This is a genomic window from Dyadobacter jiangsuensis, assembly GCF_003014695.1.
Classification (GTDB): domain Bacteria; phylum Bacteroidota; class Bacteroidia; order Cytophagales; family Spirosomataceae; genus Dyadobacter; species Dyadobacter jiangsuensis.
In genome coordinates, this window is sequence record NZ_PYAS01000015.1 from 1 (window position 1) to 57,671 (window position 57,671).

At 51.4% G+C, this 57,671-nt stretch carries 43 protein-coding genes (1 of these 43 running past the window's edge); 17 read left to right on the forward strand and 26 right to left on the reverse strand.

Annotated elements, in window-relative coordinates:
- Nucleotides 1-106: 106 nt before the first annotated feature.
- From CLV60_RS26275 to CLV60_RS26295, 4 genes are all read right to left on the reverse strand, one after another.
- A complete protein-coding gene (locus tag CLV60_RS26275) occupies nt 107-1,564 on the reverse strand; it encodes a RagB/SusD family nutrient uptake outer membrane protein (protein WP_106598378.1) in 1,458 nt (485 codons plus the stop codon).
- Nucleotides 1,565-1,582: 18 nt separating this feature from the next.
- On the reverse strand, nt 1,583-4,828 hold the full coding sequence (locus CLV60_RS26280) for a SusC/RagA family TonB-linked outer membrane protein (RefSeq protein ID WP_106598379.1): 3,246 nt from the start codon (nt 4,826-4,828) through the stop codon (nt 1,583-1,585).
- A gap of 157 nt (nt 4,829-4,985) precedes the next feature.
- Nucleotides 4,986-5,864 carry a DUF1684 domain-containing protein gene (locus tag CLV60_RS26285; RefSeq protein ID WP_106598380.1) on the reverse strand — a complete coding sequence of 293 codons (879 nt, stop codon included), beginning with the start codon at nt 5,862-5,864 and terminating at the stop codon, nt 4,986-4,988.
- A gap of 831 nt (nt 5,865-6,695) precedes the next feature.
- Entirely contained in the window at nt 6,696-7,376 is a 681-nt protein-coding gene (locus CLV60_RS26295) for a DUF3800 domain-containing protein (protein ID WP_106598382.1), read from the reverse strand.
- A gap of 209 nt (nt 7,377-7,585) precedes the next feature.
- Between CLV60_RS26295 and CLV60_RS26300 the strand changes: the two genes are divergently transcribed.
- The 3 genes from CLV60_RS26300 (at nt 7,586) to CLV60_RS26310 (ending at nt 11,852) form a co-directional block, all read left to right on the forward strand.
- Nucleotides 7,586-8,434 (forward strand): AraC family transcriptional regulator, encoded by an 849-nt coding sequence (locus CLV60_RS26300; RefSeq protein ID WP_106598383.1) that lies wholly within the window; start codon nt 7,586-7,588, stop codon nt 8,432-8,434.
- A gap of 82 nt (nt 8,435-8,516) precedes the next feature.
- A complete protein-coding gene (locus CLV60_RS26305) occupies nt 8,517-9,854 on the forward strand; it encodes an amidohydrolase family protein (RefSeq protein WP_106598384.1) in 1,338 nt (445 codons plus the stop codon).
- Nucleotides 9,855-10,523: 669 nt separating this feature from the next.
- Nucleotides 10,524-11,852 (forward strand): DUF6055 domain-containing protein, encoded by a 1,329-nt coding sequence (locus CLV60_RS26310; RefSeq protein ID WP_106598385.1) that lies wholly within the window; start codon nt 10,524-10,526, stop codon nt 11,850-11,852.
- Nucleotides 11,853-11,894: 42 nt separating this feature from the next.
- Here CLV60_RS26310 and CLV60_RS26315 read toward each other — a convergent pair whose 3' ends face one another.
- The 5 genes from CLV60_RS26315 to CLV60_RS26335 form a co-directional block, all read right to left on the reverse strand.
- Nucleotides 11,895-13,538, reverse strand: a complete 1,644-nt coding sequence (locus CLV60_RS26315; RefSeq protein ID WP_106598386.1) for a glycoside hydrolase family 32 protein — start codon at nt 13,536-13,538, stop codon at nt 11,895-11,897.
- A 66-nt stretch (nt 13,539-13,604) separates the two neighbouring features.
- On the reverse strand, nt 13,605-15,077 hold the full coding sequence (locus CLV60_RS26320) for a DUF1501 domain-containing protein (protein WP_106598387.1): 1,473 nt from the start codon (nt 15,075-15,077) through the stop codon (nt 13,605-13,607).
- A 7-nt stretch (nt 15,078-15,084) separates the two neighbouring features.
- Nucleotides 15,085-18,381 (reverse strand): DUF1553 domain-containing protein, encoded by a 3,297-nt coding sequence (locus CLV60_RS26325; protein ID WP_106598388.1) that lies wholly within the window; start codon nt 18,379-18,381, stop codon nt 15,085-15,087.
- 128 nt (nt 18,382-18,509) lie between these two features.
- Nucleotides 18,510-19,514 (reverse strand): DUF6242 domain-containing protein, encoded by a 1,005-nt coding sequence (locus CLV60_RS26330; RefSeq protein WP_146151593.1) that lies wholly within the window; start codon nt 19,512-19,514, stop codon nt 18,510-18,512.
- Between the two features lie 127 nt (nt 19,515-19,641).
- Nucleotides 19,642-20,262 (reverse strand): HD domain-containing protein, encoded by a 621-nt coding sequence (locus CLV60_RS26335; RefSeq protein WP_229211138.1) that lies wholly within the window; start codon nt 20,260-20,262, stop codon nt 19,642-19,644.
- Between the two features lie 118 nt (nt 20,263-20,380).
- Between CLV60_RS26335 and CLV60_RS26340 the strand changes: the two genes are divergently transcribed.
- Nucleotides 20,381-22,036, forward strand: coding sequence for a TonB-dependent receptor (locus CLV60_RS26340; protein WP_106598391.1), 1,656 nt, complete (start codon nt 20,381-20,383; stop codon nt 22,034-22,036).
- Between the two features lie 4 nt (nt 22,037-22,040).
- Here CLV60_RS26340 and CLV60_RS26345 read toward each other — a convergent pair whose 3' ends face one another.
- Complete coding sequence (locus CLV60_RS26345; protein WP_106598392.1) at nt 22,041-23,051, reverse strand: hypothetical protein; 1,011 nt, start codon at nt 23,049-23,051, stop codon at nt 22,041-22,043.
- A gap of 317 nt (nt 23,052-23,368) precedes the next feature.
- Here CLV60_RS26345 and CLV60_RS26350 point away from each other — a divergent pair, with 317 nt between their 5' ends.
- Nucleotides 23,369-23,980, forward strand: a complete 612-nt coding sequence (locus CLV60_RS26350) for a RhiA family protein (RefSeq protein ID WP_106598393.1) — start codon at nt 23,369-23,371, stop codon at nt 23,978-23,980.
- Nucleotides 23,981-24,061: 81 nt separating this feature from the next.
- Here CLV60_RS26350 and CLV60_RS26355 read toward each other — a convergent pair whose 3' ends face one another.
- From CLV60_RS26355 to CLV60_RS26370, 4 genes are all read right to left on the reverse strand, one after another.
- Nucleotides 24,062-25,393 (reverse strand): beta-helix domain-containing protein, encoded by a 1,332-nt coding sequence (locus tag CLV60_RS26355; protein ID WP_106598394.1) that lies wholly within the window; start codon nt 25,391-25,393, stop codon nt 24,062-24,064.
- Nucleotides 25,394-25,433: 40 nt separating this feature from the next.
- Nucleotides 25,434-28,229, reverse strand: coding sequence for a TonB-dependent receptor (locus tag CLV60_RS26360; RefSeq protein WP_106598395.1), 2,796 nt, complete (start codon nt 28,227-28,229; stop codon nt 25,434-25,436).
- Between the two features lie 87 nt (nt 28,230-28,316).
- Entirely contained in the window at nt 28,317-29,090 is a 774-nt protein-coding gene (locus CLV60_RS26365; RefSeq protein WP_146151594.1) for a hypothetical protein, read from the reverse strand.
- A 113-nt stretch (nt 29,091-29,203) separates the two neighbouring features.
- Nucleotides 29,204-31,516: a T9SS type A sorting domain-containing protein gene (locus CLV60_RS26370; RefSeq protein WP_106598397.1), complete on the reverse strand. Its 2,313-nt coding sequence runs from the start codon at nt 31,514-31,516 to the stop codon at nt 29,204-29,206.
- Nucleotides 31,517-31,899: 383 nt separating this feature from the next.
- Between CLV60_RS26370 and CLV60_RS26375 the strand changes: the two genes are divergently transcribed.
- Both CLV60_RS26375 and CLV60_RS26380 read left to right on the forward strand, forming a co-directional pair.
- Nucleotides 31,900-32,745 (forward strand): universal stress protein, encoded by an 846-nt coding sequence (locus CLV60_RS26375; RefSeq protein WP_106598398.1) that lies wholly within the window; start codon nt 31,900-31,902, stop codon nt 32,743-32,745.
- A gap of 111 nt (nt 32,746-32,856) precedes the next feature.
- A complete protein-coding gene (locus CLV60_RS26380; protein ID WP_106598399.1) occupies nt 32,857-33,879 on the forward strand; it encodes an LLM class flavin-dependent oxidoreductase in 1,023 nt (340 codons plus the stop codon).
- Nucleotides 33,880-33,965: 86 nt separating this feature from the next.
- Here CLV60_RS26380 and gdhA read toward each other — a convergent pair whose 3' ends face one another.
- The 10 genes from gdhA to CLV60_RS26430 all read right to left on the reverse strand — a co-directional run bounded on the left by gdhA (nt 33,966) and on the right by CLV60_RS26430 (nt 44,070).
- Complete coding sequence (gene gdhA / locus CLV60_RS26385; protein ID WP_262510574.1) at nt 33,966-35,303, reverse strand: NADP-specific glutamate dehydrogenase; 1,338 nt, start codon at nt 35,301-35,303, stop codon at nt 33,966-33,968.
- Nucleotides 35,304-35,483: 180 nt separating this feature from the next.
- Entirely contained in the window at nt 35,484-36,167 is a 684-nt protein-coding gene (locus CLV60_RS26390; protein WP_106598401.1) for a hypothetical protein, read from the reverse strand.
- A 63-nt stretch (nt 36,168-36,230) separates the two neighbouring features.
- On the reverse strand, nt 36,231-36,584 hold the full coding sequence (locus CLV60_RS26395) for a PKD domain-containing protein (RefSeq protein WP_106598402.1): 354 nt from the start codon (nt 36,582-36,584) through the stop codon (nt 36,231-36,233).
- Nucleotides 36,585-36,620: 36 nt separating this feature from the next.
- On the reverse strand, nt 36,621-37,004 hold the full coding sequence (locus CLV60_RS26400) for a hypothetical protein (RefSeq protein ID WP_106598403.1): 384 nt from the start codon (nt 37,002-37,004) through the stop codon (nt 36,621-36,623).
- Between the two features lie 50 nt (nt 37,005-37,054).
- A complete protein-coding gene (locus CLV60_RS26405) occupies nt 37,055-37,801 on the reverse strand; it encodes a succinate dehydrogenase/fumarate reductase iron-sulfur subunit (RefSeq protein WP_106598404.1) in 747 nt (248 codons plus the stop codon).
- Between the two features lie 19 nt (nt 37,802-37,820).
- Complete coding sequence (locus CLV60_RS26410; RefSeq protein ID WP_106598405.1) at nt 37,821-39,731, reverse strand: fumarate reductase/succinate dehydrogenase flavoprotein subunit; 1,911 nt, start codon at nt 39,729-39,731, stop codon at nt 37,821-37,823.
- 52 nt (nt 39,732-39,783) lie between these two features.
- Nucleotides 39,784-41,214, reverse strand: a complete 1,431-nt coding sequence (locus CLV60_RS26415; RefSeq protein WP_106598406.1) for an anion permease — start codon at nt 41,212-41,214, stop codon at nt 39,784-39,786.
- Between the two features lie 18 nt (nt 41,215-41,232).
- Entirely contained in the window at nt 41,233-42,414 is a 1,182-nt protein-coding gene (locus tag CLV60_RS26420; protein ID WP_106598407.1) for a porin, read from the reverse strand.
- Nucleotides 42,415-42,442: 28 nt separating this feature from the next.
- Nucleotides 42,443-43,330 (reverse strand): lysophospholipid acyltransferase family protein, encoded by an 888-nt coding sequence (locus CLV60_RS26425; protein WP_106598408.1) that lies wholly within the window; start codon nt 43,328-43,330, stop codon nt 42,443-42,445.
- A 107-nt stretch (nt 43,331-43,437) separates the two neighbouring features.
- Complete coding sequence (locus tag CLV60_RS26430) at nt 43,438-44,070, reverse strand: COG3650 family protein (protein ID WP_106598409.1); 633 nt, start codon at nt 44,068-44,070, stop codon at nt 43,438-43,440.
- Between the two features lie 262 nt (nt 44,071-44,332).
- On the opposite strand from CLV60_RS26430, the gene CLV60_RS26435 reads away from it, so the two are divergent.
- The 7 genes from CLV60_RS26435 (at nt 44,333) to CLV60_RS26465 (ending at nt 51,427) form a co-directional block, all read left to right on the forward strand.
- On the forward strand, nt 44,333-45,427 hold the full coding sequence (locus tag CLV60_RS26435; RefSeq protein ID WP_106598410.1) for a PCMD domain-containing protein: 1,095 nt from the start codon (nt 44,333-44,335) through the stop codon (nt 45,425-45,427).
- 10 nt (nt 45,428-45,437) lie between these two features.
- Complete coding sequence (locus CLV60_RS26440; protein ID WP_106598411.1) at nt 45,438-46,190, forward strand: porin family protein; 753 nt, start codon at nt 45,438-45,440, stop codon at nt 46,188-46,190.
- A gap of 52 nt (nt 46,191-46,242) precedes the next feature.
- Entirely contained in the window at nt 46,243-46,788 is a 546-nt protein-coding gene (locus CLV60_RS26445) for a DUF4833 domain-containing protein (RefSeq protein WP_146151595.1), read from the forward strand.
- Nucleotides 46,789-46,848: 60 nt separating this feature from the next.
- Complete coding sequence (locus CLV60_RS26450) at nt 46,849-47,778, forward strand: hypothetical protein (protein ID WP_146151596.1); 930 nt, start codon at nt 46,849-46,851, stop codon at nt 47,776-47,778.
- Between the two features lie 2 nt (nt 47,779-47,780).
- Nucleotides 47,781-48,788 carry a S41 family peptidase gene (locus CLV60_RS26455; protein ID WP_106598414.1) on the forward strand — a complete coding sequence of 336 codons (1,008 nt, stop codon included), beginning with the start codon at nt 47,781-47,783 and terminating at the stop codon, nt 48,786-48,788.
- Between the two features lie 62 nt (nt 48,789-48,850).
- Nucleotides 48,851-50,713 carry a M61 family metallopeptidase gene (locus CLV60_RS26460; protein ID WP_106598415.1) on the forward strand — a complete coding sequence of 621 codons (1,863 nt, stop codon included), beginning with the start codon at nt 48,851-48,853 and terminating at the stop codon, nt 50,711-50,713.
- 27 nt (nt 50,714-50,740) lie between these two features.
- Entirely contained in the window at nt 50,741-51,427 is a 687-nt protein-coding gene (locus CLV60_RS26465; RefSeq protein ID WP_106598416.1) for a hypothetical protein, read from the forward strand.
- Nucleotides 51,428-51,481: 54 nt separating this feature from the next.
- On the opposite strand, the gene CLV60_RS26470 is transcribed toward CLV60_RS26465, so the two are convergent.
- Both CLV60_RS26470 and CLV60_RS26475 read right to left on the reverse strand, forming a co-directional pair.
- Entirely contained in the window at nt 51,482-52,651 is a 1,170-nt protein-coding gene (locus CLV60_RS26470; protein WP_106598417.1) for a mechanosensitive ion channel family protein, read from the reverse strand.
- Complete coding sequence (locus CLV60_RS26475) at nt 52,609-53,985, reverse strand: hypothetical protein (RefSeq protein ID WP_146151597.1); 1,377 nt, start codon at nt 53,983-53,985, stop codon at nt 52,609-52,611. The genes CLV60_RS26470 and CLV60_RS26475 overlap by 43 nt, the downstream gene beginning before the upstream one ends.
- 288 nt (nt 53,986-54,273) lie before the next feature.
- Between CLV60_RS26475 and CLV60_RS26480 the strand changes: the two genes are divergently transcribed.
- The 3 genes in view from CLV60_RS26480 to CLV60_RS26490 are tightly spaced (at most 33 nt apart) and all read left to right on the forward strand, a layout consistent with a single transcriptional unit that may run on beyond the window.
- Entirely contained in the window at nt 54,274-55,005 is a 732-nt protein-coding gene (locus tag CLV60_RS26480; RefSeq protein ID WP_106598419.1) for a hypothetical protein, read from the forward strand.
- A 33-nt stretch (nt 55,006-55,038) separates the two neighbouring features.
- Nucleotides 55,039-55,881 carry a hypothetical protein gene (locus CLV60_RS26485; RefSeq protein WP_106598420.1) on the forward strand — a complete coding sequence of 281 codons (843 nt, stop codon included), beginning with the start codon at nt 55,039-55,041 and terminating at the stop codon, nt 55,879-55,881.
- Nucleotides 55,882-55,898: 17 nt separating this feature from the next.
- Nucleotides 55,899-57,671, forward strand: partial view of a translocation/assembly module TamB domain-containing protein gene (locus CLV60_RS26490; RefSeq protein WP_106598421.1) — the 5' portion only. It continues 3,063 nt past the right edge of the window; the window shows 1,773 of its 4,836 coding nt (coding positions 1-1,773); the start codon lies at nt 55,899-55,901; the stop codon falls past the right edge of the window.

Here is a 57,671-nt window from a genome sequence, read left to right on the forward strand (position 1 = left end):
ATCTTGCCCATGTATTTCTAATGTCGTAATTAAAAATACAAAAAAGCCCTCGTTCTACATAGTAGAAAAAGGGCTTTTGCTTTTGGGTCACCCTCTTGAGATTCCGCTAGTCCAGCAGGAGTTTGTTGGTGATGATCTCCGTATTGGGTAATGGAAATACATAGTTCGTTTGCGAAGGCACCACTTCCGGCGCTACTAAGCCGTTGCCTGATTTGGCCGGGAATGGTGCCAGGTTACGCAGAATATCAATCGAGCGCAGCCCTTCGCCAAGCAGCTCGATACGGCGCTCTTTGAGGATCGTCGATACCAATGCCTGCTGCGTACCGGTTGCCTCTTTCGGGAACTCGTAGCTCGCGTCGGAGCGGTTGCGCACGGCTTTGAGTAATGCCGTGGCCGTAGCCAAATCGCCTGTCCGGGCTGCCGCTTCCGCGTAGTTCAGCAATATTTCCGAATAGCGAAGTATGGGCAGGTAATCCAGAAACGGCGATGGTTTCGCATATTTGGTGAGGAACTGCACGCCCGTTGCCGTACGCGCAAATGTGCGCCGGAGATCGTCGGCGCGCCATTCGGGTTCACCCCAAATGCCGGTCGGGTTAAGATTATACTCCGAGTTGGCGTTGATCACGTAGGGAAACGACGTTTGCCCGGTCACGTTGTCGAGCTCGGTCATGGGCACCGACAAAATCGACTCCGTGCTGGTGTAATTGGTCGTAAAAATCTCCACAATGCTGCCCAACTGGTGCTTCACACCCGTAGCCGCAGCGAACGGCGGCACGGCGGAAACGATCTTTTTGGCTTCGCTGATCACCTTCGCATATTGTCCGCTATTGAGATACACCCTGGTTTTGAGTGCAATAGCCGTGTTGCGGTGCGCCCGGGTGGTATTGAGCAATGCGGTGCTGTAATTCAAGGGCAGGTCGGCTTCGGCTTCGTCCAGGTCTTTGATAATCTGTGTGTAAATCTCGGCGACGGTGCTCCTTTTCAAATCGTTGTTGGCGATAGTGGTTTCCGCTTGCAAACGCAGCGGCAGTGCTTTGGAAGCGCCCTGATCTTCATTATAAGGCCTCGCATAGGCGGTCACGAGCGCGAAGTAGCTCAATGCCCGCACGAATTTTGCTTCGGCTACATATTGTTTCGCCAACGTTTCGCTCACCACACCCGGGTGCTCGCCGATACCCTTGATGAGGATATTCGCATTGTTGATCGTTTCGTAACCCGATGCCCAGAAACCCGCGATGAAATTGGAACTCGCATTCAGGGTGTGGTTCCACGCTTCGAAAGCGGTGAACGTGTTGCTGGTACGGTTGATAAACTCCTCGCCCCGTACTTCCGAATAGGTGTAGTAGTTGCCGCCGTAGAAGTTGCCGCCTTTGGCCGATTTATAAATGCCATTCACAAGCCCGAGCACGCGCTCCTGCGTTTCGAAGGCATTGGCCCCGGTAATGGAAGTCTCGGGAACGGGATGCAGCAGCTGGTCGGAATCGCAGGACGGCAATAGCAATGCAAATGCCACAGAAAAGCCCCAGCCGATTGATTTACGGCCTATTTGATTGAATATTTTCATGATTGAAATACCTGATAATTAGAAACTGAGATTTACCCCGAGCGTGAACGTCCGCGCCTGCCCTACCGAGTTCTTTTCGACACCCGGCGTGGTGTTGGAATTACCATTCACGGAGGATTCGGGATCGGTACCATTGTAGCCCGCCAGCAGGAAGAGGTTCGAGCCCTGCGCGTAAATGCGCACAGGCCCGATGCCCGAGTTTCCGAACGCCGAAGCAGGCAAACGGTACCCCAGCGAAAGGTTTTGCAGGCGCGGGAAATCGGCCTTCTCCGCATTGGTCGACACCGGGAATGACGAGCCGCTCGAAAGCTGGTCATTGTAAACGAGCCTCGGGATATCCGTTATATCACCCGGTTTCTGCCACCGTTTCAGGATTTCGGTCGAATTGTTGTAGGCGCGCTGGTCGAGCAGGGTCGCGCGGGTGCCGTTCATGACGTAGTTCCCTCCCGCAAATGTCAAATTCACAGAGGCATCGAACGCGCCGTATTTGAAGGTATTCGAAAAACCGCCGTACCACTTCGGCAGCGCATCGCCGATGAGGTAATAGTCGGCGCCGGTAATGGCTGCCGCTTTGGAACCGTCAAGGTAAGTCCAGTTGCTTTCGCCGGGGCCGACGATCTGGCTGTACTGCACCTTCTCGCCTTTGGCATTAATGAATATCCTCCGGCCGTTTTCAGGATTCACTCCCGCCGTTTTAGCGCCATACAAGCTACCCACCGAATGCCCCACGCGTGTCACGTTCGTCGTTTCGTAGGATACATGCGTAGTGCCTACGATATCGGTATTGCCGTCCGACAACCCGGTTACCTTGTTTTTCAATTTCGTGAAATTGACCGACGCATTCCACGAAAACTCACCTGAGCGGATGATATTCGCCGAAATACCCAGCTCCACGCCCCGGTTGAACATCGCGCCCACATTCCGGAGGATCGAATTACCCGGAATACCTTTTGAAATAGCCTGCGGAGCACTGAGGATGAGGCCGTCGACATTGTTGTCAAAATAAGTGAAGTCCACCTGAACGCGGTCGTCGAGCAGGCCAAGATCGGCGCCGATGTTGGTCTGCCGGCTTGTTTCCCAGCCGAGATCGGAGTTACCGGCCTGCGAAATCGCCCATGTAGGCGAGCTGCCGTACAAGCCGCCGTTATACAGTTCGAGCGAGCCGAATGCATTGCTGATATTGCCGTTTCCGACGCGGCCCCAGCTCGCACGCAGCTTCACCGAACTCAGCACCGAGGCCAGCCGGAGGTCTTTGTAAAATGCCTCTTCCGACAATGCCCAGCCGCCCGAAACGCCACCGAAATTCCCGTATTTCTTGTCAAAACCCAATGCCGAGTTACCATCGCGACGGAAATTAACCGTCAGGAAATACTTCTTCGCCAGGTCGTAGCTCACACGTGAGAAGTAGGAAAGGTAGGCGCGCTCGTCGAGTTCGTTGCCGGAGGTCGTAATGGAACCCCAGTTGCCCTGGTAGTTCTCAAAAAACGGGTCGGCCCCCTGGGAACGCGACGCGCCCCAGGCCGAGTTATTGAACTTCTGCACGTCATACCCCGCCAGTACCGACACCGAATGCTTGCCGAATGTGGGCGTAAAAGTAAGCGTGTTGGTCCAGTTCCAGTTGTCGCGCAGCGCCGAAACGTTGATCGCATTGCCTTTGGTCGAATAGCCATTGCCCTGTAAGGCGCTATCGAAGGTTTTGGTTTCGGTACGAAGGCGGTCGATGGCATAGCTGGTCCGGAATTGCAGGTTTTTCAAGATCTGCGCCGTTGCCGCGAAACTGCCGATTATGCGATCGTTGGACGAGGTATAATGGTTTTTGTCCAACTGTGCCACCGGGTTACCCCAGTTGCTCACAACCTGGTTATTGCCCATCCCGATCGTGTTCGGGCTCGTGGTACTGATGTTGTACGAGCCATCCGGATTGTACGCCGGTACGTTGGGAGGCAATGCAATAGCCAGCCGCGCCAAGCCCACGAGAAAGAAGTTGGAACCCGGCAACGACCCGGCGTAGGGCGATGCGTTGTTGGAGGTGTTGTACGAAACACTGCCATTCAGTTTCAGCCAGCGGTTCACCTCCTGGTCGATATTGAAGCGGGCCGATTTACGGTCGAACTCGTTAGCCCGCAGGAAGCCGTTCTGCTTGCTGTAATTGGCTGAAAAATAATACGTAGTACTTTGCGTACCGCCTGAAACACTCAGGTTATGGTTTTGTGAAACGCCGGTGCGGTAAATGTAGTCGTACCAGCGCGTGTCGATCGGCGTGCCGTCGGGGTTCGTATTTTGGAAAAACAATGCGGAAGGCACCTTGTCATTGTTTTCATTTCCGCCCAAAATCTTTGCGTTCAGTACCGCTTCATTCTTGATGGCGATGTATTGTTCGGCATTCAGCAGTTCGGGAAGCCTCGTTACCTCCGACACACCAGCCCACGATTCGAGGTTGACTCTCGGCTTGCCTGTCTTGCCTCTTTTGGTCGTGATCAAAAGCACACCGGCAGCCGCGCGGGAGCCGTAAATGGACGTCGAGGCGGCATCTTTCAGCACATCTATCGACTCGATATCGGCCGGATTGATATCACCCAGCGGGTTGTTCGGCACGGCGGTGCTCGTGGAAACGTTACCGGTGTTGATGGGAATGCCATCCACGACCACCAACGGATAGGAACTCAGCGAAATGGAGTTCACACCCCGGATACGGATCACCGGCGGGTTGTTGAGCACGCCGTTCGGTTGGGAAATGCTCACCCCCGCCGCACGCCCCGCGAGCGCCTGGTCGAAACTCTGGATCGGCTGCTCCTTAATCGCCTCACCCTTCAAGCGAACCGCCGAACCGGTAAATTCCGACTTCGTTTGCGTGCCGTAACCCACCACCACCAGTTCGCTGAGCTGGCGCGTATCGGCGCTCAGCTCGACGGCGATTTGCGTCTGTCCGCCAACAGCCTTTTCAATGGAAGCATACCCAATGAAAGAAATCACCAGCGTGGCATTTTCGGGGGCAATCAATTGATATTTACCGTCCTGATCGGTAATAGTGCCATTGGACGAACCTTTGACAATCACCGAAACGCCGGGCAGCGGCTGGCCGGACTCCTTGTCGCGTATCACGCCCGATACGGGCTTATCTGCCCGCACGAACGCCGGGGCCAAGGGACGGGCGGCATAGGTCTGTTCCGGCGTCGCCAGCCCGAGCATCAGCGCCGCCAATGCGATCCGGCCGGCATTACCGTATTGATCTATACGTAAGCTCGTAAAGTAAGGTTTTATCATGTTCAAATGGATTTAAAAGTGTTCTGGGAGTGAAAAAAGGGATGCAAAGGCAACACCGTCCTGTCCGGGCGCCCCGCTGAAAGCAGGGCAGCCGGTTAAGGGCAGCGCACAGGAGTGTTGGTTGTAATGTTGGAAGAATCCGGGGTTAACGCACCGGTCAGTGGTCCCCGTAACGCTTCTCGCCCGCCGAAACGGCCAGCGTCAGCTTGTTCTGTTTCGGAGGCAGCGGACAGGTTGCGTACGGAGAGAATGCACAAGGCGGATTGATGGCTTTGTTGAAATCCAACCATGCTGTGCCGTCAGCCTCGACGGAGGAATACAGGAAGCGGCCGGAGCCGTAAGTTTCGTGCTTGTTGGTCTGGTCGGCGAAGATGATGAACAGGCTTTCGGGCTTGCCCACGGCGTCGAGGTTGTACTCCTTGCCATCGACATTAAATACGAGCTTGCCCGGCGAGACCTGATTGTCGGTACGACCGGTAATGTCGGTAATCGACACCGTGCGGCCCTGCGTCGGCACAAAACGCGCCTTAACCCGCCATTTTTCCTGCACGGGGTACCTTTCAATGCCTGAAAAACCTTTCAGGTATTCGCCTTCCAGGTCGCGCAGGCGGATCGCATACTTCTCCCCCCGCTTGATCACAAACCACCGCAGCGGGCCATGTTTCAATGTAACGGGCTTGCCGTCCGGGAAAATATCCAGCTCAGTTACAGGCTGGTCGCCGTTGAAGATTTGCGCGTCGGATTTTGCTTTGAGCGTGATCTTGTCATTTTGAAGCACAAATTCCCCCAAAAACGCGTTGCTTTTGCCTTCCGGAAACAGAATATCGTTCTTTTCCGCGCTGCCAAAAGTGTTGCTCCCCTCTTTCAACCAGAACAGCCCGGCCAGGTTCAGCCAGCCCGATTCCGCTTTCAGGCTCTCTACGCGTTTCTGATGCCAGTCGCGGATCTGCTCTTCGTAAGTATTGTCGGTCGCGGTAAATGCGGCCAAAACCCATACCGCCGCCAGCCCCAGTAGTTGATAAACATGCCTTTTCATTTTCAGGTGTTTGTTAAGTGACACATACGCTTTCCTCCACCGGGGATGTCCTCGGCGTATCAGGATTCGCAATTTTGGTGGTGGCTGGTGCACAAAATTAATTAAACTATTTAGTCTACCAATTTAATAGTTTATTATTTTAAAAAATTTTATTTTACTTGAAGAGTGTGGTAATGATTGGAAGATACAAGCAGTTGATAATACCACATTTTCCCGGTATCTTTGAAATGCTCATTCTGCCATCCTTGGAGAAAGGAGTTTCGAAGCCCGATACATCCAGACATGTACCGGGCTTTGCGGTTAGTATATCTTAGGCAATCTCTTCTTCAACTTGTTGTTGATCTGTTTTAACCCACCCGGCTCGTTCAGGTAATAGGCGGTCAAAATGTAGTAATCCATCAGAGATCGTTGAGGTTCCAAAATTATTACGTACTCATTTCGAACGTCATAAACATAGGTTCTGATCTTATCTCTTCCAGCGACCCGATCTTCGAAACTAAACACCTCTATCGATGTCGGACTAGATTCACACAGATGGTGTTTAATCCAGTGCAGTCTTACTGATCTATACGTCTCGAAACTCCTGCTGCCGAGTGTCTTTCCATTGCTATCCTTGTCTTCGCGGGTCGTCAAGTGCCGGAAGGCCGTGTCAAGGGATGCTTCACCATCTTTCTTAATAGGTCTGATTTGTCTCCTTCTGAATGCCAGCGTGCCGTCAAAATCCCGGTCAAAAATCCGGCGCAAAGATTGCGACCTCATTAACTCGGATAAATGGCCTACTTCAAGCAAGTTGTCATAAATCTTTGTGAGGTTGTGTGGCATGAGTGGTAATCATTTCAGATCAATAAAGAACAGATTGAACTTGTCTTCGCTTTTTGGAGTCGAGTGATTAATCGGCCCATTACACATCGTCTCGATAATATCAACCAACCGGTTCTTAGCCTCAACATTTCCCCTGCCTCTCAATGCGTAATTGATTGCACCAATAATCAGATCCGTTAGCTGCATGAACGAACTTTCGTGTGATCTCATAAACTGGAAATTCTTTATCGCTGCATTCCAGTGTAGCATTTCTTTCAATCTTGCCAGTTTCCGGTGACTTCTCGTGTCTTTAATGTCACAATACACGTTGTAGATATACGATAAATTCATTTTGTGATGAAGTAGCTGATAGTACATTCTGAAATAAAAGTCATCATGTGTAAAACCCGGTCTTGTTTCGTCTATTTGAGATTTATCGATAATCACAGCCCTGAAACACATCGACGAATCGAAGAAAAATTTCAAAAGTTCTTCGTACAGCGGGAATGCCGATTCAGATACTTTTGACCATTTGGTTTCACCCTTTTTTCTGTGTGTAGATCTAATATGCCTCAGTTCGGCCTTGTAACGCTTTACATCATTGGAACCAACTTGTACGTAACCGATCAGCATATAGCGCATTCCATCGTAGGGAAGATGACTGCTTTCATCGCAAAACAAGTTGAAGGTCTTCTTATCGTCGATAGTCATGTCCTGATGATTCTTAGTCAGAGTAAATAAAAGTCGCTATCTGAGCGACTTAACTGCGACAAAATTAGCAAACCCCAAAAACATTTTCAGAACCGCACAAGAACGCAATCCTAACGGAAGATAAATACTATTTGACGGCTCCAAACCCTCCTTTGACCTTACAATAAGAACCGGGAACCCCCTTGCGGCATTTTTTGTAATTTCAACCTATGAATACTAAACCGGCGTTTCCTACCCTTGGCATCGATGCTTTCGACTCTTCTGCGGAGTCGGGTTACAAGCTTTTACGCCATGAGGTCGATGGGAAGAGCCGGATCGAGAAGCCGCACAAGCACGATTTCTTTATGCTTTTTGTGGTGAAGCGGGGCGGCGGCACGCATTCAATCGACTTTGTGGATTACCCTGTTGTCAACGGGCAGGTACATTTGTTGTTTCCGGGGCAGGTACACCGATGGGAACTCGACGAAGCTACGTCAGGGTTTCAACTGATGGTCGGGCGGCGTGCTTTCGAGACTTCTTCCAACTTTCTGCGCCTGTCGTTTATATCCTACCGGAACCACCAGGTGATCGATCTGCCGCCGACGGTTTTCGAGGCATTGTGCTACGAGCTGGAAGCCCTGGAAGGCGAGCTCGGCACCGCTTTGGTGGATTGGGATATGGTACAACTTCGAAGTCGGGTGGCCTTGCAGCTTGTGAGCCGTGAAGCCGAGCGCATTTACGAGGATATCGGTACCTACCGGGCCAACCCGATCCTTTTCAAGTACCACGCGCTGGTAGACGCGCATTTCAAGACGCACAAGACCGTCGCATTCTACGCCGACCAGCTCAATATTTCACCAAACTACCTTAATATTCTCTGTAAAAGGCACTTGCACGTACCGGCTACGTTCCTGATCCATAACCGGGTCGGTCTGGAAGCGAAGCGTTTGCTGTTGGTTTCGGGCCAATCGGCCAAAGAGATCGCTTTTGAACTGGGGTTCAGCGACCTTCCTCATTTCTCCAACTTCTTCAAGGCACAGACAGGTTTATCACCCCGCGCCTTTCGAAATTCGTTATAAATCCTACAAGTTTTGGGATAAATACCGCATCGTTTGAACGTGGCGCCGGGGTTAACTTTGCATAAACCTTAATCCCAGGCATATGGAGTCCATTTCCCGCAAAACGTTCATTCAAAGTTCCGGTCTGTTGCTGGCAGGCGAAATACTCGTCAAAAAAGCCGGGGCATTCGCTTCGGGCGCGACCCAACCGACCGAAACCGGCAGCAAACCTGTGAAGAAATGGATGCTGAAAAACGTGCGCCTGGAAACGGGTTTTGTGTATGAAGACGGTGAGGTTATCGCGACCGAAACCGGACTTTTCCGCGTCGAGATCGAAGGTGGGAAGATCAAAGCCGTGTTGCCTAACGACCCCAAAGCCGATGCGACCGATGCCAAAGGGCAGCTGATGCTGCCGGCGTTCAGGGATATGCATATTCATTTGGACAAAACGTATTACGGCGGCCCCTGGAAAGCGCGGCTGGCTAAAAACCGTTCGGTGAAAGACATGATCGCATTCGAGCAGAAAGAGCTGCCCGAACTCCTGAAAACATCCACTTACCGGGCCGAAAAGATCATCGAGCTGCTGCAATCGAAAGGCACGAATTTTGCGCGGAGCCACGTCAATATCGAGCCGACTTCGAAGCTGGATTCATTGAAAAACCTGCAAAAAGCAATTGAAAATAAGAAAGATAGTTTCGGGGCAGAGCTCGTCGCTTTTCCGCAGCACGGGGTGTTCTACTCGCATTCAGAGCAATGGATGAAAGAAGCGGCTGCGATGGATATCGACTTCATCGGCGGTCTCGACCCGAATGCCATCGATGGCAGTGTCGAGAAACAGATCGATTTCATCGTCCAGCTCGCACTCGATCACGGCAAAGGCATTGATATTCACCTGCATGAAGGCGGTGAACCGGGTTTAAAAACGGTTGAATACCTGACCCAGAAAGTCATTGAAAATCCGGCACTGGCTGGTAAAACATTTCTCAGCCACTGTTTTGTGCTGGCCCGGCTCGAAAAACCCAAACTGGAAGAAGTATCTGAAAAACTCGCACACGCACGTGTAGGTGTAATTTCCACGATTCCGTTCGGGAGTACCATTATGCCCATCCCGACCCTCTACCGCCATGGCGTAACCGTCATGACCGGCAACGACAGCATCGTGGATCATTGGAACACATTCGGGTCCGGGAGCGTGTTGCAGAAATCGAACCTGATGGCGCAGCTTTATGGCCAGTCGACGGAGCTGGACCTGTCGCGCTGTCTCAAACTGGCTACCTGCGGTATTCTGCCGCTCGACGAAAAAGGAAAACAGCAATGGCCCAAGGCCGGTGACGAAGCGAGTGTGGTGTTGGTAGATGCGAGTTGCTCGGCCGAGGCTGTTGCCCGTATTTCCCCGGTGAAAGCGCTGGTGCATCGCGGGAACCTGGTTTATCGGAACTGAGTGGTGGTCGGGAGGTGGTCAAGTATTGTCATTTGTTGTCAGGGGGAGTCAAGTATTGTCATTTATTGTCATTTGTTGTTAGGGAGTCAAAAGTAATCAGGGGTGGTTGAAACCTACCGGACGGGAATAAGATATTGATACAATGCACTACCGAAATCGCGTAGCGATGTAATGTAGGTAGCAACCAAACCGAAAGAGATATTCGCAAATGCCGTCAGGCATGTAACCGCAAAGCATTGTTGTTGCATGCCTGACGGCATTTTGACGTCGCGGGCAGAACGCATTTTCTACCAATGTTGCATGCCTAACGGCATTTGTCTCCAACTTGACATCACCTGACTATACCTCACTACACCCGACAACACCTGACAACACTTGACCATACTTGACAAAACCTGACCACACCTGACAAAACCTGACCACACCTGACCACACCTGACAACACTTGACTACACTTGACCACACCTGACAACACTTGACTACACTTGACCACACCTGACCACACTTGACAAAACCTGACCACACCTGACAAAATCCAACCCCAAGCCCCAACCTACTGTATATTAACCACTTCATTACCTATTTTAGCAGATCAGGCGCAAGATCGGGCAAGTATAGGTGAAAGGATATATTTTGCAATATCAATCCTGAACTTCAAGCCAGCCGGTCATGAAACGCCACTACCTCCTGACATTCGCATTCATTGGAATACTCCTATTCCTTAACCAATCCCACAGCCACGCACAAACCAAGGAACTCTACATCCCTGCCAAGGCGATGCGGGTGCCCGATGGCAACGACTATAATAATACAGAAAGCGAGTTCAGCTACAAACGCATGGTGCAATCGGACAACATCGCCATTTTCTGGCACAAAGAGTTTGGCAATGACCCGATGGCTAATCCGGACTCTACCCGCCGCTTCGATGTCCGTAATGCCTTGCGGGAATGCGAACGGTTCTACGACTACTATGTCAATGATCTGAAAATTGTTCAAAAAGGCAAGTCGCTGACCGACCAATACAAAATGATCCTGTACGTGATCGGCGGCACGGAGCAGACGGCTTTCGGCGGGGGTGTCGAGAACAAGATCGGTATCCTCTGGACTCCGGCGGTACGGATGTCGAAAGCACCGTACGGTGCCCTCGCACACGAGCTCGGGCACGCATTCCAGTATATGTCACGCGCAGACGCACAGGCGGGCCCACGAGGGCCGGTGATGGAAATGTCGGCACAGTACATGCTCTGGCAGGTCTATCCCGAATGGATGACTTTCGAGAATTACCACTTCGTCAGTTACCTTAAAAAGACGCACTTCGCGTTCCTGCATCCGCAGAATATGTACCACTCGCCCTATGTGCTGGAATACTGGTCGGAGAAACACGGCAAGGAGTTTTTCGGGACATTATGCCGTTCTACGCAGGAAGGCGAAGATCCCGTCATGACCTACAAAAGGCTCAACAACCTCAGCCAGGATGCATTCAACGACGAGATGTTCGAAGCCGCCAGCCGTTTTATGACCTGGGATCTGAATAGGATCGAAAACGTGGCGGCGCCTTATGCCAACAAACATTCCACGAAACTTACGGCCCTTGAAAATGGCTGGTACCAGGTCGATTCACTGAATACCCCGCAGAACTACGGCTACAACGGCATTCGCCTTGCCGTTCCCACCTCTGGCAATTCAGTAACCGTTGATTTCGAAGGCATTGCCGGTGCAAAAGGTTACAGCGACGTAAAAACCGAAAAAGCGGGCTGGCGCTACGGTTTTGTGGCGCATACCAAAGACGGTAAACGTGTCTATGGAAAAGTCGCACGCGAGGCCAAGGGCAACGCCACTTTCAAACTACCCAAAGACACGCAATATCTCTGGCTGGTAGTCAGCGGCGCGCCTACCGAGCATTGGCCGGTCGCGTTCGGCAGACAGGCTGCGCAGCAGAAGGAGGAGCAGTGGCCGTACAGGATTAAAGTGACAGGAACCACTTTGGCTGAAAAGTAGGCTTTCTATCAGGCTTGCCTCGACGCTCGGCGGATTCAGCATTTATTTCCAAGCCGACTCAGCCCTGTAAATCTCTAAATCCTTCACCTCGATCCGGTTGCCCCAGAAGTTCATCGTCTCTTTGGCACGTGCATCGGGTTTGCGTTGCAGCGAGTAGGAATATGCCCCGCTATCAATAAACACCTCGACGGTCGTGCGGTCGACGTAGATATCGGCGGTGATTTCCATGCTGGTCATATCCTCCGGCGAGTAAAACACGCCATTCACCAGGTTGGAATTCATATCGTAATCCAGTATCCGCTGGCCAAACAGCGAAAGCCCCGCGCTGGTAGCGTGCGAAAGTTTGATCGTGGTTTTGATGCGGAATTGGTCCGGCGACAGGAGCGATTTCAATTTCGCATTTGCTTCCGCCTCGGTCAGCGACGACCATTTCCCGATGCTGTTGAAAAGCTGTTCCGTTTCCTTCACTGGCCGGCTGGTCAACCGCAAGCCATCTTTGGTAGTCCTGAGTTGCAGTTCGGTAGGAAGCAGCATCATACCGTTGAACGGCATTCCGGCATGCGACACCCGGCCCCAGCCGATCTGAATACGGCGCGGGTCGGTTTCGGGCATGTTGGTGAAAGTTTGCGCGGCATAAATGCTGCCCGTGGTATAATAATGTTTACCCGATTCCGGCTTGAAGGTCTTCCCATCAAATGAGCCGATCATATAGCTGGCGGAGGCACCGTACATCACCCATTTGGTTTTGCTTTTGTTACCGTCAACCGGCAGTTCGAACAGGTCGGGGCATTCCCAGAAGCCGGTCAGATGGCTTTGAAACTGCCATTCTTTCAGATTTTTGGAGGTATAAATGGAATGGCCGTCGCGTTCGTTGAGTACCATTACCCAATGCTTTGAAGGCTTGTACCAAAACACCCGCGGGTCGCGCGTGTCTTTGCTGTTCCATTTGGCCTTGGAATCAATCAGCGGATTCTTGCCGTATTTGGTCCAGGTACGGCCTTTATCGAGACTGTATGCCATGCATTGCACCTGCTTCTCCGGGTTATCAACCGTAAAAAAGGCGACCATCGCCGGTGTATTTCCTTTGTTGAAACCCGCCGTATTCTCATAATCGATGACGGTGGAGCCCGAAAACATGGTACCCATCGAATCCGGCGACAAGGCGGTAGGTAGCTCCTGCCAGTGCACCATATCCTTACTTACGGCATGCCCCCACGACATATTCTCCCATTCGCGTTCGTAAGGGTTATGCTGATAAAAAAGATGGTATTCTCCATCGTAGAATATCATGCCATTGGGATCGTTGATCCATCCGCGGCGGGTCGTAAAATGGTATTGCGGACGGTTCCGCTCCCGGTACATGGAATCTTCACCGGCGATACGGTCGTCCTGTGAGATTTTCGCCAGGCCATCGGCCTTGCCGTCGTAGCTGACCGCGATCGTTTGCCCCTGCAAGGCAGCCATATCACAAAACACCCAGTAATCGGGCTTGCCAGAGGCCAGTCGTATTTTGAACGACCGTTCCAGTTTACCATTTAGTCTAAATTGCATGGTACCACGGTTGTCCGATTGCGACACGGGAAGGTTCAGGTAGCGCTTCGTAATCTTGATCGAATGGTCCTGAGCGGAAAGCAAATGGCTGCCCAGCACTAAGGCAAAGGCAAGGATTCTGAGTTTCGGTTTCATTGGCTTATCAATAGTCACGAACTGGAAGCACTTTTGATACCATATTTACTTAAACTAATAGCCTCATCACGCGATCAGCCCGTTGATCACCTTGCCGTGCACATCGGTAAGCCGGTACCGCCGCCCCTGATGCTTGAACACCAGCTTCTCGTGATCGAGGCCGAAGAGGTGCAGCAATGTCGCTTGGAAATCATGCACATGCACGCCATCTTTCACGACATTGTAGCTGAATTCATCCGTTTCGCCGTACACCTGCCCGGTTTTAATGCCGCCGCCGGTCATCCACATCGAAAAGCAACCGGGATGATGATCGCGGCCGTAGTTGTCGGCGGTGAGCTTGCCCTGCGAAAAGCTCGTACGGCCGAATTCCCCGCCCCAAACGACGAGCGTATCTTCCAGTAATCCCCGCTGTTTGAGATCCTTCACCAATGCAGCCGAGGCCTGATCGACATCCCTGGCCTGTTTTGCAATGTTTTTGGGCAAATCGCCGTGCTGGTCCCAGCCCATGTGATAGAGCTGGATAAACTTCACGTCGCGCTCGGCCATACGCCGCGCGAGCAGGCAGTTTGCTGCGAATGTTCCTGGCCTACGGGCATCTTCGCCGTACATTTTGTAGATATAATCGGGCTCGCCGGAGGTATCCACGGCGTCGGGTACTGACGTCTGCATTTTGTACGCCATTTCATATTGGCTGATTTTCGACTGTATTTCCGGGTCGCCCCAAAGCGTAAACTGGTGCTCATTCAGTTCCTTAATGCGGTCCAATGCACGCCGACGGTCTTCCTTATGCACGCCATACGGGTTTTGCAAATACAGCACCGGGTCCTTCCCTGCCCGTAACTGCACACCCTGGTGATGCGACGCCAGGAAGCCGTTGGCCCAGGCCGCGGTACTCAATGGCTGGTCACCGCTGACGCCTTTGGAAATCAACACCATAAAATGCGGAAGATTCTGGTTATCGGATCCCAGCCCGTAGCTCAGCCATGAGCCCATCGACGGCCGCCCGCTTTGCTGCGAGCCTGTTTGCACGAACATCACCGCTGGTTCATGATTGATGGCTTCCGTAAACACCGATTTGACAATGCACAAATCATCTACAATACCAGCCGTGTAGGGTAAAAGCTCGCTCACCCACGCGCCCGACTGTCCGTATTGTTTAAAATCATAAATCGATTTGACCAGCGGAAAGGTCGATTGCCCTGCTACCATTCCGGAGTTCCGTTGCGTCGATTTAATCGAATCCGGGATTTCCTGCCCGTGCCATTTGGCTAATGCAGGCTTGTAGTCAAATGTTTCGAGCTGCGACGGCCCGCCGCTTTGGAACAGATAAATAATCCGCTTCGCTTTCGGCGAAAAATGCGGCCCGCGGACAAACGGGGCGATGGCCGATTCAGCACCTTGTGCCTCCTCCTTCCGCGCACCGGGAGAGGTACCAGCCTGTAAAATGCTCGAAAGCGCAATGGAACCGAACCCGAGGCCGGCCTTCGTGAGAAAGTCCCGGCGGTTGAGTTGCGTTAATACCTTTTTCAGATCTTCCATAACCAAGTTATTTGCGGGTATGCCCCTCGTCGGTATTCATGATTGAGCTGGAAACCGTCGCTAGGGCGGCTATTTCCTCCGGTTGCAGCGTCGCGTCCCACTTGCGCTCGCCTGTACGCAGGTATTCGAGCGCCTGCGCGGGCTTCGCTCGGAAACGCTTCAACTCGTCCGTATAAAACGCACGGAGTATCCGCTGCTCCGTATTGTCGGGCTTTCTACCCGTTATCAGTCTGAATGCCAAAGCCGTTGCATCCTGCCCGCCCGTTTTACACGTATGCAACACTTTCTCGGCCAATGCCCGGGCCGCCTCCACATATTGCGGGTCATTGAGCAGCACCAATGCTTGCAAAGGCGTGGCCGTAGCACGTCGTTTCACCACACATTCTCCGCGTTCGGGTGCATCGAATATCAGCATCGACGGCGGCGGCGAAGTCCGCTTCCAGATCGTGTAAAGGCTCCGGCGATACAGCCCTTCTCCGGGCTCCTGCTGGTATTTGTAACGCCACACCTTGTCGCTCAGCTCGTCCCAAAGGCCTGCGGGCTGATAGGGATAAACACTTTTACCACCAATTCTATTGACGAGCAATCCACTGATAGCAAGCGAGTTGTCTCGTATCATCTCAGCTGTAAAACGGAAACGGGCGCCCCTTGCGAGCAATGTATTATCCGGGTCTTTTTCAAGCAGTTGCGGGGTGGCTTTGGACGTTTGCCGATAGGTTGCCGAAAGCATGATGAGCTTGTGCAGCCTTTTGATATTCCAACCGGATTCCATGAAATCGACGGCCAGCCAATCGAGGAGCTCGGGATGCGACGGCAGGTTGCCCTGGTTGCCGAAATCGGCCGAAGAGCGCACAATACCGTTTCCGAAATGCATTTGCCAGACGCGGTTCACGAACACCCGCGCGGTGAGCGGGTTGTTTTTGTCGAAAAGCCAGCGCGCAAGACCTAATCTGTTTTGCGGAAATTTCCCTTCGAACGGCATCACCGCATCCAGCGCACCCGGCGTCACCCGCTTGCCGGGCGCATTGTACGCGCCGCGCGTGAGCAGGTAGGTAGGCCGCGGCTGGGGAAGGTCACCCATTACCATCAGTTCGGGAACGCTGTTGATCAGCGCGTTCTGCTCGTCCATTCTCACTTTCAGGCTGTCGCGCAGCATTTGAGCCTTTGCATTGAAATGCGCGTTGTAAAACTCCTTCACCATCGCCTTCTGGTCCGCAGAAATCTGTATTTTCAGCATTTCAGCAGCCTTTTTGGGGTTATGGTTATATAAAACTTCAAGAGCGGTCAGCGATTTGTTATAGATTTTCAACTCGTCGATCCCGCCGTCTTTGAAAGGAATGAGCAGGTTACGCTGCCCGACCATAAATCCCTGAAAGCCATACGTATGAATATCCTTTTCATACAAAATACCTTTATACAGATTATCAAAATCGACGGTGGTTTTCGCGGCTTCCCCATTCACATAAATCCTGGCGCCGGATGCTTTGCTCGAACCGTCGTAGGTGACGGTCACCTTCGTCCATTGCTTCATGGGTACGGGCGCGAGGGTGCTTACCTGAATGGCGTTCTGCGGGTAGGAATGCGCGATGATAAACTGTAATCTGTTGTTAGCGAGCCGTAATGAATAGCCTTTGTAACCCAACCGCAAATCTTCGCAATGGTAAAAAATACCGGCATCGGGATAGATCGTGTTCGGGTTGACCCACAGTTCAACCGAAAAAGGTTCGGTCCGCTCATGCCACCCGATATTATTACCGAGTTTGATGGAATTATAGTCCGACACAAAATAGGCATTGCCCTTTACGCCAGGTTTCAGAATGATTTCGCTGCATTGCGCCAGTTGTTTGGCATTAAGCGCATTGGGCATGACCGTCTTCCCGTCGCCCGTTTTGACGGCCTTTTCGAACGGATAATAGGCAACCATGCCCTCGCGGAGCGTCTGATCGAGCAGTTTTTCGGATAACACGCCCGTATTCTGCCACTTTCGCAGATCTTCCTCTGAATTGTCTTTCACAAGAGCGAGGCGGTTAGTGAGCCCGGTAATTTTCCGATCGAAAAAACGGAGCATTTCTTCGTTTTCCTTGCTGGTGAGTAACAATGCAGGGCCGGGCGTCTGATCGGGACCATAAACGGGACTTCCGGTTTCGTTGGTGCTGTTGAACAGCCCGAACATCTTGTAATAGGCTTCCTGGCTGATCGGGTCGTACTTATGGTCATGGCAGCGGGCGCATTGGACCGAGAGCCCCATAATCCCCTGCCCCAGCGTCTGCACGCGGTCGGCATTGTATTCCACGCGGTATTCCTCAAAGACGATCCCGGCTTCGGAGCTTTTCTTGTGAAGTCGGTTGAATGCGGTAGCCAGGATGGTTTCCTTGGTTTTGTCCGGCAAAAGGTCGCCCGCCAGCTGCATCGTGACGAACCGGTTGTAGGGAATATTACGGTTGAAGGCGCTGATCACCCAGTCGCGCCAGGGCGAGAAATCGCGGTGTTTGTCGTCGAGGTAACCATCGCTGTCGGCATACCGCGAAACGTCCATCCATTCGCTGGCCATCCGCTCGCCGTAAGCCGGCGATTGCAGCAGGCGGTCGATCAGTTTCGCATAGGCGTCGGGCGACTGATCGGCGACGAATGCGTCGATTTGAGCGAGTGTTGGCGGCAAGCCCGTGAGATCGAAGCTTGCCCGGCGGATCAAATCTTCCCGGCTCGCTTCGGGAGAAGGCGACAGCTTTTCCTTTTCCAGCCTCGCCAGAATGAAATGGTCAATCGGTGTGCGGGCCCATCCGGCCTGCTTCGGTTTGGGTACTGTGGGCTTTTCAGGCTTGATGAACGACCAATGCGGCTTGTATTTTGCTCCCTGTTCTATCCAGCGCGTGAGTATTGCTATTTCCTTTACAGATAATGCGAGATTGGAGGCAGGCGGCGGCATTTTCAAATCCGGGTCCTGCGAAATGAGCCGGTTGTAAACTTCGCTGGCGGCCAGGTCGCCGGGAACAATGGCGTATCGCGTAGCCCTGTGCCCGTCTTTCGCGTTTTTCAGCGCTTTGTAAGCACCTTCCTCTGTATCCAGCCGCAAGCCGCCCTTTTGCTTCTTGGCGTCAGGCCCATGGCAGGCGAAACATTTGTCCGAGAGAATCGGTTTGACATCATAATTAAAATCCAGCTCCGCGGGTACTTCCTTCAATGCGAGTTTCACTTCTTCGGGCTTTTCCACACCGCAGCGCGCCAGGACGAGCATGCCTGCACAGGCCGCAGCCGCCCACTTTCCCCACTTCAAAAAAGCAAACTTCTTCGCTCGTAACTTCATGGATTTCCTGTCTTTACGCTCCTTTCAGAAGTTAAAAGCCCGAATACCCTAATTCTTAGTCATATATTGTGATTAAAGTTTTTAATTTAATTTTTCCTATATCACCACAAGGCTACAATCTTCGTTTTTTATCTCTTTTGAAGCACCCACACATCGCCTTTCCAAACCGGATCTGCACCGGTGTGCTTGCCGCTGAATATCCACAGCTGATCGCGGAATACGACGCTGTTACCACCGCTGCGGACGCTCCAAGGAGCATGTTCGGCGTGGCGGAACCACTCGGCGCCGTTCGAAGAAAACCATACGTCGTTTAATGCTCCTTTGTGATGATCGGGATCGAGGTCGCGGCCGCCGAATACCCAGAGCCTGCCATCGAATACGTGCACACCCATGTCGTAACGCTTTTTCCAGCCGGCTTCCGTGGTAAGTTGCGTCCAGTTTTTACCGTCCGCCGAACGCCAGACGTCGGCCATTCCCTGTGCGCCTACCATATACAATGTGTCGCGCAACACTACCACCTGCGGCGAATCCCGTGGTGACCACGGTGCCTGGCCCGTTTCCTGCGTCCATTTCAGGCCGTCGGGCGACGACCATATATCATTTTTCATTTCGAGGGATTCGAAATCCCGCGATACCTTCGAAGTCCCGCCGAAAAGCCACAGTTTGTTTTTGAAAATCACCAGGGCGTGGCCTTTTCGCGGCCCCCATTTGCCGTTGGCGACTTTCTGCCACTCCGAACCATTGACGGAGTTCCATATTTCATCTGTAAGTTCCCGTTCCTTGTAGCGCATGCCGCCGGTCTGCCAGAGCTTGCCGGCGAAGTAAATGCCCGTCAACCAGATGCGCTCGCCCCAGTCGTTCTTTCCGTGGCGCGTCCAGGTAATGCCGTCTGCCGACGACCACGAGGCTTTTTGGCCTACCATCCAGAGGTTTCCATTCAATGCAACGTGCGGTACGAGTCCCATCGGGAATGTGCCGGATTTCCATTCGTACTGGTGCGAGCCATTTCCGGCCGGGAGGATTTCTTTCCACGTGTACACAGGCTTGAATGGCGCCAGCCCGCGATCACGGGTAAAGCAAGCCAATATCGACACCAGAATGGTGATAATGAGCAAGTTTCTGAGCGTTTTCATAACAGAGCATTTGATATTACCCAAAGGAAACCAAATACCTGCACCCGGAAAAAATAATGTAGACGAACCGTTGAAAACGTAGACCAACGCGCCGCTGGTAGCCAACCGGCGCGTTGCAAGCTACCGGTTACTTTTCCAGGATTCCCTTTTCTACACTTTCATTGATCACGCCTTCGGCATAGGCCCACAGCGCCTCGGATCCTTCTTTGATTACCTTCTTCTTCTCGTACACTTTCTCGTATTTCACCCCGAACTCGCGCCAGGTACCGCCGTTGTTGGAACTGTTTTGCAGGAGTGGTTCCAGGCGGTCCATAGACCTCGCAAATTTGGCCTCGCTCGTTTCGCCCGCTTCGAACTCTTCCCAAATGGCGATCAGCTCGCTCGCCTGCTCGGCGGGAAGCATCCCGAAAATCCGGTTGGCCGCTAAGCGCTCGTTGTCCGTGTTGGTGTGGCTTTTTTGGGTATCGTAAATAAACGTATCACCTGCATCGATCTCCACGATGTCGTGGATGAGCACCATTTTCACGACTTTCAGAACATCCACCGGCACATTGGAATGCCCGGCGAGCACGACGGCCATTACCGCGAGGTGCCAGCTGTGTTCGGCGTCGTTTTCGTTCCTGTCGCTGTTTAAAAGCTTGGTTTTCCTTTGAATGTATTTGAGTTTGTCAATTTCCTTAATAAACTCAACCTGTTTCAGTACATTACCTAAACCCATTACCTCTTTCTTGATAGTTTCGGAGGGCAAAATTACGAGGCAATTCGGTAAAACGGAAACCGGGCATCATGCATATGCGTACCATTGTCAGTTGTAACGCAAGTTTACTATTTTAGGTCCAAATAGTTGTACCCTCAAACAGCGGCGTATGTTTGATAGCGGATTTCATCGAACTTCCAGCGCATTGTCAGGTGCCCGGTTGCTGTACGGCTGCCTTTGGTTGCTTTTGCTCTTCCTGTATGCTCCATGCCATGCGCAGGAATGGCAGATCGCGGGCACCGTTTATGACGAAAACAGCCAGCGGTTGCCGTCGGTCGCTGTTTATATTAACAACACTTCCATTGGCACCACCACCGACAAAGCAGGCAATTTCCACCTCACTGTGCCTGCGCGACATCGAAAAGCAGAGCTCGTCGCCTCTTTTGTAGGTTACAAACCAGAAGTAAAGCAGTTACAGGCCACGCCAGGCCGCACCGCCAATGTGGTATTCAAGCTCGATCTGAACAACGTGATCAAGGAAGTGGTCATTACCGGAAAGCGCGACAGGCACTGGAACCGGAAATGGAAGATTTTCCTGAACGGACTGCTCGGCGACGCACCGTTCGCCAGGCAATGCAAAATCGTGAATCCCGAATCCATCACGCTGGGGCTCGACGAAGCCAGCGGACGTGTGACAGCGGCAAGCAGCGAGCCGGTCGTGATCGAGAATTCGGCGCTGGGCTACCGGATCCGCTTCCATATGAGCAAGTTTGAATCCAATGGAAAGAAAACTTTCCTTTCAGGGTATAAATTCTTTGAATCCTGGCTTGCCGAAGATCCTGACAAACAGAAAAAGCAACTTCGCAACAGGGAGATCGCATTTAAGGACTCATTCCGCAATTTCCTCGTTTTACTTTCCAGGAAGGACCTCGAAGCAGGCGGCATTGAAATGTTTGTAATGAAAACCACCCGGGAGTTTTACCTCACCAAAATCCCGCTGGAACGTGAGGTAACCAGCGGCAATTTTATGCCCGTTACCGCCGATTCCATCTGTTTTTTTGACCCAAACAAAGGGCATTATGTGCTGCATTCGAAGTATCCGGTGCTCGTCTTTCAGCGGAGACTTTTCAACAGCGCATCGGTGTTTTCGGATTATCCGTTCAAGTATTCGCAGATTGTCCTGCCCAATTTTGCCTGCACATTTACAGAAAACGGCTGGCTGGTATCCCCGAACGGAATCACCATTCACGATACCTGGGCGCGGGAAGGTTTCGCCGACATGCTTCCGATCGACTATCCCTTGCCCAAAGACCAAAGCGAACCGCGGCAAATGTCCGTGGCGCTGCTTCAAAATGCGGGGCAGGCAAAAGAACCCCCAAATACCGACTTGAAACTACCGGCCATCGAGGCCCAGCAGACGCTTCTGGATAAGGAAGGGCTTATACAACCGGTAGACAAAGCAGGCGATGGCCTGATCAAGCCGGATTATGTGCTGCCGGTAAGCGAAAGCGACAATTCCGGCACTGTTTTTGACTTACTGAAAAGAATTCCCGGCCTCCGCGTTACCTTCGATGCGGCATCCAATACATACAAAGTACATTTTATAGAGAACAACACGAATCTCAACGCGAGTACCAGCTTTGACAATACCGTCGCGCTCCTGCTCGACAGGGTCTTTTACAGCGGTGCCGACAGCGTGATCCCTATTCTCAACTCCCTCACGGTCCGTGATATTAAATCGGTCTCCGCGGTCCGGTATGGGAGCGCCGCTGCATTCGGAGCGCGGGGCGGTAATGGGGTGTTAGTGATCAACACCCATCCATAATTCATTAACCCATCAATTTCACCTTCAACTTGATCAGTGTGTTTCTGATCTGATGCTTGGTTCTGATGGCTTGCCGCTCCAATTTTAAAGCAAAAGGAATATCCTTTGGAATCAGGCTGTGGGACAGCAAATAGGCCTTCGCTCCTTCCTCCGAGTTTTTATACAAATCAAATTCGGTATCCGCGCGGTGCCCGCTTCCGTTGTTCGAGAACGGGGCGTGCTGCATGTGCGGCTCGAAGGGGAAATTGATAAACTTATAACCCCGGTTGAACAGCGAATGGAACCAGATTGCACCCCAGTCGGTGCCGTGCCAGCTTCCGCCAAAAGGCAGGATATCGCCGGTTGGGACTACGTTTTTGCGATAAACCGGCACATTCACCAGGCAGGCATATTCGTTCAGGCGGCACTCAGGCAGGGGATGAATGATTTCCCGGTCGATCAGTTTATAGTGGATCTGCGCGCGCGGCGGATTGTAGGTATCCACCAATTCTTTCAATTCCTCTTTGGTAGGCACAAAGTTTTCGAACCGGCTGCCGTCACAAAGTTTGGCAGAAAATGCGGGGCAATTCCAACATTGCCCTATCAGTCCTATTCCCGCGACGGCTCCCGGGGCAGCCCCTGCGCCGCCTTCCTTTTTTACCCTTTCGAGCATTTTGCCCAGCAAATCATCTTCATAAAGACAATCATTGTGCGAGAGGAACAAGAACTCTTTATCCGACTTTTCGAGCGCATACTGGTATTTCAGGCCGTAGCGCTTTTCAGGATCGGAAAGCCACGATTCCTCGGGGTTACCGGAATAATAAAAGTATTGCGGATATACGTATTCGATGGGCAGGTCTCTGAGGAAATATTTCAATAAGGGAACAGCATCGTACTGGTAATACGGCTGTATTTTCTCAATGACCAGGTAAATCTTATGAATGTGTTTGGAAGAATGTTTCCAAAGTGTCAGCAAGGTTACGGCAGTGTGGTACGGCTTTCCGTAGTAATTAATACAAACGTCAATTTGGTTCATGCATGCAATTTTTATTACCCGCCGAAAACGATAAGGTGCTATGGCTCACCGGGGCCACAAAGAAACAACTTTGAGCTGAATTTACGCGTATGGCCGCCTGGCGACTTGGCGGAAAGGTGCTCTCTACTCCACTCGTGCAAAAATTCAAATCACTGACAACAAATCAGTTAACCGCTTAATTGATAAATATTCCGGTTTTGAAAAAACCAACCCTACTACAACCTCCATTCTACTCGCCCGCTTAATAGAAAGTAGAAGTAGATTGACACGCCGATTACTTTTTGCATTGGAATTAACCTCAAACCTCTCAGTTACTTATGCCAACCTTCACAATCAATTTTGTTAACAATTCCGACTCATCAGGAAGCTTTTGTGTTTTCCAGCAAAATCATAACAGCCCCAATCCGGATGTGTTTCCGCTGGCATGGCGCGTGGAACAAGCCGGTCCGCATTCGCAGTTAGCGATATCCTGGAATATGGAGCTCTATTTCTTCTGGGGCAAGACCGGCGCTTTAAGACCCGGCGTTGTTTTTAATGCAGGAGAAAATTCCCCTACCAGCCTGACGGAGAACAATGATATAACACTCACCAAGGAAGACGGGAACTACAAATTCGTCAACAAGAAAAATGCATATCCGCAGGGTTCGCTCAACATCATGTCGGACAATACCACCGCCATTAATCAGGCCAGCGTGGGGATCGGCATGTCGGGCGCGGTGGCCTTCGCGGTGCAGGCACAGCCTAATATGTATTTCCGGTTTTCGCCCCGTTTCGACTACTGGATCACGTTCGCGGACGTAAAGCAGGGTCAGGTGCTGAATCCGTCCGACATCAACGCCGTGAAAATTGAATTTCCTTACGGTATCTTCTCGATGAATGCTACGCTCAATCCCGACCATACCTGGACGATCACGCAGGGGTTGGACTAAATCTCCGGAATTGCACAACAAAAAAGGCCGGGAGCAACGCCCCCGGCTTTTTTGAAATTCTGACACCAATTATATAAGATCTTAGTACTCTGTATTTTGAGGATCGAAGTTCGTCCAGCCGGTTGTCCAGTCTGTGGTACCGAAAGCTCCGATGTAAGCGTTGGCTTCAAACCCTGCCGGCAATGTAACACCGCCTGTGAGCAAAGGCGAGCCTGCCTGAGGAAGCACTTTCAAACCTGCGCCAAGCGTATTGTATGCCGCATCCAGTTTCAAAGTAGCGATGTCGGCACCGAAAGTGTTTTTGCGTGCTGCATCTTTCAGCAATGTTGTGTCACCCGACACGATCGCTTTTGTCATTCCTGTCAGAACCAATCCGCGGTAATCCGAACGACCGGCTTTGAAGTTAGCTTGTGTAGAGTCGCCTTCCAGTTCCAGACCACCCTTAGGATAAGCACCTGAAACTACCGAGTTGTAAATGCTGACAGCCGAGTTTCTACGGATACGGAATGCCGAGCGGTATTTTGCATTCGGGGTTCCTGGTCCGATGAAGATACTTACGTTGCTGAACTTAGCGCTTGTTTTTGGAGATGCACCTGATCCGGAAGCATCGTTATCTGATTCGAAACCATTGGAATCCGAGCATGAACATTGGTCAGCCACAGCCGGGTCTCTCAAAGCCATTGCGTACTGTACGTTTCCGCTGAAACCCCAGTCTGTATCGAAATCGTCATCCAGTGTACGGTAAGAGATCAGGTGTTTTGCATTTACATTTCCACCAAACCACTCGTAAGCATCGTCACCGCTGTATGAAACCTGTACGTAGTCGATAGTAGTTCCTGAACCAACGCCACCGAAAGTAAGACCGTTGATCTCCTTATCCGTTTCGAAAGCGATACCAGCGAACTCGATACGAACATATTTCAAAGTACCCGAGTTGTCGGCCGCGTCCGTTCCACCGAAAGTAGATACGTTTTCACCTTCGATAGTGGCCGGAGTTTTGTTCACCGGTGCTTTTCCGAGGAGGATGATACCACCCCAGTCGCCATAGTTACGAGCGCCTTTTGCAGCAGAAGAAGTAAATACGATAGGCTTGGTAGCGCTACCTTCTGCCATGATTTTCGCACCTGGCTTAACGATCAGCGTACCTTTCGTCAATTTATCGCCTTTGATGATCGTTCCCGGCTCGATCGTCAGCACGGCGCCGTTGTCAACGTATACGAAACCTTCGAGAATATATTTGTTTGCAGCTTTCCAGGTTGTCGAAGCCGAAATCGTTCCTTTTACGGTAATTGTTTCGCCCACTGGAGCCGTTGGGCCCGGATCTTCACCATCATCATCAGTTTTACACGACACAACTACGAACGATGCGGATAATACCGACATTGCCAATAACCAAGTTGCTAACTTTTTCATTTAACAGGATGTTTAATTGATTTGTTTTTAATTTTTATGATCAAAGTGTGTAGCGCAAGCCAATCATCGAGTAAGTTCCTCTGCGGTATCTCTGATACAAACCGTCTGTTTTAGTATCGATTTTGTTATCATGGTTGGTATCCTGGTACAAGCGGAACGGCTGGTTGAGCAGATCCTGAATGCTTGCACGGATTTCGAGGCGCTTGCCGATGGTTTTGATAATGTTCAGGTCGATCACGTTACGCGACATTTCGAAGATATTCGCGCTGATCTGGTTGTCGCCGATGATGAAAATCCGCTTGCCGATCACATTATACAATGCATTCACCTGGAAGCCGCGCTCATCATCATTATAGAACAAACCGGCGTTGATCAGGTAAGGTGACTGGCCTTGCAGGTAACGATCGGAGCTGCCCGTAGTCACGTTGGTCTTAACGTTACTGGTGATGAGCGATGCATTCAATGTCACGAGCATTTTGCTCAGGAAAGTCGCGTTATCAGGGTTCGACAATGCTTTACGAACTTCCAGTTCAACCCCTCTTGCATAAGCTGTTCTTGCATTTGCTACTGTGAAAGCCACGGTGCTACCGTTATAGAAGATCGCCGCTTCGATAGGATCTTTGAATGTCTTGTTGAACAACGACAGGGTAATCAGTTCGCTTTGGCTTGGGTAGAACTCGTAACGCAAATCGTAGTTCTGGATCGTTGCATTCACCAGGTTCGGGTTCCCTTTACGCGACACGTCGAAGTTGAAGTCGTAATAGGTACTTGGAGAAAGCTCGCGGAATTCAGGTCTGTTAACGGTCGTACTATAAGCCGCTCTTACCGCGTGGCGATCGTTGAATTTGTAGGTCAGGTTAACAGAAGGCAGCGGAGTGAAAACCGGACGGTCCACATTCACCTGGATACCGCCTCCACGCTCATAACCCTGCAACTGCTGGCGGTTGTATTCGCCGCGGAAACCCACGGTTGCATTCAAATGCTCGGTGATCGGCCAGTAGAACGATGCGTAACCAGCTGCCAGAAGGTTTTGTGCCGCGTATTTATCGTCAAAGTTGGTTCCTTCTGTGTAGTATACTTTATCAGAAGCCAGGTTCGAGTTCTGGAAGAATTGCTCCGGCGTCTGTGTCAGGATCTCGTCACCTACGCGGTTCGGGTTTACGATACCGAACCAGCGGGCAGAATATTTACGGTCTTTGTATTCCACATAAGTACCTACGTTCAGTTTTGCCTGTTGCTCAGCTTCATCTTTCTTCGCACCGATCAGCTGCTCGTAAGAAACCGTTCCCGTACCGACGATCTCGCCCAAACGTGAGTAGAAACGCGCAGCCTGTTGCAAGGTAGGAGATTCAAACTGTTGCAGGTTGATCTGGAACGGCAGGTTGGTGCCTGCCTCGCGGGTCGATGTAAATCTTCTGAAATCAGGCTCGTTACGGTAAGTATAACCTGCACCGGCGATCCAGCGGAGTTTTGATTTCGCGCTCAGCTCGTGTGTACCGCTCAGCTGGCCTGAGTAGATGCTCCTGGCTTCGTAACGGAATGCGCCGTTGCTGTAATCCAGGTTGTTTTCAAGGTTTCCTCCGCCGCGTACAACCGTTTCCTTATTACCCATCTGGTTGAACAGGTTACGGAACTCGATCTTGTTTTTAGGATTGAGAATAAATGCCCAGTTAGACATGATACCCAAACGAGCATTCTCCTGCAAGAACTGGTCGTTGAAACCCTCGATTTTCTGCCCCGAGAAATTGTAGCGGCTCTGAGTAACGGTATTGTTTATACGTGAGAAAGAATAGTTGATGTAGGAAGTGTTGGTAACCTCCATATCGCGAACGTAGAACCGGCGGCTGAAATTGATACCCGCTCTCCAATCCGGTGAAACGTTGATCTGCTTCGGTGCATAGTAGTCAGGCAAATCCTGGAACTTCTGGATAATGGTTGGCGACTGCGCGTTCAGGATAACGCCTCTTCTGTTAGGGAATTTATCGGGCAATGTACGTGTACCATTCTCGATACCAAGGAATTCCAATGCACCGCCCTTGTGGCTCGTAGCCGAGTTGAATGTAGTTCCCGCACGGTAGCCTGTCGAGAAATTCACGGAGAAGCTGTTGCCGTCGGGGATGGTTTTGGTGTAAATTTTGATAGCACCGCCACTTACATCGCCGGGGAGGTCAGCTGAGGCCGATTTGAAAACCAGCATCCGGTCAATGGCTGATGATGGAATCAAATCAAAGGAAAAGGATTTAGTGTCTACCTCAGTAGAAGGAGTGATAATATCATTGAGTAACACCGTGTTATAACGCTCGTTCAAGCCGCGTACTACAATAAAACGGTCGTCGAAAATGGAGATACCGGGCACGCGGCGGATTACCGCAGAGGCGTCACGGTCTTGGGTACGCTGGATTTGCTGTGCTGAAATACCTACTGCAATCTGCTGTACCTGTTTGATTTCTGTGATTACCGAAACTTCGGTGTTGGTCTGACGCTGCCCCTTTACGACCACTTCCTGCAAGGTTTTGTTGTCCTCAACCAGCGCGGTGGTGATGAGCGTCGATTTATCTGCTTCAACGCGAACGTTGTCTATTTCTTTCGTTGCGTACGATACATAACTGATCTGTACTTTATATGCACCGGCAGGTACTTTCGGAATTTCGAAGTTACCTTCAACGTCCGTCACGGAGCCGAATGGTGTTGCCGTACCGATCAACTGAACTGTCGCTCCGATGATCGCTTCGTTGTTCTTGCCGTCTTTGACAGAGCCCTTTATCGAGCCCAATTGCGCAAAACAAGCGCCTGTTGTTAAAATAAGGAGGGAAATCGCTGTAACCAAATGTCTCATAATCAGTGTCTAATATTTTGACACAAAACTATGGCGGCAACATTATTCCGATATGTCGTTAATATTAAGTTATTGTTAAGTCCTGTTCTACATGATTGCGTGCTTCAAAGCGATAAGCTCCTTATACACAGCATGATGCGACCCTAACACAAAGCGCGACCGTTTGCAGATCGCGTGACAGCTCTCTTTTATTTGCTCGAAAACCAACAATCGTTCTTCATAAACGACGAATATTTTCTGGATGATCACCGCAATCTCGCGGGTGAGGTTTTCGGCTTGCGCTACGAGTGCGTGCAGCGTCTCTACGGAATAGGGAGATATTGCGGCCAACTCGCCGGAAGCCACCACCCTGGCCGCCAAAAGTTTAAAATTGTCGAGTAGCACCTGGTACGACAAATTGAACGTATCCAGATCTTTTTCAAAATGAGGCCTTGCCAGATCAAAAGGAGGTGCCAGCGGGTTTTGCACGGAAATCGCAGCATAAATCTCTTTCACTTCTTTCGAATAGCCGTCTTTCACAAGCCTGCCTTTGGCTGCCGTTGCCTTAATCACAAACGCTACGTGTTTGATACTCATTTCCTCTCCCTTGAACAGGCGCTTACGTACGAGTGATACATCTATATATTGTGTGATCACCCGGGCGAGCTCGCTGTCCAGCTCCTCGTAGGTGTCGATAAGCCGGCGTAGCTCCCCGGGAGAGGATAGCGCGGAAGCCGGCGTGTATTCATTTTCCTTTTCAATCAGTTCCAGGACTGAGCCGACTTTAAGCAACCTTCTTCGTAAGGATTTCTCAAACGGCGTTTGGTGCAGGACGCTATCATTCAGCGACCTGCCGGACAGGAGTGGCGTAATTCGTTCCATCTAAAAACCATCAATGCAAGCCACAAAGCTAGCATTAATAAAGAAAACTCAATACCGAATCGTTTTTTGCCCCGATAGTACCGTTAAAGTGCTACCGGGGCAAACAGGGTGGCCTACCGGCCGATAGCGACCTTCCGGCTCGTGATAATGTCGTCCCGGCCGGTGATCTGCAAAACGTACATCCCGGCAGGCAAATGACCAATGCTGATCACCGGGCCTGGCTTGGAGGTTTTCAGCACCGTTTTGCCGCTTTGATCTACCAACTCCACCGACGCAGCGTTTTTCAGGACGGTTTCGGTGAGTTGCAGACGGTCGGCAGCCGGATTAGGATAAAAGGAAAGCAAGTTGGGGCTGTCGAAAACCACGCGTGCTATTTTGCTGTATGAAAATGTACTATCATGGTCTACCATTCTCAGGCGGTAGAGGTTGCTCCCGATGAGCGGCGCATTGTCCATGGCTTCGTAATCAATTCTCTCCCGGCTCGCATTCGCCGCTTCAACCTTTCCTACTATGTGCCAGCTGTCTCCGCTTGCGCTGCGCTGTATTTCAAAATGGCTCGAATTGGTTTCCTCGGCGGTCGACCAGTTGAGCGATACGTGATTTTCCCTGGCGGCTGCTTTAAAAGCGATCAGCGTCACGGGCAGTACGTCGGTGACGGTAACCACCACGTCGCTCGTTTTCACGCAACCACCCTGCCCGGCTGTTACCGAATAAGTGTACGTCCCCGGGGTCGACGATACTTTTACGTCGGTAAGGTTAGCGGTGGTGCCGATCGGGTTCCCATTCAGTTCCCACCGGTAAGTGAGCCCCGAACAGTCTCCCGTGCAAGCCGACGACAGGTTGATCATCGTCCCTATCCGCGGGTTATTCACACTCGGCGAACCTGTAATCGAAAGCTGGCAGTCCACCTTCAGGTCATTGTTAATCAATATATTGACCGGCGCCCCGCTGGCCGTATTCCGCGCGGCCATCCAGGTTTTATAGGCATCACAATCTCCGGAATAACTGTCGCGATTCGTCACACAACCATTTTGCTGAATGATACCCGATAATGTAAAACTATCCTGATTGCCGGGAGTCGGAGTCGTAACGGGCTGATTAACCCAGGTATCGGCCAGTTCCCGGACGGCAGGGCCGCCCCCCGCACTCAGCAGATTTTCAAAAAACATACAACTCACCATCTGCGCGCCATGGGTATAGCTCTCAGTGGCGTAGGCGATGAAATTCGCAATGCCAAGGCTCGCATTGAATCCCGCCTCGTTGATGTACAGCTTTCCGGGAAGATTTGAGCGCAGAAGATCAATGGCGAAGCGGTGATCATAAAGGTAGTCGTCATTGATCTTGATCCCGTCCATTTCTGAGGCGATTTCATTAAATGAAAAAGTAGTCCGTCCCAACGACAACTTATCGAACACTGAGCCATGATGCGTTATAACCTTGATCCGGCTGTCAATGCCTTTCACCGTATTCTTGAAAATGGTATTAACTTCCTTCAACACCTGTGCCCGGTACAAGTACCAGTCTGTCCCGTCGGGCTGGGTGAAAGTGGTGGGTGACGGCCTTTTAGGAGATACCTCGTTGAAAGAGCGATAGTTGGTCCCCCAAACAAAGTTAAGCGACTGGATCTTTTCATATTTGGCCGTAAGCCAGGCTCTGTAACCTCTCACCATTGGCTGCGAGTAATCCGAGAGGCTCGCATTATCGCGAAGGTTTGTGGGCTGTTCGTAGTGGTATTTGTCTGTTCCCAGCTCAAATTCTCCCTCTCCGTTACGGGTGTAAATCAGGTCAATGTAAAGCAATTCACCTGTATCCTGAAGATGGCCATACCGCTGTAAGACCTTGTTGGTGAAAGCGACGATCCTGTCGCGGGTCGACTGCGCTGCGAGAGAGGTCATCACGAACTGCACATTGACGCCGTTGATCTGCCCGCCATATTTCTGAAAGACGGCTTCTGATCCGTCGTATCCGACATTCAGTATCCGTTCTTCTTTCAGCCAGCCATCCCCCGTATTGATGCCATACCGATCGGAATAGCTATGGGTGACGTTATCGCCCGTACTGACCGCGATGTTAATCCCGATCTTCATACCCAGCGACCGTGCTTTGGCTATCTGGTCGTCGTACATCTGCCACACATTATAATCCTCTCCGTATTGTTGCTTCAAAACCCGGGAGATGTATCCCTCGACCATCCCCCATTGCATACTCAGAAAAACCGCATTGCAACCCACCGCATGTGCCTGTTCGATCACCTTCATACTATTCCAGTTGCCTTCATTTACCAGGCTGAGCCCCAGATAGCGCTGCTGTGCATGCACTTTGGGACAAAAACTAATAACGTTGAGAAAAATGATCGTTAAAAAAAGCTTTTTGGCCAGCACAGGATTGCTTCTGTTGGCCCTAATCGTCTGCAACATTTTTTGCATAGCAACAGGGTTTTGTGAGTTTACGGATTCAGGCGGACAGCCTAAAATTGGTGTAAAACTTACCTCTAACCGTGTATTCTGTACAACTAATACCCGTACTCAACCAGCCTCCCGCACTTGAAAATCACTAGAATTCTGATCGATAGTAGATAAAATTCTACAACCAGTGAGCAAACTAATAACTTTTGCTTAATTATCAATCGATATTGTTCGCAATCGATATATATTCTACTTCTACAAGCGTGAATCTTTTTGATGACAACAAATACAGCAAACATGAGCAAAGTCAGTTCACAAGGCACCGTTGATCATCCTTAACCCGGCTATTTGCCCATACCTTGCAGCCGATTCAAATGATCCGTTTTTTGCTAAGCTGCCTGCATATGAAAAAGATCCTTGTTCCTTTCGACTTCTCTGCACTGTCCATGTCCGCGCTACGGTTTGCCATCGAGCTGGCCGAAGCTGCCGGGGGCGAGGTGATTGCCCTGCATGTGGTGAATATGACGCCCGTTTACCTGGAAAGCCTCGATCCGAATGGATACGCTGTCGGCTCCGCTTCGATCCTGTCCGAACTGGGCCGCGAAGCCACCGAGAACTTTGCGCGCGTAAAAAGCGAGTTGAAAACACGCCTGGAACCCGGCTTTCGCGTCGAACAGGGATTACTCCACCAGATCATCATCAAAACCATTCATGAGACCGGCGCGGACCTCGTGGTGATGGGAACAAACGGCAGCAGCGGGCTCGCGGAAGTGATCGTGGGTTCGAATACGGAAAAAGTCGTCAGAACCGCCCCGGTACCCGTCATTTCCATTCACAAGGGACAAAAGATCAGCCAGATCCGCAACATCGTTTTCCCGACCACCATCGATTTGCAGCAGCATCGCTTCATATGGCAGATCAGGGCATTGCAATCGTTCCTGGGCGCGCACCTGCACCTGCTCTACGTAAAAACGCCCGATTCCAAAGATACCGATCAGGCATTAGCCCATATGCTCAGCGACCTCGCCGAATATTACTCCCTCACCGAATATAGCGTACACGTTACGCACGCGCCCAACGAAGAAAAGGGCGTCCTAAAATTCGCTGCCCGTATGCCGGGTTCTATGATCGCGATGGCCACACACGGCTACACCGGCCTGACGCACCTGATGCTGGGAAGCGTAGCCGAAAATGTCATTAACCACACCCGTGAAGCCGTCTGGACCTGCAAGCTCTCCGAACATGTGTAAATGCTCATAAACCTGGGAATGCCACGCTCCTCAATTCGTCTCCGCTTTGCATCGAGGTGGTAAAAGTGGTATTATTGTCCCAATCGGGCATTTGACCAAGACATACATGTTATGAAGAAGATAGGTTTTTTATCGTTCGGGCATTGGTCTAACCATCCGGCTTACAACGCCCGAACCGCGAGCGATACACTGCTTCAATCCATTGACCTCGCTGTTGCCGCCGAGGAGATCGGTTTGGATGGCGCCTATTTCCGGGTGCATCATTTTGCGGCTCAGCTGGCATCACCTTTCCCGTTGCTTTCGGCCATCGGCGCCAAAACAAGTAGAATAGAAATCGGAACAGGTGTAATCGACATGCGTTACGAGAATCCGTTGTACATGGTGGAAGACGCCGGTGCTGCGGATCTGATTTCGGAGGGGCGATTACAACTCGGCATCAGCAGAGGATCGCCGGAACAGGTGATTGACGGATGGCGGTACTTTGGCTACGAACCGGCCGAAGGAGAAACCGACGCCGATATGGGCCGCCGAAAGGCATTGGAATTTCTCGAAAGATTAAAAGGTGAAGGGTTTGCGCAACCCAACCCGTACCCAATGTTTCCGAACCCGCCGGGCTTGCTGCGGTTGGAACCGCATTCCGAAGGCCTGCGCGAACGCATCTGGTGGGGAGCCGCTTCCAACGCCACGGCAGTATGGGCGGCCGAAAACGGCATGCACCTTCAAAGTTCCACCCTGAAATACGACGAAAGCGGCAAGCCCTTTCACGTGCAACAGGCGGAACAGATCCGTTTGTACAAAGAAGCCTGGAAAAAAGCCGGGCATGAGCGCGAACCGAGGGTATCGGTAAGCCGGTCCATTTTCGCATTGGTAACCGATCAGGATCGCTATTACTTCGGACAGGAAAGCAACCGGACGGACAAGATCGGAATGATTGAGCAAGACAAGCGCGCCATTTTCGGGAGAAGCTACGCCGCGGAACCCGACCAGCTCATTAAAGAACTGGCACAGGACGAAGCCATTCAGGAAGCAGACACTATTCTTTTAACAATACCGAATACATTGGGCGTTGACTACAATGTACATGTATTGTCTTCCATTTTAGAGCACGTGGCCCCCGGACTCGGGTGGCGTTAAGCGCTACGGATGCAGATCAATTAAGAATCAGCGGGCGGCAATTGGATTTATTGCCGCCCGCAAATCAAATGTGAATCAGCCCTTACCTACACCAATCCCTGGGCGATCATGGCGTCAGCCACCCGCACAAAGCCACCAATATTGGCACCCTGTATGTAGCTCAGGCGACCGTCCGGTTTGCGCCCGTAGCGTAAACAGGTTGAATGAATATTAAGCATGATTTCCTTTAACTTCTTATCCACCTCTTCACGCGTCCAGGACAGGCGCAGCGAATTTTGTGACATTTCCAGGCCTGATACGGCTACGCCACCTGCATTTGCCGCTTTCCCGGGAGCGTACAATATATCGCTGTTTTCAAATACCTCGATCGCTTCCGGTGTACAGGGCATATTGGCCCCTTCGGCAACGCAGAAACAGCCGTTCTTAATCAACATCCGCGCATCTTCGACGTGCAACTCGTTTTGAGTGGCATTGGGCAAAGCAATGTCACATGGCACCTCCCAGGGAGTTTTGCCAGCCACAAATTGGCATCCGAATTTGTCGGCATACGCGCTTATCCGCCCCCGCTCTTCATTCTTCAAATGCATAATATACGCCAGTTTCTCCGCGTCAATGCCTCTCTCGTCGTAGATATAACCGGATGTATCCGAAAGCGTAACGACCTTCGCGCCCAATTCTACGCACTTTTCGAGCGTATACTGTGCCACATTACCGGATCCGGAAATAACTACCCGCTTGCCTTTGATGCTGTCGCGCCGCTGGTTCAGCATTTGTTCAACAAAATAGACTACGCCATACCCTGTCGCCTCCGGACGGATCAAGCTGCCGCCATAGCTTGCACCCTTACCCGTCAAAACGCCCGTAAATTCATTTTTGAGCCGCTTATATTGACCAAATAGAAACCCGATTTCCCTGGCCCCTACCCCGATATCCCCGGCAGGAACATCGTTATCCGAACTGATATGCCGAAAAAGCTCCGTCATAAAGCTCTGGCAAAAAAACATTACCTCCCGATCGGAACGTCCCTTCGGATCAAAATCGGCTCCTCCCTTACCGCCGCCCATGGGCAACTGCGTGAGACTATTTTTGAAAATTTGTTCAAATGCGAGGAATTTGAGTGTACTCAGATTGACCGAGGGATGAAAACGCAAACCGCCCTTATAAGGTCCGATCGCACTGTTCATCTGGACACGATAGCCGCGGTTGACTTCGACTTCCCCCTGATCGTTCATCCAGGGCACTCTAAAAATAATCACACGTTCAGGTTCGACAATCCGTTCCAGAATCCTGGCTTTCTGATAATGCGGTTTATCTTCAATAAAGGGAATAATTGTTTCGACGACTTCCCGTACTGCCTGATGGAATTCAATTTCACCGGCATTCCGGCTGACAAGGCGGGTCATAAAAGATTCAACTGAAGTCACTGCTCAACATCGTTTAATACAAAAAAATTAACCTGTCCATTCTATTAGGACCCGCTAATATAAATAAGAGTAACCGAACTGTGACAACGGCGTATCCAGGAGTCGTGGTCGACCTGCCATGAAATTGGGGGAGTAATGGCACCGTATTTTCCAAGCCTGTGACTATCTGCAATGGAAAAACTAAAACTTGAAATGAATGGAAAAACCGGTATTGAGGGTTGTTACCTTGATTGAAGACGAAGGCAGGTTCAGTCGGCCCAGGCGCACTTCCATGCTTTCGTTCCCCTGATTGAACCTCCCGAAAAATCCAATGGAGAAATTATCCGCTACATTCGCACGCAGGGATGCGCCCAGCGAATAGGCAAATGACGGGCGCCCGACCAAATCCACGACGTCGCTGTATATCACGGCGCCCTGCGCGTCCGTCACATCGATCCTGAACGAGTTCACGTCGGTAAACATTGCACCAAGACCTGCTTTCAGGTCAAGGTGCATTACTTTGGAAAAAGCCAGCGTATAACTAGGCCCCGCGATCAGGGTCAGCGGCTGATATTGGGTATCGCTTATTTTGGTCCGGTGGCCGAGCTCCCGGCTGAATGCAGCTGCCATCCGGTCGGTGTCCAGACTGTTGTTCTGATAGCTGAACAGAAAGCCGACTGTCAGGTTATCAGGCAAAAAAGCGGCTTTCGACCTGTTCTCAACCTGAAATCCCCAGCCATGCGTGGCAAAACCACCTCCGCCCAATTTGTCTCCCGCAAACTTTCCTACCGGAAAGGCTTTGAATACACCAATTTCATGAACCGTTTGCGCCCAGCCGGCAATGCCGAACATTAAAAGTGTACAGGTGAATACATATTTCAGCATTGATTTTGATATTTAAATGGAAACTCTATTTCTCTTTCGCGCTTATCCTCCGCTCCGGATCCATTACTTGACTACGACAGACCTGGTCGGATCACTCTCGCAAGTAGACTTCCCGCTGGCTATTTTGATTTTGGCTGTCACCAAATAGGTCCCGCTTGCCGCGTAGGTGTGGTCCACGTTGGGGCCCGTTCCCGTACTGCCGTCGCCGAAGTTCCAGGTCACGGATTCGAGAGTATGCGAGCCGGAATATTTAGCTTCGAAATGAATCAGTTTGGGCGAGGAGGTATCCTCTGTATGGTGAACCGACATCAACAGGCCTTCACCAGTGCAGTTCGCAATGGATTCGAGCGTCTTTTTACACCCTGGTTGAAATAAACAAATTGCGCCCAAAATCAAGCATGACATTACTCTTTTCATAATAGTTATTAAATTAATTGTTTGACAGATACGTTCTTACTTCTTGCACTGCTGAGCAGCCTGCATGGCATCCAGCGACAGATCCATGGCCTTCTTGGAAATCGACTTCAGGTCCTCCACGGAGGTGGCATTTACGCCCTTGCTGGCAATCTCGTATGCGGAGAGCGAATATGTCTCGGCATTGGTACACCCACATTGCGCGGCATAGGCGGCGGTTTCCTTCGCGTCGAGCAACGCTTTTTTTAATGCTTTCTGCGCTTTATCCAGTGACGACGCTTTGTTTACTTTCCTGAACTGGCCGTAAGCCATTTCACTGTAAGTGACGGCCATCATACAATCGGCTTTGCGTGGATTATCCGCAGGGCGAAACGCCACCAGTAACAGGGCAACGGCGGCGAAGGTTATTCCGGTTTTCTTCATGTCAATCGTTTTTGCTTTTGCGTTCTGAATAGTTTTTGTTGTGCAACCCGCTAAACCGAAAACCACGAGGCAGTAAGATACTCGCGGTTCATGCGGGCGATGTTGGCTACGGAAATCTGCTGGGGACATTCCACCTCGCAGGCACGGGTATCCGAACACCCGCCGAATGCCTCGGCATCCATTTGCGCGACCATTTTCCTGACCCGCAGTTCCCGCTCGACCTTCCCCTGCGGCAATTGCGCCAGATGGCTGATTTTGGCGGAAGTGAAAAGCACCGCGCTGGCGTTCTTGCACGAAGCCGCGCAAGCGCCGCAGCCAATGCAAGCGGCTGAGTCGAATGCCGATTCCGCCATCTCATGACCAATAGGAATGCTGTTCGCCTCGGGTGCCTGCCCGGTATTTGCCGAAATGAAGCCGCCCGCCTGAATGATTCTGTCGAATGCCGACCGATCGATTTTAAGGTCACGCAACACGGGAAATGCAGCGGCACGGAATGGCTCTATTAAAATGGTGTCGCCGTCACGGAATGTGCGCATATGCAGCTGGCAGGTGGTCGTGTGATCGAGCGGGCCGTGTGCCCTGCCGTTGATCATCACCCCGCATTGGCCGCAGATACCTTCCCGGCAATCGTGGTCGAATTCGATAACCCGCTCACTGCGGGCGATCAGCTGCTCGTTGAGCGAGTCGAGCATTTCCAGAAACGACATATTCTCGTCCACTTCACCTAGTTCATAGTCCATAAGCCTGCCGTCTGCCCCCGCGTTTTCTTGCCGCCAGATTTTCAGATGTATTTTCATGCTGTTCGTATTAATCAGGTTATTTGTAACTACGGACTGTCAGTTTTACATTCTCGAATTCCAGCGGTTCCCGGTGCAGCACCTGCTCCTTACCGGCACCCATCCATTCCCAGGCCGACACGAAACAAAAGTCTTCATCGTTCCTCACGGCCTCGCCATCTTTGGTCTGGTGTTCCTCCCTGAAATGCGCCCCGCAGGATTCCTCACGGCTAAGCGCATCGCGGCACATCAGCTCACCGAGTTCGAGGTAGTCGGCTACACGACCCGCTTTTTCCAGCTCACTGTTCAGCAGGCCGTCACCGGTCACATTCAGGTCGCGGTAAAATGAATTCCGGAGCTCCCCTATGCCGGCAATCGCTTCACGCAACCCATCCGCATTCCGGGCCAGCCCGCATTTGTCATACAGCAGAGCCCCGAGGGTCTTATGGAAATGATCCGCGGACAGTTTCCCCTTGATATTCAAAAACAGGTCGAGCTGCTTACGGACAGCCGCCTCGGCCTCCGCAAATGCAGGATGGTCGACGGCCGGCCGGGGGGTATTGATTTCTCCGGCGAGGAAATTAGGAATGGTATAGGGCGCGATGAAATAACCGTCGACGCACGCCTGCAAAAGCGAGTTGGCACCGAGGCGGTTGGCACCATGGTCGGCGAAGTTGGCTTCTCCCAACGCAAAAAGCCCCGGGATAGTCGTCATCAGCTCATAATCCACCCACAACCCGCCCATCGTAAAATGCGCGGCAGGGCTGATCATCATCGGCTGATGGTAAGCGTCGATACCCGTAATTTTTTGGTACATCCTGAAAAGGTTGCCGTATTTCTCCCGGATCTTGCCTTCGCCCTGCTCCTTAATGGCTTTCGAAAAATCGAGATAAACGGCATTTTTCATAGCCCCCACCCCATGACCGGCGTCGATGCGTTCTTTGGCCGCCCGGGAAGCAATGTCACGTGGAGATAAGTTTCCGAATGCAGGATAGCGCCGTTCCAGATAATAGTCGCGTTCATCCTCGGGAATTTCTCCCGCCGCACGCGCATCCCCCTGTTTCGCAGGAACCCAAATCCGGCCGTCGTTCCGCAGCGACTCCGACATCAACGTCAGCTTGGATTGATGTGACCCCGATTGCGGTAAGGATGTGGGGTGGATTTGTATCCAGCTCGTGCCCGCCATAAACGCCCCTTTCTTATGCGCACGCCAGATCGCCGACCCGTTACAGCCCATGGCGAGCGTCGAGAGGTAGTAAATTTTACCATAACCGCCCGTCGCCAGCACCACCGCATTGGCGGCGTGCCTTTCAATCTGGCCCGTAACCAGATCCCTCGTGATAATGCCGGCAGCCTTGCCGTCGATCAGTACCAGGTCCAGCATTTCGTGCCGGGTGAAAGTCTGTACCTGTCCAGCAGCGGTCTGCCGCATCAGCGCCTGGTATGCGCCCAGCAGCAACTGCTGGCCCGTCTGCCCGCGTGCGTAAAACGTGCGCGAAACCTGCACGCCGCCGAAGGACCGGTTATTCAGATATCCTCCATATTCCCTGGCAAACGGTACTCCCTGAGCCACAGCCTGGTCGATCAGATTGAGTGAGCATTCGGCCAGGCGGTACACATTGGCCTCCCGGGAGCGGAAGTCCCCGCCCTTGATCGTATCATAGAACATCCGGAACACATTATCGCCGTCGTTCTTATAGTTCTTCGCCGCATTCACACCACCCTGTGCCGCCACCGAGTGCGCGCGCCGGGCAGAGTCCTGAAAACAGAAAGACTTCACCCGGTAGCCCTGCTCGGCCAGTGAAGCGGCGCATGACGCCCCTGCCAGTCCGGTACCGACGACGATCACTTCCAGCTTTCGACGGTTGGCCGGGTTTACGAGCCTGGAATGCTCCTTATAATGCGTCCATTTATCTTTCAAAGGCCCTTCCGGGATTTTTGCGTTCAGCATAGGACATTCTGCATTTAAAAGTAAGTACTTGCACAACTGGAATTGGCAGCGGCTACCAGAGCCCGATGATCTTCCACCATCCGCCGCCGATCAGGAACCAGACAGTCAGAAACAGCACGCTCAGAAAAAAGCCGTGTTTCCACCAGTCGCGCATATCCACGTAGGTACTCCCGAAAAAGATCGGCGCAGGCCCATGGCCATAATGCGTGATCCCGCCCATCAGCGTGGGGCACGCGCCCAGGAATATCGCGAGCATTGCGCCGGGAATGCCCGCGGCAATACCCACGGCCAGAAAAACAGGATACATCGCTGCCGCCTGGGCCGTGGCGCTCGCAAACATGTAGTGGCAATAGCTGTACACCAGAATGATCAGCGGAAAGGCCGTTTTCCATGACATCCCGCTCATTTCCTTACCTACCAGGTTCCCGAACCATCCCACAAATCCCAGCGAGTTCAGGTAGGATCCCATCATAACCAGCGAAGAAAACCAGACGATCGTATCCCATGCCCCCTTTTCCGCTTTGACATCCTCCCAGGTGAGTACATTGGTAAGCAACAGAATGCACAGCCCGATCAACGCTCCGGTGGTGGCATCGACCTGCACCTTGCTGCCGAAAATCCATAAGACGAGCAGCGTCACAAACGTGATCACCATCAGCTTTTCCTGCCTGGTGACCGGCCCCATTTCTTTCAGTTTTTCGGCGGCCATCTGAGGTGCATCGGAAGTCTGACGCAGCTCGGGGCCATAAAATTTGTAGAGATAAAGCGGAAGCAACAGAAAGCACGCAAGTCCCGGAATGAGCGCCGCCCACGCCCAGCTGCCCCAGGTGATGGTAATACCCAGGTCCTTGGCAAATTTCTGCGCCATCGGATTGCTCGCGGTGGCGGTCAGGAACATCGCCGAGGTGATCATATTGGCATTGTAGCTGCTCAACGTGAGAAATGCCCCGATCCGCCGGTGCGTTTCGGGCTTTTCGGGCACCGAGCCCATGTTGATCGCGATGGATTTCATGATCGGGAATATTACCCCGCCGGCGCGTGCCGTATTACTCGGAATGGCTGGCGCCAGCAGCAAGTCGGCGATGTTGAGGCCATAAGCGAGCCCCAGCGGCCCTTTGCCGAAAACGCGGATAAAGTTGTAAGCCAGGCGTGTCCCAAGCCCCGTCTTGATAAAACCACGGGCGATAAAGAAGGCGAGGCCGATAAGCCAGATCGTGGAATTACCAAAACCGCTGAGCGCATGAGCGATCGATTTCGCAGGATCGCCGGGTTCGAGCACCTGTGTCGCCGCGCATAGCGTAATACCGATCATCGCCATCGTACCCATCGGGGCGGCCTTCATGATGATACCTGCGACTGTGGAAATGAATATGGCTAAGAGATGCCAGGCGTTGGGCTTCACCCCCTCCGGCGCGGGAATGAACCAGATCACCAGACCAATGACCAGGGTAACAAGCAGATAGACGGGTTTAATTTCTTTCATCGCTTTATTATTGTTTGGTTATATCCTGATTTGCAGCTGTACGTAGGCCAGCTTGCGGGTGTAGGTCGTCGATAGCGGAATATCCTTTTTGTTCCAATCCATCGACACCCCCATTTGAATGGCGGCAAAAAAATCGTCGGCGAATATCAGCGAGACGTTCGGGATGAGCGTCTGGTGCGGGTTGCTGTCGCGGCGGTAAAGCTCGTTCAGGTATTCGTAACGGGCCGATAGCTCGATGGCCCTCACCCGCGGCTTTTTGTATTCGAACCGGAGGGTGGGAAAAAAGTAAAAGCCTTCCATCCGGTACTGGTCCAATCCCGGCTTGCCGGGGGCCACGTCCGCATTGTAGGCCGTGAAATTGGATCCGTTCTTGTATTCGGCCATGATCAGCAGCTTCCATTTTTTCGACAGATTAATGCGGGTCGTCGCATCGCCGCCCCAGCTGGATCCCGTGCCGCTTTCTCCCAAACTTCCGAAAGCGCCGTTTCCGGCGATCACCAGCTGTTTCAACGGCTGAAATTCCAGCCGCCCGTAAAAGTTCTTTTCGTTGTTGTCGTCGGTGAGCTGGTTCTTGTTATTGCCATTGTAAGCCCCTACAAAGTATCGGAGCTTGTCGTCTTTGGTGACACTTCCAAAAACCGACAGCCCGATCTGAAAGCTCTGCCAGCCGTTCCTGCCGAATGCATAATATTGGTTGGAGAAATCGAGCGTGCGCACGATGTCGACAGGCAAAGCATCTTCAATCCCGTAGAATGGCCTGAACTGCCCGCCCTGCACATTGAAATGTTTATTGAGGGTGTATTTGATATAGGCATTTTCAAGAACCTTTCCCGAGGTGTTGCTGCTATTGAAATCCGCAAAGTTTACCAGGACATTGGCCGAAAAGTGGTCGTTGATATTCGCTTTAAACATAACCCTGGCCCTTTTTACCATGAATGTGTTGGTAATGCCCTTGGTTTTGTCGGGATCAAAATGCTTTCCGTTGACGTCCACCTCGCCGGTCAGCGAAGCCACGTAACGCGTCTGCAGCACGCCCGCTATCGAGAACGACCGTTTGTAGGAAGAGAAGTTCTTCCCGATACTGTCGGGATGTGTTTCGGGGTGGGCGCTTTGCAGGGAGGTGACGTCGTGCTGCTGTGCCAGCGCCTTCGCACCAAGCATGAGTACGAAAATGAATAAGGGAGTAGATATTTTCAGCATGCGGTTGTAAATGAAGTGAGTAATACGATCAGCAGGAGAACGAGGGCTCAGCCTCCGGCTCCGGCAATGGTTTCCAACGCTTGTGCGACCAAAGCCAGTGAGCAGGAGATTTCAGAATATTTTCTTCCAAAATGCGGTAATAGGCCTCCGTAATTTCCATTGCCTGACAATGCTCAGCATCCTCGGTAACGACATGGAAAGTGTAATCGTAGTGGAACCGCGACTTTTTAATGCATTCCAGAAATAGAACCGCCGCACCGGATGCGAGTGCAAGCCGCTCAGCGCCCGTCTGCACGCGGGTGGACTGATCCAGGAACTGCACAGTCTGTTTGGCACTCCCTCCTGCCGGCCTCTGGTCTGCGATTACGACCACAATGCAGGGTTCATTCCTGTTTTTCAGCACAGACAAGGCATTCCGAAAAAAGTATTTCTTGGCAAATAAGGTAACTCCAAAGCTTGACCTTAATTTAAGAATGTAGCTATCGATCCATTGATTGGAAAGGGGTGTGTAAGCCGTATAACTTTTCACATTCAAAACTCTGGGAATATCGATCATATATTCCCAGTTACCGCAATGGGAGGCAAGCGTAACGATATTGCGGCCTCCCTGATAAAACCTCTCCAACAATCCGGCGTTCGTATAGTTGGCGAACTTCCTCCTTGTGGCGTCATTTACAAGAACAAACAGCAAAGACTCAACAACCAAATCGCCCATATGCCGGTAATATTCCTGCGCATAGTGCTCGATCTGCTCGCGGCTGCTGTCCGGAAATGACTTCGATAAATTCCCGATAACAACTTCATACCTGTATCGGAATATCCGGTAAACAAATACATAAATCAGAAATGACAGCCCTGACGCTATCGTCAGCAAGAGCCGGACATAGAAGTTATGGGACTCTGATTCTTTTTTCATAGCGTTGTTAGGGAGTAGAGTAGTTTGAAACGATCCCGACTGTCGATAATATCACCATGGCTGGTGTCAACAGCTTTGCGTCTCGAAAGTGGTACCTAGTTACGGGGCTAGAATGTATACCAGGGATATGGTTTGGTGGTAAATGCGAGTGCCAGGGGCAGCCCCTCGGGCAGCTTGCCAGTGAACTTCGGCGCCACCGACGGGTTGCGTGGATACCCCTTGCCATCGAACTGCAAAAGCCTGTCGGCACCTCCGCTGTACACAACCAGATCCTTCCAGCCTTTTGTTTTTTGGCCCAGAATCTTGAATGGAAAATCGACTACGGTAAAACGCGTAATCAGCTCGCCATTGGCCGACAATAGCAATGCCGTGCAGCCGCCCGATCCGCACCAGTTCATCCCGGTGAATCCCACCAGCAGTTCGCCCGCCCCGTCCTCGTTCAGATCTGTTTCATAATACACAAAGCGGCGCGCAGACGAGTCGGCTCCGACGAGTTCCTGCTTCAACACACCGGGCAGGACTTTCCGCAGCTTTTCCGCCACGGCGGCGTCATCGGTATGCGCCTCATAGCCGTCGGCTGGAATGGTATCGGTCGGATCGGGATCCGGGTCTGCTGCTACCGCCGTACTATCGGGCTGCTGTTCCTTGGCGTCGCTTTCCCGAGCCTCATTGCTGCGCTGCTTGCAGCCTGCCGCGAAAAAACTCAACAGCGTCACGGAAAGAAGGATTTTTCGAAGCATAGAAGGTTGAGGTTATCTGGTGTTCAAACAATACAGACCGCGTCCGGGCCAAAGCTAATATTTGTACTTTTCCAATAATATGACGTTCGTCATATTCTATTATATCTCCTAAAACAGCTAAACAATCAGCACACTTTTTCAAATATTACAAATTATTTCTATAAATTTAATTTATGACAGTTAAAAAATTGTTTAGTATTGCATAAACATCACTCGTCCACGGCCTCCGCTCCTCATCCGTATTCATCAAAAACAGCTTTCCATGAAAAATACAATTGCGGCAGCAACCCTTCTGTTGATTTTCTGGCTTGCGGGATGCATCCGACCCGAAGCGGAAAATATGGAGGCCGACATTCTCGAGGTCAAACTCCCGGATTCCATTCTCATCGCCCCGCCCGTGCTCTCCAATACGACGGTACGCGCGTTCGTCAAGTATGAAAAAATGAATATCAAGGCGTTTGCACTCGAATTTGTGCTTACTCCTGGCGCTACGATATCGCCCCAATCTGGCGTCGCACAGGACTTTTCCAGCCCTGTAACCTACACGGTACGGTCTGCGGATGGGAACTGGACGAAGCAATACAGGGTAAGCCTGCTTCAAAACACGGTTTCGGGTACCTTTTTCTTTGAGAACTGGGCGCTCACTCCGGAGGCCAACTATGGCACGCCCTATGAAATCGAATTCGGTGAGCAGCAAAATGTATGGGCGTCCGGCAACAGCGGTTTTTCGCTGGTAACCCCGGAAAAAGCGCCCGAGGCTTACCCCACCCGACAGTTCACCGAAGCCATTGAAGGCAAATATTCTGCATTGCTGGAAACCAAGTCCACAGGCACCCTGGGCGCTATGTTCAATATGCCTATCGCGGCGGGAAACTTGTTTCTGGGCAGTTTCGATGGTTCGAAATCATTTACCGCACCGCTGGAAGCCACCGTCTTCGGCATTCCGTTCAACAAAAAGCCCGTTCGTTTTACAGGCCAATACAAATATGTTTCGGGAGGGCCGGTCAAGGATAAGAACCAGCAGCCGGTATCCCCCGAGCGGCTCGACGAATGCGATATCTATGCTGTCATTTTCAAAGGATCTGCGGGCCAACCCTACCTGAATGGCACCAATGTGCTCACAGATCCGTCGGTGGTGGCGGTAGCCCAGCTAGCAAACGGGCGTTCAACTGCCGGCAGCGGCTTTGTAGCTTTCGACATCCCGTTTCAGTACCGGGCCGAAATCGACCCGACGGACCTGGCCGCCTATGCTTACAAGCTGACCGTCGTCTTTTCGTCCAGCAAGAACGGTGCGGTTTTCGAAGGCGCCGTAGGCAGTAAGTTGCTGGTTGACAATGTCAAAATCTTAACCGAATAAGCCGACGACTATGAAACTACCATACGCTATCTTAGTTGCTGGCCTGATCTTCCTGAATTCCTATGCACACGCACAGGATCAGAAGAAGCTCGATTTCAACGTCAGGGCGGGCTTCTCTATTGGCGGCGCATCGCCGGTGGGCTTCCCCGAATCGATCCGTAAAATCAGGAAATACAACCCAGGGCTGCTATTGAGCCTCGAAGCGGGGGCGGAATACCATTTTTCCAAACCATGGGCCCTTGCATCGGCCGTCAGGTTCGAACAGAAGGGAATGACCACCGAAGCACAGGTGAAGGGTTACTATACCACTTTCAATGCCGGCGACCGGAGCGGGGATCAAAGCGTTACCGGCTACTACACCGGCAACGTCGAGACAACAGTCAGGAACAGCTACATCACAGTACCTGTGCATCTTATTTACAACTTCAATTCGCCGTTATCAGTAAGAGTGGGCGGGTTCGCCTCGTGGATACTGGAAAAGAAGTTTACCGGATTTGCCCGGGACGGCTATATCCGCGATAAGACTCCAGTGGGCGAAAAAGAAGAAATCAGCGAAGCCGCCTACGATTTCAGCGACCAGATCCGCCCCTTCAATGCCGGAATCGAATTAGGTGCGGGCTACAAGATCCGTTCTCACCTGACCGCTTCCGTGAATTTCAGCTGGGGATTAACCCCTTTGATGAAGAGCGACTTCCAAAGCATTGATTTCAAGATGTATAACCTCTTCGCAAACGTGGGATTGGTCTACCATTTCCGGCGATAGTACCCGGCGGAGCCGGCAGATATTTACTTCACCAACTAACCCCCTAACACCTTTGACCAGACTCTACCTACTTCTGTTGGCAGTTGCGGGCATGTGTGTGACTGCATTTGCCCAAAAAGCACCGCTGACGGATCGCTCACTACCGATACCCGATGTGCCGGGCCTGCTATTTTACATCCAGCGCGATCCCGATGTAAACACGGTCGTTTACACGCTCAACACCGACGAATCCGGGAAAATCGACCCCAAGGATCCTATCCGTATTTTCTGGGTAAAGTATACCGAGGGAGGCGTACATAAACCGCTGAACCTGATTCAGAAAGACCTTGCTTACGGGTTGCACATCAAGCCGAGCGGGGCGGACCAGTTCGAGGTCAAGGCGGTTGCCTACCCGAAATTGGATATGCGGCTGCAAAGGGGTCTGGATAGCAAGTATCACGTAAGGGTTGCATTGAACAATCGCAAATGCAATCTCAAACGAATTTTCATCCGAATCGTCGGTGGTAGCCATCTGCACCCCGATGTAGCCTACCTGGAATTCCATGGAACCGAAGTCGGCACAGGAAAAGAAGTGATGCAGCGCATTTTCCCTGATTAGCATTAATACCCTGAAAACAAGCTAATTAATCCTCATTCAAACCAAATCCAACAAACGCTTATGCTAGTAGAACATCGACAATCCAATATCGGGCCACGCATGTTGGCTCCCGGAAAGGCCGGGAGGCACCTGCTGCGGCAGATCGCGCGCGGCATGTTCGCTGCCCTATCCCTTTCGTTAGCCGCGGGACCGGGCATTGCACTTGCGCAAGACTCCGCAGAACCCTCTTTTCTAGGCAATTCGAAATATGTTGAAGTATCGCTAGGGACAGGATTGGGCAGGTTGCGCGATTTTGCCACTTCACCACTTTTTTACGAAGGCTCCGTGAGCCGGATCGGGGCATCACTTTCCAGACTAGGCCCATCCCGTGACATCTCCACCGGCTTTGCATTGACCAGAGGCACCTTAAAAAGCGATTATAACGATCACGAAGCGGCGGGTACAATCACAACAATCTCCATACATCACGCCCGGCTCTATCAGATCTTTAAAAACGGTTCGGAGCGATGGAACTTCAAAGTGGGCGGCGAGGCCAACCTCACGGGTAACTTGCGCATCAATCAGGCATTCAGGAACAGTGCCGTCGGCATCGAAGCGTTTCCCATTCTGTTCGGCACATTCAAAGCCACTAAGGACCTGACCAGGGCAACCGGTCGCCGCGGGAAGGAACCTAAGAAAAAAAGCCTCTCATTGAAGATCAATGCCAGTATTATCGGCGGCTCATTCCGAAACGGCTACTCCTACCTCGGCATTGGACAGGTGGTAGATAAGGAGGGACTCGGAGGCCTGCTGGATGATTACCGATTCAAAGCTTTCGGGGTTAATGCACTGAGCACCACCCTGGATTACACCTTGTGGCTGAAAAATAAAAATGGATGGCGGTTCTCTTATGGCTGGGACGCCTACAAGACGCGAAAGGATTTCGCCGATTTCGAAATGGCTAGCCATACGCTCCGCGTAGCCTTGCTTTTCAACACTAAAAACAACTGATCATGAAACGAAATACACTTCTACTGACCATACTTAGCATATTTCTCTTCTCAGGCTGCGAATCTGTGTTTTTCGACAAGGAAATGGAGTCGAAAGACCCCATGAAAAACTTCGAGTACCTGTGGAATCAATGCAATGAGAAATACGCGTATTTCGAGCTTAAAGGCATTAACTGGGACGAAGTGAAGACGCGGTATTCAGCCAAAATCTACCAGGGAATGTCAGAAGACTCACTATTTAAAGTACTGGGATACATGCTGAATGAGCTGCGCGACGACCATACCAACCTGGTTTCGAACTTCAACATCTCCGATTACAAGGTGTTCCGGGACGGAAAGGACAATTTTGACTGGCGGTTTGTGCAGGACAACTACCTTCCCCGGAATTACTACATTTCCGGCCCATTCTCGCACGATTTCATCGCCAATGGTCAAATAGGCTATGTGCGGTTTCCTGCATTCACCGGAACCGTCGACAAGAAAAACCTCGATTTTGTCCTGAACCGCTACAAAGACACCAAGGGCCTGATACTTGACCTGCGTGAGAATGGCGGAGGCGCCGTTACGGACGTATTTGAGCTGCTAAGCCGCTTTGTCGACCAGAAAACCCTCGTGTACTACGTGCGCGTCAAAAACGGGCCGGGCCGCAACGATTTTTCCGAACCGGAGCCTGCCTACGTAGAACCTTATGACGGTGTCCGTTACACCAAGAAGATTGCGGTGCTCATTGACCGTGGTACGTTCAGCGCCGCATCCTTTACCTCATTGGCTACCAAGGCATTGGATAATGTAGTACTCATTGGCGATACGACCGGCGGAGGCCTGGGCCTACCCAACGGCGGGCAGCTACCCAACGGATGGACCTACCGTTTCTCCATTTCACAGGCATTGACACTCGATAAAAACAATGCCTACGAAGCGGGCGTACCGGCCGATATCCCGGCGTCCTTTGACTGGAACAACAAAACCAAGGACACCATCATCGAACGTGCTATTCAGGAATTGTTATGACTGGATCAATCCCGGCTGGGAACTAGCTCCCAGCCGGATATGAATCTATTGATGAAATAGTTATGAAAACCTCCCCGCTCATTCCGCTCCTCTTCCTCCTGGGGCTGGGTGCCTGCTCCGTCAGCAAAACCTCCAGTGGGGGCTCTAAGAACACAATACAGGTATCCATCGACCTTCAAAACGTGGATGCCGACCGGGTGCGGGTTAAAGTAGTGCCGCCCCGCCAGAAATCCGGCACGGTAGCCTACCGTTTCCCCAAAATCATCCCCGGCACCTACGCCATTGCCGATTACGGCCGGTATGTCGATGATATCAAGGCATTTAATAAGGATGGAAGTGAGCTTAAAACGAGCAGGCCGGATTCTAACACGGTGGTTATCGAGAATGCCCGGCAACTTGCCTATCTCTCCTATCTGGTCAACGATACCTTTGATAATGAAGAAGATAGCGATCCATTCTCAGAAAAAAGCAAAACCATTTTCTCCCCCGCCGGGACCAATATCGATGCAGGAAAATACTTTCTGCTGAATATGGCCGGCTTTGTGGGCTATTTCACAGACCAGCTCGAAAAGCCCTACCGCATTACCATTGCGCATCCGGAAGCACTGTACGGCACAACGGCTATGGTGGACCGCGACGACGCTGCCAGGACCGACGTTTTCAATCTCTCCCGGTATCCCGAAGTGGTGGACCACCCCGTCATGTACGCGCCTGCAGACACGGCCGCATTCCGCGTGAACGATATGCAGGTACTCCTGGGCGTGTATTCGCGTCGCGGGAAGACGCACGCGAGCGACCTCCGGCCGGATCTTGAAAAGATGATAAGGGCCCAAAAACGGTTCCTCGGGCCTATTAATGATACGCAAAAATATGCGGTACTGGCCTACATTTCGTCGGGCGCGGATGACGACGCCAAAGGCATTGGAGCACTGGAACATAACACTTCCACTTCCGCCGTTTTTCGGGAGCCGATGAAAAGCAAGGACCTGATCCATGTCATCAGTCACGAGTTTTTTCATACCATAGCCCCATTGAAGGTGCATTCAAAGGAAATCCAGTATTTCGATTTCAATAACCCCAAAATGAGTCAGCATTTGTGGTTTTACGAGGGCGTTACCGAGTATTTCTCTAACCTTTTCCAGGTAAATCAGGGGCTGATCGACGATCATGCATTTTACGACCTGATGGCGCAGAAAATGGAAGCTTCCCGTAATTACAACGATAAACTTTCCTTCACTGAAATGAGTCGTAACATCCTGGATTCGAAGATGAAGGCTCAATATCCGAATGTCTATCAAAAGGGTGCGCTCATCGCCATGTGTCTCGATATCGTGATCCGCGAGCAGACCCAAGGCCAGCGTGGATTGCTCTGGCTGATGGGCGAGCTTTCCAAAAAATATGGGGCCGACAAGCCATTCGACGACGCCGAACTGATCCCGACTATCACGCAAATCGCAGGAGATGAGGCGGGTAAATTTCTCGTCAGCCATGTCCAGAATGGTGAGCGCATCGTTTATGCGGATTTCCTGGCCAAAGTCGGGCTCAAAAAACAGGTTGTTCCGTTTCCGGAACCTATTGTGTTTGTAACACAGGACGTAGCCTACATTAAAACCGATTCATCCAACACCCAAGTCATGGCGTCCGTACCCGACGACGCCAACCAATTCTACCAGAACCTGGGCATCAAAGACAACGACATATTCCTGGAATTCAATGGAATACCAGTCAACCCCAAGGACGCCAACTCGATCATTTATCTGGGATATGACCTCGACGAAGGCAGCCCTATTACCGTGAAAGTGAACCGGGCGGGTCAGGATATGGAGTTGAAGGGGACCGTAAAACTGAACTATGACGACGCAGACAGCTTTCGCTTCGGCGACACTGGTAAAAAAGACCTGAACGAGGCATGGCTTAAAAAGTAATATCAACATTTTCAACCTCTTAAAACGATGAAAAGAATCCTGACACTGGCATTGGCACTGTTTATCGGACAACACGCCGTTGCACAGAAAGAAGCGGTAGTGAGTGCATTAGCCAAATACAAACTCGACGAGGGCATTCTGGATGAAAAACTGAGGACGAAACCGACAGACTATTCTTACGATATAAAGGAAACTGTTGCTACTGAGGGCGTTGAAAAAATAATTCTGGGGCATTATGACGCTTCCAAACCGGAGGAAGACCGCTGGACCGTGATCTCTTCGGACGACCAGGACCCTACCACCACGGAGATCAAACGCTTTAAAAAGGAGCACGGGAAAGCGCCCTACCCACCCGCGAAGATCGATGAAAGCTCCTATAAAGTAGAGAAAGACGATGCAGGCATTCTCGTGGTCAGTTTCAAACTCGACCCTGCTTCACTGGTGCCGGATAACGCCTTCATCAAGGACTGCCGGAGCTACCTTACCATAGACACTAATACCGGAAAAATAACTAAGGCAGAGTCTGTTAACGAAAAACCATTAAAGGTCAAGACTTTCAACGTACCTGTCTTGAACACCTATTCCGAGTTAACCTGGAACGAGGCGGAAAAGAAGTATTTCCCTAAAAAGGACAACATCAGCATGACCATCAAACTGCTTGGCCAGGAGGTAGCTACGACCACCATTATGGAGTATTCGAATTTTAAAAAGTAAACGCTTAAAACGCCGCCTGACGCCATGTAACAATCGCCTCACCTGATGGCGGGGCTATTTTTTATCTTCCGCACGAGGCGCCATGGTAACGGTAACGTCCTGATGCTGAAAAGGAATAACGATGTTATGCTGGCGAAAAAGCGAATCGATCCGGTTCAATACCTGATCCAGAACCACCGCGGATTGATCCATATTCCGGACCCAGAAACTCACCTCGAAATCGATAGAATACGCTGCAAACTCTTTCGCGACCACGGTTGGCTGCGGGCGCGATGCAATCCCATCGTTACCGGTAACAGACTCTAAAAGAAGCTGTTTCGCAGTCGGCAAATCCGTACCATAGGCCACCCCCACTTTAAGTACCTGCCGCCGTTTGCTCTTACCCATCGTCCAGTTGATCAAATGCTGGCTGAGCAAATCTCCGTTCGGCACGATCATGCAAGCCCCATCCGAAAGCGATATCACACTGCTCCTGAACCCCACCGACTTCATGGTGCCGAACTTGCCATTCACCTCTACCTGGTCGCCGACGCTGACGGGCCGCTCGAATGCGATGATGAGACCGCTTACCAGATTACTCACCAGGCTCTGCAATCCAAGACCAATCCCCACGCCCAATGCGCCGATGATAATTGTCAACCGATCCAGCGCGATTCCGGAAGCAGCAAATGCGAGCAATACCCCCGCCGTGATAATGATGATCCGAATGAGTAACAACCAGTTAGCCGCAATGGAAGCGGCCGTTCCAGCCTGCCCCTGAACACCCGGTTCGGTGGCAAAAAACGAAACGATCCGGGATAACAGCACGGATGAGCCGCCGATGCCTACAAACAACAATAAGTCGCGGATTGTAAAATCATAGTCCCCGATGCTTCTCGTTTCGTTGATATAAAAATTAAAAGGGCTAATGACCTGCCTGAATTCGAAGTAGTTACGACCTACCAGAATAATCCAGCCCAGGCAGAGCAGCACGTACAGGAATGTGGGAGCGCGGTTGCCCAGCTTGTCGAAATTGACATAGAACAACTTCTTGTCAGGACTTTTGTAAACCGAATTGGCCAGCCTCAGCGCTTCGTCGATCATCCTCACCGCCCACAAAAACAGAATAGCAATAACCAGGCCTACATAACCTCCCACCATCAGTGTTTTGGACAGGTTATACCTACCTATCATATTGAATATCAATGCAAAAAAATTCGGATACAACAAAAAAACGGATGGCATAGATCACATAGCTTTCTCTTAATGTCCGCAGCTGCCCCCCCCCGCAGGACATTCAAAGCATAAAGCATACCTGAGCCGGAAAAGAGGCACATTAGCCAACGCTCAGCGGTTGAGGCTTGCAAGAGCATATTGTCCAGACAGACAACCAGGAACAGCCCTGTGATCGTCAACCAGAACCTGAGCCAGTAGCCGCTGACGTATCCTTTGAAAATGACTGTAAGGCTTACGATCGACGCCAGCCAAAGAAAGACGTTGATAATGAAAGGCGGATCCGAGAATATGAACTGAAACAGGCAGGTTACGATCAGTACCGAAGCCGGAAGCGGCCTTGCAAGTACCCGGGTATTGTCGGGCGGGCCGTCCTGCGGGCGACTTTCACTGTAACGCGCTCGCAGAGAATAGAGAAACACCGTGCTGACCAGCAGCGCCGCCAACAAAACCAGAAACCTTCCCGCATAGTTGGCCACATAAAATTGAAGCACCATCGACTCCTTGGCATATGAAAAACGGGCTGTTTCCATGAAAGTCGCCAGGGTAGCGTGTTGCCATAAATCAGGCAATTCCCTCGCAAACAATCTCCCGGAAAGCTGTTGCTTATCTTTCTCTAGTCCTTCCAGAGCCAGATCGAGCTCGAAAACGAGCGGATCCAGCTGGGATTGCATGACCTGCAAATCCGAAATGGCCCTGTCGATCAGTGAATCTGCGGGCTTGATGGATAAATTGGAGATCGTCAATTTCCGGATATACCTCATGACTGTCGCCGAATCCGTTGACAACGTGTACAGTAGCGAATCGGTAGACAGGGAATCGAGGCGGTAGCGATGTCCTACCATCCGCTGCGCCATTCTGTCGATCCGGGCTTTCCGTTCCCGCATATCGCGAAGCAGCTGGGTGATAATCGCGGATGATACGGTCAAGTTGCGGTGCGTGGGAATTTCGCCTTTTTCTACCGAAATGCCTTTCCGGACCACTTCGTATGAGCTCTTGGCTCTGGCAATTTCCCCTGAAACCGAGCTGGTATCCAATTCACTCTTCATGAACAATTTGGCCGCCTGAATCTCCCTTTCCAAGAGATCCAGCGTCCGCTGTTGGCCAAAGGCCACAGTTTCATCCTGGTATTTCTGCCTGCTTTTTTTCGCTACACCCCGGATCGCCTGCTGCGCACGAGCGGAAAATTCGGATCGTTGGCTCGTCACCGAATCGGGCGGGGATTGCCCGAACACCGCACAGCTCACAAGAAGCAACATGCCAATCGTTACGCCCGCCAGGTTTGAATGGATACTGCAATGAAAAACGGCACGCCTGACCAGGCCCGGATTGGATCTTTTGTTCATGAAAGGTGAATGAAAACCTTGCTGGCTACTTATTAGAACAAGATTAGAATGAGATTAGAAAAATACAATACACATGATTATTCAAAGCAAATCGAAGTGACTGCATATTTGCCGATAAGTATATTATATTGATCATAGCGGTTAATAATTTATGAATAATTATTGTAATAAGCAATTGTAAGTTAATTCTACAAATTCTTGTCCAACACAAAGAAAAAGAAAAATTGTATTTTTTGTTGTTTTATCCCCTACACTTGTTAATTTCGAATCAAAGCCATCCGCCATTCTATGAAGAGAATACTCTACCTGCTCTCGGTTGCCCTGGCCTGCTGGCAATGCGCGCAAAAGGCCAGCACCAGCACGGCCGGGTTCCGCGCCAACCCGCTTGCCGACAGTGTTCATGTTTACACCTTGCAGCCCGACGAGTCGGTCCCGGAAAAATCGGAGTTCGTGCGGGACATTGTAATGGGTGCGTCGCTGTTTTCAAACAACTGCGGTTACAAGAACCTGATGAACTACGCGCGTTTTCAGGCGAAGCAATCCGGTGCAAACGTGATCCATTTTACGGAAATCAAAAGGCCTGCGCTCGGCAATGGCTGCTATCATATTTCCGCCAGGCTTTACAAAAACGACGACGCGGCCCAGCTGGGAAAACTGGCAGGCGCGCAGGAACTGGCCAATCAGAGCAGGCTTCCGAAAGACGCCGATTACGCGATCGTATATTTCTATCGTCCCAAAGATTTTGAAGGTGCGGCGATAGGCTATAATATCAAAATGGACGATCAGGGAACGATCGGCAGGGCCTCCAACGGCCACCAGTTCCAGTACAAGATCACCAGCTTTGGCAAACACCGCTTCTTCGGCAAAACCAAAAAACAGGACTCGGTGACGCTCGACATTCAAAAGGGCCAGGAATACTTCGTCCGTTGCGGCGTGACCAAGGGCAACAGCATTTCTCTGCCCGACATGTATGTCATCGAAAACTATGTGGGTATCCGCGAACTGGCGGAAATGCAGTAAAATCACAAACTACTCAACCTCAATTCAAGACCAATGAAACAACTATTTGCTTTCCTCATCCTGATCGTCCTGTCGATCACTTCGCAGGCACAGAACGCCACAAAAAATGACGTTGTACTTCAACTGAACGGCGACGAACTAACAGGTAAAGTGACAGAGATCACCGACGATGCTGTCAAGTTCATGTATGCCGGCGAAAATTTGAGCTACACGATCAAAAAAGCCGATATCCTGAAAATCACGTACGCCAGCGGACGCGTTGAAGTATTCAACAAGCCTCAGCTCAGTGCTTCATCACAAAAAAGCAGCCCGGCATCGGGCCAGGCAGACAATGGCGCCTTGTCTGACCATCATAACAGGATAGCCATCCTGCCATTCGGATTTGTAAGGGAAGGACAAAAAGCGGCGGATGAAATGAGCAATGTGGTGCAGAACTATTGCTTCACCTTCCTGAGCAAGCATGCGGGCGTTCTGCAGGTAATGGACACGCGGACCACCAATGCAAGACTCATCAAAGCCGGTGTGACCCGGGAGAATATCGAAGGTTTTACGATGGACGATATATGTAATATTCTGGGCGTTGAATTCGTCGTGGACGGGACCGTTGTACTCACCAAAGTGGCACAGCAGACATTGGCGAATGCCTCTTACAGCGATAAAAGCAAAAACAACCGCACGGATTCCAAGAGCTCAGGTTACAGCTCCGCGAATACCTACAACTACGAAAACTACGAGACGACCATCAATGTGGACGTTTACAACGACAAGGGCAACAACATGTTCAGCCAGTCGCGCAAATCGTTCTTTAAAACACAGGACGCTTACCAGAATGCGCTGGAATATGTTTTGAAAAGATCCCCTTTGTATAGCAAATAACAGCTGGCCTGACCCGGATGGCGAAATTGCGGTCTGTCATAAAGTCGGTCATCAAAAGGCTCCTGCTACCAACAGGTATCGCGATCGGACTCGCGGCCCTGCCCGTAGCGGGAGCCCTGACGTTTCTATTAACGCCCCGCGGTAACGAATGGCTGCGGGCCCACCTTGAGAGCTACCTTTCCAGGAAACTGCATACAACTGTCATTATCGGCCGGATTCACCTGCGAAACCCTTACCACCTTGCCATTTCGGATTTCAGCCTGCTCGACCAGACCGGCAGGATTCTGGTTTCCTTTAAAACGCTGTCCATTGAACTGCAATGGGCTTATTGGTGGAAATCGGAACGTACATTTCTCGATGATCTGCGTATTGAACGCCTTACGGGAACCATAGAGCGGGAGTCGGAAGAGCAGCATTTCAATTACCAGTTTCTCCTGGATGCCCTCAATGGCTCCGAAAAAGGTACAAACACCTCCGACCCGGATCTTGAATGGCTGATTCCCAGACTGGTAGATATTCGCAGCCTCGCTCTAACCTACCGCGACGCACCCGCAAGGGACAGCGCTGCCGTTTCATTTGCTGCACTGAAAACGTCCATACTTTGGAGTCACAGCGGGCTGCTGACCATCCGCGATCTGCTGCTATCCAATGCCCTCTTTCATCGATCCGACGAAGCTAAACAACTGGCTGTTCATACCAGCGTTGCACGTGTTCACGCCAGGAATGGGGCTTTCCGATTTCAGCATAATGAATTTCATATCGGACGTTTAGTCATTAACGATCATTTCACAACGCTTCGCTCGGGTACGCATGAAGAGCAGGGCCAGGATACGGATCGCGCTGTGCCATTCAGGCTTGATATCGACACTTTGCTCGTCAGTAAGAACCGCTTTTCCATTGATTTAAAACACATCAAAAAGACCTCGCGCAAGGAATTTGACGCTTTTCACAATGACTTTCAAAACATCGGGATAACTGCCAGCGGCATTCATTACCGCGCTGGTGCATTAGCCGGCCGGCTGGCACAGTTGACGTTCGTCGATGCACAAAAATTCCGGCTCTATTCACTCGGAACAACTTTCCAGATCGATGATAAGGCTGCCCGTCTCGACGAGCTGAACCTGCTTTCCGAGCGCAATGCCATTCGGGGCCGGATCGCCTGGTATTACCCGTCTATCGAAAAAGCGCTGTCAGAACCCGGCAGGACGCGGTTTACCGCGGCTATCAAATCCAGTAGGCTGAACCTCAAAGAAGTGGCCTATTTCCTGCCGGTTTTGCTTCGTTACCACGACATTTATCCGCTATACAAGCAAAACATCCGGATTAATGCCGAAATCGATGGCTCCCCGCGAAACATACGGCTCGGGCGATTTGACATTTCAACGGCACATAACCTGGCGATGGGTAGCGGTGAAATACATATTCCCCGGCAAGGCGACACCTGGCTGCTGCTCGACGTCCGGAAAGGTTTGTCAGGCAAAAAAGGCCTGCTCGATGTCGTATCAAAGTCGGTACTGTCTGCCGCATTACTGGAAAGCCTGCCGGAAAAAGTTCGGCTGAACGGCAAGCTGCGGATCACGGCCAACGCACTCCGGGGCTCGATCGCACTCGCCTCGAACCTCGGGACAATCCGACTCAAAGGATCACTGAATAACTTTGACGATCTGGACAGGATTCGCTACAATCTGGCATTCGACGGACGGCGGTTTGACCTTGGCAAAGTTTTAAAAGACACGCTGTGGGGACCGGTAACAGCCCGCGGTCATGTGCAGGGAACGGGACTACGCGAT

What these genes read in the sequence shown, in the direction of transcription:
- CLV60_RS26310 (WP_106598385.1), top strand. Translation starts at nt 10,524, where the DNA reads ATGAAACGCCACTACCTCCTGACATTCGCATTCATTGGAATACTCCTA.
- CLV60_RS26380 (WP_106598399.1), top strand. Translation starts at nt 32,857, where the DNA reads ATGAAGAAGATAGGTTTTTTATCGTTCGGGCATTGGTCTAACCATCCG.
- CLV60_RS26410 (WP_106598405.1), bottom strand. Translation starts at nt 39,731, where the DNA reads ATGCTGAACGCAAAAATCCCGGAAGGGCCTTTGAAAGATAAATGGACG.
- CLV60_RS26315 (WP_106598386.1), bottom strand. Translation starts at nt 13,538, where the DNA reads ATGAAACCGAAACTCAGAATCCTTGCCTTTGCCTTAGTGCTGGGCAGC.
- CLV60_RS26485 (WP_106598420.1), top strand. Translation starts at nt 55,039, where the DNA reads ATGAAACAACTATTTGCTTTCCTCATCCTGATCGTCCTGTCGATCACT.
- CLV60_RS26425 (WP_106598408.1), bottom strand. Translation starts at nt 43,330, where the DNA reads ATGAAAAAAGAATCAGAGTCCCATAACTTCTATGTCCGGCTCTTGCTG.
- CLV60_RS26420 (WP_106598407.1), bottom strand. Translation starts at nt 42,414, where the DNA reads ATGCTGAAAATATCTACTCCCTTATTCATTTTCGTACTCATGCTTGGT.
- CLV60_RS26340 (WP_106598391.1), top strand. Translation starts at nt 20,381, where the DNA reads ATGTTTGATAGCGGATTTCATCGAACTTCCAGCGCATTGTCAGGTGCC.
- CLV60_RS26370 (WP_106598397.1), bottom strand. Translation starts at nt 31,516, where the DNA reads ATGCAAAAAATGTTGCAGACGATTAGGGCCAACAGAAGCAATCCTGTG.
- CLV60_RS26275 (WP_106598378.1), bottom strand. Translation starts at nt 1,564, where the DNA reads ATGAAAATATTCAATCAAATAGGCCGTAAATCAATCGGCTGGGGCTTT.
- CLV60_RS26435 (WP_106598410.1), top strand. Translation starts at nt 44,333, where the DNA reads ATGAAAAATACAATTGCGGCAGCAACCCTTCTGTTGATTTTCTGGCTT.
- CLV60_RS26455 (WP_106598414.1), top strand. Translation starts at nt 47,781, where the DNA reads ATGAAACGAAATACACTTCTACTGACCATACTTAGCATATTTCTCTTC.
- CLV60_RS26305 (WP_106598384.1), top strand. Translation starts at nt 8,517, where the DNA reads ATGGAGTCCATTTCCCGCAAAACGTTCATTCAAAGTTCCGGTCTGTTG.
- CLV60_RS26450 (WP_146151596.1), top strand. Translation starts at nt 46,849, where the DNA reads ATGCTAGTAGAACATCGACAATCCAATATCGGGCCACGCATGTTGGCT.
- CLV60_RS26465 (WP_106598416.1), top strand. Translation starts at nt 50,741, where the DNA reads ATGAAAAGAATCCTGACACTGGCATTGGCACTGTTTATCGGACAACAC.
- CLV60_RS26415 (WP_106598406.1), bottom strand. Translation starts at nt 41,214, where the DNA reads ATGAAAGAAATTAAACCCGTCTATCTGCTTGTTACCCTGGTCATTGGT.
- CLV60_RS26400 (WP_106598403.1), bottom strand. Translation starts at nt 37,004, where the DNA reads ATGAAGAAAACCGGAATAACCTTCGCCGCCGTTGCCCTGTTACTGGTG.
- CLV60_RS26475 (WP_146151597.1), bottom strand. Translation starts at nt 53,985, where the DNA reads ATGAACAAAAGATCCAATCCGGGCCTGGTCAGGCGTGCCGTTTTTCAT.
- CLV60_RS26390 (WP_106598401.1), bottom strand. Translation starts at nt 36,167, where the DNA reads ATGCTGAAATATGTATTCACCTGTACACTTTTAATGTTCGGCATTGCC.
- CLV60_RS26365 (WP_146151594.1), bottom strand. Translation starts at nt 29,090, where the DNA reads ATGGAACGAATTACGCCACTCCTGTCCGGCAGGTCGCTGAATGATAGC.
- CLV60_RS26325 (WP_106598388.1), bottom strand. Translation starts at nt 18,381, where the DNA reads ATGAAGTTACGAGCGAAGAAGTTTGCTTTTTTGAAGTGGGGAAAGTGG.
- CLV60_RS26395 (WP_106598402.1), bottom strand. Translation starts at nt 36,584, where the DNA reads ATGAAAAGAGTAATGTCATGCTTGATTTTGGGCGCAATTTGTTTATTT.
- CLV60_RS26460 (WP_106598415.1), top strand. Translation starts at nt 48,851, where the DNA reads ATGAAAACCTCCCCGCTCATTCCGCTCCTCTTCCTCCTGGGGCTGGGT.
- CLV60_RS26320 (WP_106598387.1), bottom strand. Translation starts at nt 15,077, where the DNA reads ATGGAAGATCTGAAAAAGGTATTAACGCAACTCAACCGCCGGGACTTT.
- CLV60_RS26295 (WP_106598382.1), bottom strand. Translation starts at nt 7,376, where the DNA reads ATGACTATCGACGATAAGAAGACCTTCAACTTGTTTTGCGATGAAAGC.
- CLV60_RS26330 (WP_146151593.1), bottom strand. Translation starts at nt 19,514, where the DNA reads ATGAAAACGCTCAGAAACTTGCTCATTATCACCATTCTGGTGTCGATA.
- CLV60_RS26280 (WP_106598379.1), bottom strand. Translation starts at nt 4,828, where the DNA reads ATGATAAAACCTTACTTTACGAGCTTACGTATAGATCAATACGGTAAT.
- CLV60_RS26350 (WP_106598393.1), top strand. Translation starts at nt 23,369, where the DNA reads ATGCCAACCTTCACAATCAATTTTGTTAACAATTCCGACTCATCAGGA.
- CLV60_RS26375 (WP_106598398.1), top strand. Translation starts at nt 31,900, where the DNA reads ATGAAAAAGATCCTTGTTCCTTTCGACTTCTCTGCACTGTCCATGTCC.
- CLV60_RS26405 (WP_106598404.1), bottom strand. Translation starts at nt 37,801, where the DNA reads ATGAAAATACATCTGAAAATCTGGCGGCAAGAAAACGCGGGGGCAGAC.
- CLV60_RS26470 (WP_106598417.1), bottom strand. Translation starts at nt 52,651, where the DNA reads ATGCCATCCGTTTTTTTGTTGTATCCGAATTTTTTTGCATTGATATTC.
- CLV60_RS26430 (WP_106598409.1), bottom strand. Translation starts at nt 44,070, where the DNA reads ATGCTTCGAAAAATCCTTCTTTCCGTGACGCTGTTGAGTTTTTTCGCG.
- CLV60_RS26300 (WP_106598383.1), top strand. Translation starts at nt 7,586, where the DNA reads ATGAATACTAAACCGGCGTTTCCTACCCTTGGCATCGATGCTTTCGAC.
- CLV60_RS26355 (WP_106598394.1), bottom strand. Translation starts at nt 25,393, where the DNA reads ATGAAAAAGTTAGCAACTTGGTTATTGGCAATGTCGGTATTATCCGCA.
- CLV60_RS26440 (WP_106598411.1), top strand. Translation starts at nt 45,438, where the DNA reads ATGAAACTACCATACGCTATCTTAGTTGCTGGCCTGATCTTCCTGAAT.
- CLV60_RS26345 (WP_106598392.1), bottom strand. Translation starts at nt 23,051, where the DNA reads ATGAACCAAATTGACGTTTGTATTAATTACTACGGAAAGCCGTACCAC.
- CLV60_RS26360 (WP_106598395.1), bottom strand. Translation starts at nt 28,229, where the DNA reads ATGAGACATTTGGTTACAGCGATTTCCCTCCTTATTTTAACAACAGGC.
- CLV60_RS26285 (WP_106598380.1), bottom strand. Translation starts at nt 5,864, where the DNA reads ATGAAAAGGCATGTTTATCAACTACTGGGGCTGGCGGCGGTATGGGTT.
- CLV60_RS26480 (WP_106598419.1), top strand. Translation starts at nt 54,274, where the DNA reads ATGAAGAGAATACTCTACCTGCTCTCGGTTGCCCTGGCCTGCTGGCAA.